Annotated in this window: 49 protein-coding genes and 1 pseudogene (2 of these 50 running past the window's edge); 34 read left to right on the forward strand and 16 right to left on the reverse strand. The window is 64.6% G+C overall.

The window, feature by feature from the left end:
- From OKW29_RS38385 to fahA, 3 genes are all read left to right on the forward strand, one after another.
- A protein-coding gene (locus OKW29_RS38385) for an MFS transporter (protein WP_429294548.1) crosses the window boundary here: on the forward strand, positions 1–445 show its final stretch. Its footprint begins 662 nt before the window's first position; only the last 445 of its 1,107 coding nucleotides appear in the window; the start codon falls outside the window, past its left edge; its stop codon occupies positions 443–445.
- A gap of 62 nt (positions 446–507) precedes the next feature.
- A complete protein-coding gene (gene hmgA, locus OKW29_RS38390) occupies positions 508–1,854 on the forward strand; it encodes a homogentisate 1,2-dioxygenase (protein WP_429294549.1) in 1,347 nt (448 codons plus the stop codon).
- On the forward strand, positions 1,851–3,149 hold the full coding sequence (fahA, locus tag OKW29_RS38395; RefSeq protein WP_429294550.1) for a fumarylacetoacetase: 1,299 nt from the start codon (positions 1,851–1,853) through the stop codon (positions 3,147–3,149). Before hmgA ends, fahA begins: the two co-directional genes overlap by 4 nt.
- A gap of 107 nt (positions 3,150–3,256) precedes the next feature.
- On the opposite strand, the gene OKW29_RS38400 is transcribed toward fahA, so the two are convergent.
- The 6 genes and pseudogenes from OKW29_RS38400 to OKW29_RS38425 form a co-directional block, all read right to left on the reverse strand.
- The gene (locus OKW29_RS38400) at positions 3,257–5,041 is read right to left on the reverse strand and encodes a PQQ-binding-like beta-propeller repeat protein (RefSeq protein ID WP_429294551.1); all 1,785 of its coding nucleotides are present in this window, start codon (positions 5,039–5,041) and stop codon (positions 3,257–3,259) included.
- A gap of 176 nt (positions 5,042–5,217) precedes the next feature.
- Positions 5,218–5,518, reverse strand: a pseudogene (locus tag OKW29_RS38405) (MFS transporter); the annotation flags it as partial.
- Positions 5,519–5,532: 14 nt separating this feature from the next.
- The gene (locus OKW29_RS38410; protein ID WP_429294552.1) at positions 5,533–5,997 is read right to left on the reverse strand and encodes a hypothetical protein; all 465 of its coding nucleotides are present in this window, start codon (positions 5,995–5,997) and stop codon (positions 5,533–5,535) included.
- 71 nt (positions 5,998–6,068) lie between these two features.
- A complete protein-coding gene (locus tag OKW29_RS38415) occupies positions 6,069–7,226 on the reverse strand; it encodes an MFS transporter (protein ID WP_090805596.1) in 1,158 nt (385 codons plus the stop codon).
- 198 nt (positions 7,227–7,424) lie between these two features.
- On the reverse strand, positions 7,425–7,817 hold the full coding sequence (locus OKW29_RS38420) for an SRPBCC family protein (RefSeq protein WP_090803201.1): 393 nt from the start codon (positions 7,815–7,817) through the stop codon (positions 7,425–7,427).
- A gap of 99 nt (positions 7,818–7,916) precedes the next feature.
- Entirely contained in the window at positions 7,917–8,735 is an 819-nt protein-coding gene (locus OKW29_RS38425) for a crotonase/enoyl-CoA hydratase family protein (protein WP_429294553.1), read from the reverse strand.
- Positions 8,736–8,875: 140 nt separating this feature from the next.
- Here OKW29_RS38425 and OKW29_RS38430 point away from each other — a divergent pair, with 140 nt between their 5' ends.
- Entirely contained in the window at positions 8,876–9,457 is a 582-nt protein-coding gene (locus tag OKW29_RS38430) for a plasmid fertility inhibition factor family protein (protein ID WP_429294554.1), read from the forward strand.
- Between the two features lie 44 nt (positions 9,458–9,501).
- Here OKW29_RS38430 and OKW29_RS38435 read toward each other — a convergent pair whose 3' ends face one another.
- Positions 9,502–10,497, reverse strand: a complete 996-nt coding sequence (locus tag OKW29_RS38435) for a 2-hydroxyacid dehydrogenase (protein ID WP_429294555.1) — start codon at positions 10,495–10,497, stop codon at positions 9,502–9,504.
- Between the two features lie 223 nt (positions 10,498–10,720).
- On the opposite strand from OKW29_RS38435, the gene OKW29_RS38440 reads away from it, so the two are divergent.
- The 5 genes from OKW29_RS38440 to OKW29_RS38460 all read left to right on the forward strand — a co-directional run bounded on the left by OKW29_RS38440 (position 10,721) and on the right by OKW29_RS38460 (position 17,225).
- Complete coding sequence (locus tag OKW29_RS38440; RefSeq protein ID WP_429294556.1) at positions 10,721–11,944, forward strand: pyridoxal-phosphate-dependent aminotransferase family protein; 1,224 nt, start codon at positions 10,721–10,723, stop codon at positions 11,942–11,944.
- A 719-nt stretch (positions 11,945–12,663) separates the two neighbouring features.
- A complete protein-coding gene (locus tag OKW29_RS38445; RefSeq protein WP_429294557.1) occupies positions 12,664–13,653 on the forward strand; it encodes a carboxylate--amine ligase in 990 nt (329 codons plus the stop codon).
- Between the two features lie 35 nt (positions 13,654–13,688).
- On the forward strand, positions 13,689–14,942 hold the full coding sequence (locus OKW29_RS38450; RefSeq protein WP_429294558.1) for an NAD(P)-binding domain-containing protein: 1,254 nt from the start codon (positions 13,689–13,691) through the stop codon (positions 14,940–14,942).
- 61 nt (positions 14,943–15,003) lie between these two features.
- Positions 15,004–15,888 (forward strand): polysaccharide deacetylase family protein, encoded by an 885-nt coding sequence (locus OKW29_RS38455; protein WP_429295007.1) that lies wholly within the window; start codon positions 15,004–15,006, stop codon positions 15,886–15,888.
- A gap of 92 nt (positions 15,889–15,980) precedes the next feature.
- On the forward strand, positions 15,981–17,225 hold the full coding sequence (locus OKW29_RS38460) for a glycosyltransferase (RefSeq protein ID WP_187627354.1): 1,245 nt from the start codon (positions 15,981–15,983) through the stop codon (positions 17,223–17,225).
- A 463-nt stretch (positions 17,226–17,688) separates the two neighbouring features.
- On the opposite strand, the gene OKW29_RS38465 is transcribed toward OKW29_RS38460, so the two are convergent.
- Positions 17,689–18,072, reverse strand: a complete 384-nt coding sequence (locus OKW29_RS38465) for a hypothetical protein (RefSeq protein WP_429294559.1) — start codon at positions 18,070–18,072, stop codon at positions 17,689–17,691.
- A gap of 220 nt (positions 18,073–18,292) precedes the next feature.
- Between OKW29_RS38465 and OKW29_RS38470 the strand changes: the two genes are divergently transcribed.
- From OKW29_RS38470 to OKW29_RS38495, 6 genes are all read left to right on the forward strand, one after another.
- The gene (locus tag OKW29_RS38470; protein ID WP_429294560.1) at positions 18,293–20,512 is read left to right on the forward strand and encodes a GNVR domain-containing protein; all 2,220 of its coding nucleotides are present in this window, start codon (positions 18,293–18,295) and stop codon (positions 20,510–20,512) included.
- Positions 20,513–20,654: 142 nt separating this feature from the next.
- The gene (locus OKW29_RS38475) at positions 20,655–21,755 is read left to right on the forward strand and encodes a glycosyltransferase (RefSeq protein ID WP_429294561.1); all 1,101 of its coding nucleotides are present in this window, start codon (positions 20,655–20,657) and stop codon (positions 21,753–21,755) included.
- A gap of 4 nt (positions 21,756–21,759) precedes the next feature.
- Positions 21,760–22,965, forward strand: a complete 1,206-nt coding sequence (locus tag OKW29_RS38480; protein WP_187627357.1) for a hypothetical protein — start codon at positions 21,760–21,762, stop codon at positions 22,963–22,965.
- A 157-nt stretch (positions 22,966–23,122) separates the two neighbouring features.
- Positions 23,123–24,037, forward strand: a complete 915-nt coding sequence (locus OKW29_RS38485; RefSeq protein WP_429294562.1) for a glycosyltransferase family 2 protein — start codon at positions 23,123–23,125, stop codon at positions 24,035–24,037.
- Between the two features lie 58 nt (positions 24,038–24,095).
- On the forward strand, positions 24,096–25,832 hold the full coding sequence (locus OKW29_RS38490; RefSeq protein WP_429294563.1) for a hypothetical protein: 1,737 nt from the start codon (positions 24,096–24,098) through the stop codon (positions 25,830–25,832).
- Positions 25,833–25,863: 31 nt separating this feature from the next.
- Positions 25,864–27,153 (forward strand): oligosaccharide flippase family protein, encoded by a 1,290-nt coding sequence (locus OKW29_RS38495; protein WP_429294564.1) that lies wholly within the window; start codon positions 25,864–25,866, stop codon positions 27,151–27,153.
- Between the two features lie 113 nt (positions 27,154–27,266).
- On the opposite strand, the gene OKW29_RS38500 is transcribed toward OKW29_RS38495, so the two are convergent.
- Positions 27,267–28,478, reverse strand: a complete 1,212-nt coding sequence (locus OKW29_RS38500; protein WP_429294565.1) for an MFS transporter — start codon at positions 28,476–28,478, stop codon at positions 27,267–27,269.
- 228 nt (positions 28,479–28,706) lie between these two features.
- Here OKW29_RS38500 and xdhA point away from each other — a divergent pair, with 228 nt between their 5' ends.
- The 3 genes from xdhA to xdhC are packed head-to-tail and all read left to right on the forward strand — an operon-like array spanning position 28,707 to position 33,250.
- Positions 28,707–30,224 carry a xanthine dehydrogenase small subunit gene (gene xdhA, locus OKW29_RS38505; protein WP_429294566.1) on the forward strand — a complete coding sequence of 506 codons (1,518 nt, stop codon included), beginning with the start codon at positions 28,707–28,709 and terminating at the stop codon, positions 30,222–30,224.
- A gap of 34 nt (positions 30,225–30,258) precedes the next feature.
- Positions 30,259–32,628, forward strand: a complete 2,370-nt coding sequence (gene xdhB / locus OKW29_RS38510; RefSeq protein WP_429294567.1) for a xanthine dehydrogenase molybdopterin binding subunit — start codon at positions 30,259–30,261, stop codon at positions 32,626–32,628.
- Between the two features lie 31 nt (positions 32,629–32,659).
- Positions 32,660–33,250, forward strand: coding sequence for a xanthine dehydrogenase accessory protein XdhC (xdhC, locus tag OKW29_RS38515; protein WP_429294568.1), 591 nt, complete (start codon positions 32,660–32,662; stop codon positions 33,248–33,250).
- Here the strand turns inward: xdhC and OKW29_RS38520 are convergent.
- The 3 genes from OKW29_RS38520 to OKW29_RS38530 all read right to left on the reverse strand — a co-directional run bounded on the left by OKW29_RS38520 (position 33,247) and on the right by OKW29_RS38530 (position 36,619).
- The gene (locus tag OKW29_RS38520) at positions 33,247–34,197 is read right to left on the reverse strand and encodes a LysR family transcriptional regulator (RefSeq protein WP_429294569.1); all 951 of its coding nucleotides are present in this window, start codon (positions 34,195–34,197) and stop codon (positions 33,247–33,249) included. The genes xdhC and OKW29_RS38520 overlap by 4 nt on opposite strands.
- Positions 34,198–34,397: 200 nt before the next feature.
- Entirely contained in the window at positions 34,398–35,054 is a 657-nt protein-coding gene (locus OKW29_RS38525) for a 2-hydroxychromene-2-carboxylate isomerase (protein WP_429294570.1), read from the reverse strand.
- 161 nt (positions 35,055–35,215) lie between these two features.
- Positions 35,216–36,619 carry a TAXI family TRAP transporter solute-binding subunit gene (locus OKW29_RS38530; protein WP_429294571.1) on the reverse strand — a complete coding sequence of 468 codons (1,404 nt, stop codon included), beginning with the start codon at positions 36,617–36,619 and terminating at the stop codon, positions 35,216–35,218.
- 571 nt (positions 36,620–37,190) lie between these two features.
- Between OKW29_RS38530 and OKW29_RS38535 the strand changes: the two genes are divergently transcribed.
- Entirely contained in the window at positions 37,191–37,535 is a 345-nt protein-coding gene (locus OKW29_RS38535; protein ID WP_184074227.1) for a BON domain-containing protein, read from the forward strand.
- A 348-nt stretch (positions 37,536–37,883) separates the two neighbouring features.
- Complete coding sequence (locus tag OKW29_RS38540; protein WP_429294572.1) at positions 37,884–38,132, forward strand: hypothetical protein; 249 nt, start codon at positions 37,884–37,886, stop codon at positions 38,130–38,132.
- A gap of 41 nt (positions 38,133–38,173) precedes the next feature.
- Here the strand turns inward: OKW29_RS38540 and OKW29_RS38545 are convergent, their stop codons facing one another.
- Positions 38,174–38,962 (reverse strand): sulfite exporter TauE/SafE family protein, encoded by a 789-nt coding sequence (locus OKW29_RS38545; RefSeq protein ID WP_429294573.1) that lies wholly within the window; start codon positions 38,960–38,962, stop codon positions 38,174–38,176.
- Between the two features lie 246 nt (positions 38,963–39,208).
- On the reverse strand, positions 39,209–39,856 hold the full coding sequence (locus tag OKW29_RS38550; RefSeq protein WP_429294574.1) for a LysE family translocator: 648 nt from the start codon (positions 39,854–39,856) through the stop codon (positions 39,209–39,211).
- Between the two features lie 121 nt (positions 39,857–39,977).
- On the opposite strand from OKW29_RS38550, the gene OKW29_RS38555 reads away from it, so the two are divergent.
- From OKW29_RS38555 to OKW29_RS38590, 8 genes are all read left to right on the forward strand, one after another.
- Positions 39,978–40,235, forward strand: coding sequence for a hypothetical protein (locus OKW29_RS38555; protein WP_429294575.1), 258 nt, complete (start codon positions 39,978–39,980; stop codon positions 40,233–40,235).
- Positions 40,236–40,714: 479 nt separating this feature from the next.
- Entirely contained in the window at positions 40,715–41,644 is a 930-nt protein-coding gene (locus OKW29_RS38560; RefSeq protein WP_429294576.1) for a 3D domain-containing protein, read from the forward strand.
- Positions 41,645–42,208: 564 nt separating this feature from the next.
- Positions 42,209–42,376, forward strand: a complete 168-nt coding sequence (locus OKW29_RS38565) for a glycoside hydrolase family protein (protein ID WP_429294577.1) — start codon at positions 42,209–42,211, stop codon at positions 42,374–42,376.
- Positions 42,377–42,449: 73 nt separating this feature from the next.
- Positions 42,450–42,953, forward strand: coding sequence for a lysozyme inhibitor LprI family protein (locus OKW29_RS38570; protein WP_429294578.1), 504 nt, complete (start codon positions 42,450–42,452; stop codon positions 42,951–42,953).
- A gap of 194 nt (positions 42,954–43,147) precedes the next feature.
- The gene (locus tag OKW29_RS38575) at positions 43,148–44,041 is read left to right on the forward strand and encodes a LysR family transcriptional regulator (protein WP_429294579.1); all 894 of its coding nucleotides are present in this window, start codon (positions 43,148–43,150) and stop codon (positions 44,039–44,041) included.
- 245 nt (positions 44,042–44,286) lie between these two features.
- Positions 44,287–45,303, forward strand: coding sequence for a hydroxymethylglutaryl-CoA lyase (locus OKW29_RS38580; protein WP_429294580.1), 1,017 nt, complete (start codon positions 44,287–44,289; stop codon positions 45,301–45,303).
- Entirely contained in the window at positions 45,300–46,547 is a 1,248-nt protein-coding gene (locus OKW29_RS38585) for a CaiB/BaiF CoA transferase family protein (RefSeq protein WP_429294581.1), read from the forward strand. Before OKW29_RS38580 ends, OKW29_RS38585 begins: the two co-directional genes overlap by 4 nt.
- A 61-nt stretch (positions 46,548–46,608) precedes the next feature.
- Entirely contained in the window at positions 46,609–48,111 is a 1,503-nt protein-coding gene (locus OKW29_RS38590) for an MFS transporter (protein ID WP_429294582.1), read from the forward strand.
- Here the strand turns inward: OKW29_RS38590 and OKW29_RS38595 are convergent, their stop codons facing one another.
- Positions 48,112–48,261 carry a hypothetical protein gene (locus OKW29_RS38595; RefSeq protein WP_176109418.1) on the reverse strand — a complete coding sequence of 50 codons (150 nt, stop codon included), beginning with the start codon at positions 48,259–48,261 and terminating at the stop codon, positions 48,112–48,114.
- 875 nt (positions 48,262–49,136) lie between these two features.
- Between OKW29_RS38595 and OKW29_RS38600 the strand changes: the two genes are divergently transcribed.
- The 6 genes from OKW29_RS38600 to OKW29_RS38625 all read left to right on the forward strand — a co-directional run bounded on the left by OKW29_RS38600 (position 49,137) and on the right by OKW29_RS38625 (position 56,740).
- Positions 49,137–50,132, forward strand: coding sequence for a helix-turn-helix domain-containing protein (locus OKW29_RS38600; RefSeq protein ID WP_429295008.1), 996 nt, complete (start codon positions 49,137–49,139; stop codon positions 50,130–50,132).
- 90 nt (positions 50,133–50,222) lie between these two features.
- Positions 50,223–50,645 carry a sugar phosphate nucleotidyltransferase gene (locus OKW29_RS38605; protein WP_429294583.1) on the forward strand — a complete coding sequence of 141 codons (423 nt, stop codon included), beginning with the start codon at positions 50,223–50,225 and terminating at the stop codon, positions 50,643–50,645.
- Positions 50,645–51,826, forward strand: coding sequence for a sugar phosphate nucleotidyltransferase (locus OKW29_RS38610; protein ID WP_429294584.1), 1,182 nt, complete (start codon positions 50,645–50,647; stop codon positions 51,824–51,826). The genes OKW29_RS38605 and OKW29_RS38610 overlap by 1 nt, the downstream gene beginning before the upstream one ends.
- Before the next feature lie 55 nt (positions 51,827–51,881).
- Entirely contained in the window at positions 51,882–53,267 is a 1,386-nt protein-coding gene (locus tag OKW29_RS38615) for an undecaprenyl-phosphate glucose phosphotransferase (RefSeq protein WP_429294585.1), read from the forward strand.
- A gap of 40 nt (positions 53,268–53,307) precedes the next feature.
- The gene (locus OKW29_RS38620; protein WP_429294586.1) at positions 53,308–54,447 is read left to right on the forward strand and encodes a polysaccharide biosynthesis/export family protein; all 1,140 of its coding nucleotides are present in this window, start codon (positions 53,308–53,310) and stop codon (positions 54,445–54,447) included.
- Between the two features lie 49 nt (positions 54,448–54,496).
- The gene (locus OKW29_RS38625) at positions 54,497–56,740 is read left to right on the forward strand and encodes a polysaccharide biosynthesis tyrosine autokinase (protein ID WP_429294587.1); all 2,244 of its coding nucleotides are present in this window, start codon (positions 54,497–54,499) and stop codon (positions 56,738–56,740) included.
- A gap of 96 nt (positions 56,741–56,836) precedes the next feature.
- On the opposite strand, the gene OKW29_RS38630 is transcribed toward OKW29_RS38625, so the two are convergent.
- Positions 56,837–57,671: the 3' portion of a hypothetical protein gene (locus tag OKW29_RS38630; protein ID WP_429294588.1), read on the reverse strand. It continues 599 nt past the right edge of the window; 835 of the gene's 1,434 nt are visible here — the last part of the coding sequence; its start codon lies off the right edge, out of view; its stop codon occupies positions 56,837–56,839.

Below are 57,671 nucleotides of genomic sequence, written 5' to 3' on the forward strand. Positions count from 1 at the left end.
GACGGGCGGTGTGACCGGCACGCTGCTGCTCGGCTGGTTCATCGAGCGCGTGGGTTTCGTGCGCGTGCTGTTCGCCTGCTTCTCGCTCGCCGCGTTCGCGGTCGGCACGATCGGCGCGGTCGCGCATGTGCTGCCGTGGCTGCTCGTCGTCGTGTTCGCGGGCGGCTTCTGTGTGGTCGGCGGACAGCCGGCCGTCAATGCGCTTGCCGGGCATTTTTATCCGACCGCGCTGCGCTCGACCGGCATCGGCTGGAGTCTCGGCATTGGCCGGATCGGTTCGGTGATCGGGCCGCTCGTCGGCGGACAGCTGATCGCGTTGAACTGGTCGAATGCCGCGCTGTTTCATGCGGCGGCGCTGCCGGTGCTGTGCTCGGCGCTGCTGGTGGTCGTGCTCGCCGGTGCGACGCGGCCACCCAGCCGCGCGTCCGAAGCGGAGCCGGCCTGAGCCTGACAGCAAAGATCACGTATCAACCGGGAAAGAATCGGGCAACTCGCGGAGAACCTTGTATGGATACCCCAACACGTACGCCGGCCGACGAACGCCTGCGGCCTGAAATCGAGCCCGGCTATCAGTCGGGTTTCGCGAATGAATTCGCGACCGAGGCATTGCCGGGCGCGCTGCCGACCGGCCGCAATTCGCCGCAACGCGCGGCCTATGGTTTGTATGCCGAACAGATTTCGGGCACGGCGTTTACAGCGCCACGCGGTCACAACCGTCGCTCGTGGCTGTACCGGATTCGTCCGGCGGCCATGCACAAGCCGTTCACTTCGATGTCGTCGGAGCGGCTCGTCGCGAACTTCGCCGAGGTGCCGCCGACGCCGCCGAACCAGCTGCGCTGGGACCCCCTGCCGATGCCGAGCGAACCGACCGATTTCATCGACGGCTGGGTCACGATGGCGGGCAACGGCTCGGCCGAAGCGATGAGCGGTTGCGCGATCCATCTGTACGCGGCGAACCGCTCGATGCACGATCGCTTCTTCTACAGCGCCGACGGCGAACTGCTGATCGTGCCGCAACAGGGGCGCCTGCATATCGCGACCGAAATGGGCCGAGTCGATGTCGAGCCGTTCGAGATCGCGGTGATTCCGCGCGGCGTGCGCTTCGCGGTCAGCCTGCCGGACGGCAGCGCGCGCGGGTATATCTGCGAGAACTTCGGCGCGCTGCTGCGTCTGCCGGAACTGGGGCCGATCGGCTCCAACGGTCTCGCGAATCCGCGCGATTTCCTGACGCCGCACGCCGCATACGAAGACCGCGAAGGCGCATTCGAACTCGTCGCGAAGATGAACGGCAATCTGTGGCGCGCGGACATCGGCCATTCGCCGCTCGACGTGATCGCATGGCACGGCAACTATGCGCCGTACAAATACGACCTGCGCCGCTTCAACACGATCGGTTCGATCAGCTTCGACCATCCGGATCCGTCGATCTTCCTCGTGCTGCAATCGCAAAGCGACACGCCGGGCGTCGATACGATCGACTTCGTGATCTTCCCGCCGCGCTGGCTCGCCGCCGAAGATACGTTCCGGCCGCCCTGGTTCCATCGCAACGTCGCGAGCGAGTTCATGGGCCTCGTGCATGGCGTCTACGACGCGAAGGCCGAGGGCTTCGTGCCCGGCGGCGCGAGCCTGCACAACTGCATGACGGGCCATGGCCCGGACGCGGACACGTTCGAGAAGGCGTCGCATCTCGATACCTCGGTGCCGAAGAAGGTCGACGACACGATGGCCTTCATGTTCGAGACCCGCACGCTGATCAAGCCGACGCGCTTCGCGCTCGAAACCGCGCAACTGCAGGCGCATTACTACGAGTGCTGGCAAGGCCTCAAGAAACACTTCAATCCGGAGCAACGATGAACGCGGTGAACGATCTCCAGGCGACGCTCGATGCGTCGCGCAAGAGCTGGATCGAGTCGGCCAACGACCCGGCTGGCGAGTTCCCGATCCAGAACCTGCCGTTCGGCATTTTCAGCGACCGTGGCAACGACGCGCGTCGCGTGGGCGTCGCGATCGGCGATCAGATCGTCGATCTCGCCGGATTGCAGGCCGCGGGTCTGCTGAACGTGCCGGCGCACAACGTGTTCGCGCGCGATGCGCTGAACGATTTCATCGCGCTTGGCCGCGACGTGTGGCGCAGCGTGCGTATCCAGCTGAGCCAACTGCTCGCGCGCGACACCGCGACGCTGCGCGACGATGCCGCGTTGCGCGCGAAGGTGCTCGTGCGCGCGGCCGATGCGCGTCTGCATCTGCCGGTGCAGATTCCGGGCTACACGGATTTCTATTCATCGAAGGAACACGCGACCAATGTCGGCGCGATGTTCCGCGATCCGAAGAATGCGCTGCTGCCGAACTGGTCGGAGATGCCGATCGGCTACAACGGACGGGCATCGTCGGTGGTCGTGAGCGGGACGCCGGTGCGTCGTCCGAATGGTCAGCTGAAGTTGCCCGACGAGGAGCGTCCGGTGTTCGGCGCGAGCCGCAAGCTCGATATCGAACTGGAGACGGGTTTCATCATCGGCGGCGGCAATGCGCTGGGCGAGCCGATCGCGTGCGAGGACGCGGAGGCGCACATTTTCGGAATGGTGCTGCTGAACGACTGGAGCGCGCGCGACATCCAGCAATGGGAATACGTGCCGCTCGGCCCATTCAATGCGAAAACCTTCGCGACGACGATCTCACCGTGGGTCGTCACGCTCGATGCGCTCGAACCCTTCCGCGTCGCGCAGCCGGTGCAGGAGCCAGAGCCGCTCGCCTATCTGCGGCATCGAGGAAAGCATGCGTTCGACATTCACCTCGAAGTGACATTGCGTGCGCAACCCGCGCGGCAAGCGAGCACGATCGCGCGGACCAACTTCAAATACATGTACTGGACGATGGCGCAGCAGCTCGCGCATCACACGGTGGCGGGCTGCAATACGCGGGTGGGCGACCTGATGGGCTCGGGGACGATCAGCGGGCCGACCGAGGATTCCTACGGCAGCCTGCTGGAGCTGACGTGGAACGGCAAGAAGCCGCTGGCGTTGAAGGAGGGCGGCACGCGCACGTTCATCGAGGACGGCGATGAGTTGACGCTCGTCGGCTGGTGTCAGGGCGACGGGTATCGCGTGGGGTTCGGCGCGTGTGCCGGAGAGATTCTGCCGGCGCGAGGGTGAGCGCGCTGCAGTCACGATGAGCGAGGGCCGGCGCGGTATGCCGGCCCTCGTCGTTTGTGCGAGACCTTGGGCGTACCGTGTCGAAATGAATCGGCGCGTCGTCCGCTTCACCCACCCAGCAACCCGAATACGGCCACCCCATTCGTCGTGCCGACATACACCTTGCCGTTTGCGATCAATGGTGTGATGAACTTGTTGCCCGTGCCGAACTGATCGCGCGTGCCCATCTGGTTGCTGTTGTACAGCTCGTTGAGCGTGCTCGGGTCGAACGCATGCAAGGCCGCGACGGTGCCGTTTTCGGCGGCCCACACGATGCCGTTCGTGGTGCCGTTCGCCGAGATGCTCGGCGTCGTCCCGGGATAGGCGAACGTCATCGCGCTTTGCGCGGTCGGTGTGATCGACAGCTTCGCGTTGGTCACGGTGAACGCCTTCAGATGATCGCCGACCGAGCCGAAATACACGCGCCCGTTGAAATAGGCGGGCATGCCGAACTCGCCGCCGGCCAGCTGCGCGGGAATCTCCTGATAGATGTTGTCGGCCGCCGGGTTGAACTTGCCCATCGAGTCGCGATTCAGTACGTAGATGGTGCTGTCCTTGCCCGCGCCGAGCGTCAGATGCTGTAGGGTGCCACTCGCGTCGGTCAGGTCCGGCAGCACCAGTGCGCCGCCGGAGCCGAGGTCGATGTCGTCGTGGGCCTCCTGCACGACGTTCGTCATCGCGAAGTAGTCGGCCACCGACAGGCCTCCCGCCGTGCCGAGCTTCAGGAACGTATTGCCGAAATCCTTGCTGGCGGGGAAGCCGCTCGACGTCATCGTCGTGTCGAACGTGCCGTTGGCATCGAGCAGATAGATCGACGAGCCGTCCGACGCCGGTCCCGCGCCGCTCATCCAGATCGCGCCGCCGATGCCGTTAGGCGTCAGGTTGAGCACGGTGGTCTGCTGCAACGTGTCGGCGCCGTAGCCCATGATCCAGCCCGTATAGCCGCCGTCGTCGCAGTGCGAGGTCCACGTCGTGTAGACCGTGTTGCCGAGCAACAGCAGCCCCGCGCGCTCCGCGTACAACGACGTGGTGAACGGCACGACGCCGTTCGTATTACCCGCGCCGCTGCCCGGGTAAGAGGCGGCGACTTCGGTGGGACCGTTCAGCAGCTCGGCGCCGGTCGCGAGGTCGAGCGCGTGAATGCGATGATGGTAGCCGCCGGCCGCGTCCTTCGACATCGCGACGACGTAGATCGTGCCGTGCGTGCCGCGCGAACGGTCGATCACCGGTGTCGAGGTGATGCCGATGGTGTTCACGATCTGGCTGCAGCCGAGGTCGTCGCTCGGGGTTTCGCCGGTGCCGAGTGTGCGCACCTGCCACAGGGTCGCGCCGGTGTCGGCATCGAATGCGTACACACTGTCGTTCTCGGTCGCGACGTACAGCACGTTGTGCGTGCCGCCCGCGATCGCCTGCGCAGCGACGAATAGCGGCTGCGCGTCGACCTTGCCGTCGACGCTAAAGAAGCCGACCTTGCCGAACGTCGAAGCCGCCACGTTGGCGGGCGTCAGCGTGGTTTCGCCGAGGTTCTGGCCGGTGCGCGCGATGTCGTCGTGATAGGTGAGCACGTCGCGCACGGCTGCCGCCGATGTGCCGCCCATCGGCGTGCCCGAGCCGCCGGTGCTACCGGTGGTGGTGCCGCCGCTCGTGGTGCCACCGCTGGTGGTGCTGCCGCCGCTCGCTGCGGCCGGGGCCGATGCGCCGGACGCGCCGCTACCGCCGGCGCCGACGCTCGCGCCCGTCGGGGCACTGCTGTTTCCGCCTCCGCCGCCTCCACAGTTCGCCGCGACGATCGCGGCTACCGCGATCGCCGTGCCCAACAGGCTGGCACGGAGCAACAGGCGCATCGAGACCATGGCGGACTCCCCGTTGCTTGCGGCGGCGCCACGAATATGGGCCGTTCGTCGAGTGTCCGCGCAACGTGGGTTGAGATTATCACCCTGCGTATAGTTCGTAAAAGCCAGCAATTAGCGTCTAATCGTCAACTCGGCGCCCGCAGCGCGATCCGCCGACGCTCCCACCACGCCGCCGCCAGAAACGCGAGCGCCGCGCACAACACCACGCCGACCACCGCTTCGTGGCCGACCGTTTTCATCAACGCGCCGGCGATCACCTGACGGCCACCGAAGCGCGCCGCGATCCAGCCGGCGAGCGGCACCACGGCGAGACCGCCGCCCGCCTGCGCGGCGGTCGACAGACCGACCACGTCGGTGCCGTAACCGGCTTGAGCGAGCGCGAGAGCGGTGAGGGGAAGGGTGGCGCCGCTGCCGAGTCGCGACGACAGCGACGCTCAGGATCAGCGCGAGGAAATCGCGGGTGAAGATGACTTTCATCGGCGGGGATGCTACTACGCGTGTGGGTCGCGCACATCCTTGCCGCGTCGCGGCGGTATCGTCAGGCCGCGCAGCCGGATCTGCGTGAGAGGCTCGTAAAAGACCTCTGGCGCTCCCATGTCGTGCGCATGTCCGTGCGCGTCGAATTCTGACTCGATGTGCGGAGTTTCGTCGGTTGGGTCTGCGAGTTCGGACGTGCGGACGGTCCACCGCTCGGGATTCGTGTAAAAGTCCAATCCGATCAACCGGCGATGCTGATCGACAAGCATCGACAAGGTGCCCGCCGTGAGGACATAAGAGGGCGCGCCAATGCGGAAGCGCGCATCCAGCAAGTCGCTGAGATTGTTTTGCGGTTCCGGCGGCGAAGCCAAAGGTGGATATTTGACCTCACAGGTCAGCGTGGAGCTTTGTTCATCCCACCGCACGATGGCAGAAACGCCGGAGGCAGGGGGAGTCGTGTAGACGGTGGGATGCTTCATCGAAGAGGTTTATAGGCAAAGTGCAGAACGGCGTAATCGCTCTCTCGAACCATGACTTCGAGCCGGCCAGCTCACCCCGCCACCGCCACCCGCCGCTCGATCGACACCGACCACAACGTCAACAACAGCGCGCCGAGCGCGGTCGCGACGCCGACCCACGGCAGCGTCGTCAGCGGCGCGCCGGCGCCGATCGCCATGCCGCCGAGCCATGCGCCGGTCGCGTTGCCGAGGTTGAACGCCCCCTGATTCAGCGTCGACGCCAGATTCGGCGCGTGGCTCGCCCGATCGACGATCAGCATCTGCAGCGGCGGCACGATCGCGAATGCGAGCACCCCCCACACGAACACGGTCAGCATCGCCGGAGTGCGCGCGTGCATCGTGCCCGCGAACACGCACAGGATCACGACGATCGCCATCAGGAACGCGACCAGCGAGGGCATCAGCCGCCAGTCCGCGAGCTTGCCGCCGAGCGTGCTGCCGACCGTCAGGCCGAGGCCGAACAAGAGCAGCACCAGGGTGACCGCGTGCGGCGTGAAGCCGGTCACGTCTTCGAGAATCGGCGTGATGTAGGTGAAGGTCGAAAACAGGCTCGCCGACGCGAACACGCTGATACCGAGCACCATCAGCACCTGCGGGTTCTTCAGCACGCTGAATTCGCGCACGAGGCTCGCCTTGTGCATCTCGATCTTCGCGGGCAGGCACACCGCGAGCGCGGCCGCCGCCAGCACGCCGATGCCGGTCACGGCCCAGAAAGTAGCGCGCCAGCCGACCGCCTGGCCGAGCGCGGTGCCGAGCGGCACGCCGAGCACGTTGGCGAGCGTGAGGCCGGTGAACATCAGCGCGATTGCCTGCGCGCGGCGATTCGGCGCGACGAGCCCGGCCGCGACCACCGAGCCGATGCCGAAAAACGCGCCGTGGCAGAACGCGGTGACGATGCGCGCGGCCATCAGCACCGCGTAGCCGGGCGCGATCGCGCACAGCAGATTGCCGACGATGAACACGCCGATCAGGCTCATCAGCGCCTTTTTGCGCGGCATGTTGGCAACCGCGATCGCGACGATCGGCGCGCCGATCGTGACGCCGAGCGCATACGCGGACACTAGCATGCCAGCCGCCGGAATCGACACGGACAGATCGCGCGCGACATCGGGCAACAGGCCCATGATGACGAACTCGGTGGTACCGATTCCAAACGCGGCAACGGCAAGGGCAAGCAGAGGCAATGGCATGGCGATGATGGGGTGTGACGCGTGAAGCGGCGCGAACAACGGGCGCCGGGCGGGCGATTCCGAAGGCGGAAACGCTGTCGCCAGCTAGGGAAAAACAGTAGGGGATTCTACCTAAGTCAAATCTGGCTTGCAGGCTGTCCGGAAAGCTGTTGTTTTTTGTGGAACGCGGCGGCGGGAGCCCGAGCCGCCGGGCGGCGTTCAGCGCCGCGCGAGGTTGCGCCCGAGTGCCGCGCAGCCCGCATCCGTCAGCGCTTCGACCACGTTGCTGCGATCGTCGGGCTTGAAGTCGGCGATCCAGATCACGCGGCAATGTGCGGACGTGTCGGCCACGACCTGCAGCGTCGCATGATGATGCTCGAAGCGCCCGCCGCCCACCGAGTAGGCGAGCCGCATGTGGGCATCGTCGACGGCAATCACGCGTTCCTCGACCACGGTGCCGTCGGCGAAGGTAACCCAGCGCAGGTCGCCTTCCATGCGCGCCGCGATCAGCACGCCCGCGAATACGCGGGCGACCCCGGCGGGGTCGCGCAGCGCGGCCCACGCATCGGCCGCGGTGGTTGCCACGGCGATTTCCCGGTAGATCGTCGCCATCGCACTTCCTCCTGTTCGTTTCGGGTAATCCAGGTCTCGTGCGCGCGCGGGTGTCGCGACCGGCGATTGCAAACCTGTCACCGATCGCGCGTCGCCGACTTATCCGCGATCCGCGTCGAACGCGTCGCCATGACGGCCCGCGCCGGACGCAAAACGCGCCGCGCCCGCCACGCCCTCGGCGAAGACCGCCGCGTAGCCGCCCGCGCCTTCGCGCCGCAATGCCTCGGCGAGATCGTCCAGCGTGCTGTTCTCGAGCGCGGAGCGACGATCGGCGAGCAGCGCCGCCTGCGGAAACGCGGCGAGTTCCGCAGCCAGTTGCTCGGCGGCTGCGCGTGCTTCGCCCTTCGGCACCACGCGGTTGGCGAGCCCGAACGAAAGCGCCTCGCGCGCATCGACCGCGCGGCCGGTCAGGATCAGATCGAGCGCACGCGACAGACCGATCAGTCGCGGCAGCCGGATCGTGCCGCCGTCGATCAGCGGAATGCCGACACGCCGGCAGAACACGCCGAGCACCGCATCTTCCTCGACGACGCGCAGGTCGCACATCGCGGCAAGCTCGAGCCCACCCGCCACCGCATAGCCGGCGATCGCGGCGATCACCGGCTTGCTGAAATGCATGCGCGTCGGTCCCATTGGACCGGGGCCGCTGCCGTCCGCATGCAACTCGTTGCGGCGCGCGTCGTCGGCGAGCGCGCCGAGGTCCGCGCCCGCGCAAAACGTGCCGCCCGCGCCGAACAGCACGGCCGCGTGCCACGCCGGCTCGGCCTCGAAGCGGCTGAACGCAGCGCTCAACGCATCGGCCACCTGGCGATCGACCGCGTTGCGCTGCGCGGGCCTCTCCAGCACGATCGTAGCGACGCCGTTGCCGTCATTCGACTCGATTCGCACATGGTTATTGAAATATTGGTTGGCTATCATCGTTATGTACCTTAAGGGTACCTGAAGGTCGCTGCTGGCCTGTTGATCCGGCAGTGTTACAGCACGCTCATGCAGCGCAATTAATCCGGTGAGTTGTCATGTTTCCATCACATCCGGCTCGTAGCGTTAGCGCTCTATTGATGCGCTGGCGTCCTGTCGCCAGCTTGCCGAGCCTACCTTTGTCCTTGCCTTTGCCCAATTCATCGCCGGCCGCCGCGCCAGCCTGCGCCGGAACGGTGTGGGTCGTGCCGTTGCAGGACCACTCGTGGTACGACCATGTGCGCCTGAAGCGCGTATTCGTCACCGACGGCACACGTCACCAGGTCGTGCTCGTCGATCTGCGCAAGCTGCTCGTGTGCGCGGATCGCGACAACACCGATTACGTGCTGAAGCCAGTCGCCGAATGGCACTCGGGCAAGGTCCGCGGCATTCGCGAGTTTCTCGATCCCGACAGCCCGCGCATTCCGCAGATGCCGTACGTGACGATCTCCACGCGTCGCGCGCCGGGATTGCTCGGCTGGGTCGGCATCGAGCGCGAGGGGGTAGTGGCGTTTCGCAACGGCCAGCATCGCGCGCGCTATCTGGCCGAGGCGGGCGCGCGCTGGTGTCCGGTCGAAGTGCACGAGCGCGAGGCGGGATTGCTGCGTGAGCTGTGCGGCGCGGCCGATGATGCCCGCACCGCGATTCGCGCGACCCAGTTGGGCAGCGACAGCGACGTCTAACTTTCGCGGTCCGCGGCAATTCGCGTACGCCTCGGTTATCACGGCTACCCGGCCTGCACGACGTTGTGCGGCGTGCCCGCCTGCCACGCCGCGATGTTCGCGAGCGTGGTCTGCGCGATCTCGGTCATCGCCTCGCGCGTGAAGAACGCCTGGTGCGCGGTGACGATCACGTTCGGAAACATCAACAGACGCGCGAGCACGTCGTCCTGTAGCGGCAGATTCGAATGATCCTCGAAGAAGATGCCGCCTTCTTCCTCGTACACGTCGAGCCCGAGATGGCCGAGCTGGCCGTCCTTCAACGCGCCGATCAGTGCGTTCGCCTCGACGAGCCCGCCGCGCCCGGTGTTGATCAGCATCGCGCCGCGCTTCATCTTCGCCAGCGCGGCGCGGTCGATCAGGTGATAGGTGTCGGGCAACAGCGGGCAATGCAGACTGACGACGTCCGATTCGGCGAGCAAGGTATCGAGCGGCACGTAGCGCGCGCCGAGCGCGAGCAGTTCGTCGGCCGGCGGCCCCGGATCGTAGGCGAGCACCTGCATGCCGAAGCCCGCCATGATGCGCGCGAACACCCGGCCGATGATGCCCGCGCCGATCACGCCGACCGTCTTGCCATGCAGGTCGAAGCCGAGCAGCCCATGCAACGAGAAGTCGCCTTCGCGCGTGCGCGCGACCGCGCGCGGCAGGCGCCGGTTCAGCGCGAGAATCAGCCCGGCCGCATGTTCGGCGACCGCGTACGGCGAGTAGGCCGGCACGCGTGCGACCGGCATGCCGAGCCGCTCGGCCGCCGCGAGGTCGACGTGATTGAAGCCCGCCGAGCGCAGCGCGATCATGCGCGTGCCGCCCGCATGAAGCCGTTCGAGCGTGGCGGCGTCGACGCTGTCGTTGACGAACGGGCAGACCACGTCGTAGCCATGCGCGAGGATCGCGGTCTCGCTGTCGAGAGGAGATTCCTGGAAATGCAGTTCATAGCCATGCGCGGCATTGGCCTCGGTGAATGTATCGACGTCGTATTGACGACTGCTGAACAGGATCGTGCGCATATCGGGCTCCGAAGAAGCTGTTTCTCGATGTTAGGCGACTTCGCGAATGAAAGAGTAGGGTGATGTGGTGAACGCGGGTACCGCTCGCGCATGACGGCTGGCTACCTTGGCCAAAAAACTTGCGCGATCGCGCGGTTCGGTGAATGATCGGACGAACGGCCTCGAGCGGCGTGCCTGCCGCGAGGCCGTTCGTTCCTTTGCGCTTCACATTCATATACCGATCATGCCGACTTCAGCCTCCACTACCATTGCTTCGTCCGTCCCCTGTCCAATTGTCGAATCACTCGACGCCATCCTTCCCGAAGAACCGCTGCTGATGATGGGCGCCGGCCCCGTGCCGATTCCCGCCGCGGTCGCGAAGGCCAATGCGATCGTGATCAACCATCTGGGCGGCACGATGGCGAAGGTGGTGAACCAGGTGAAAACGATGGCGCGCTACGTGTTCCAGACGCAGTCGAAGTGGGTGCTCGGCGTCGCGGGACCGGGATCGGGCGCGATGGAGATGGCGATCTCCAATCTCGCGTGGGAAGGCACGCGCATGCTGTGCATCAAGAACGGCTTCTTCAGCGACCGCATGGGCGAAATGTCCCGGCGCGTCGGCGCGCGCGTGAGCACGCTCGAAGTCGCGGACCGCACGGTCGCGAGTCTCGACCAGATCGCCGACGCGCTGCGCCGCGAGCGCCCCGAGGTCGTCACGGTCGTGCAGGGCGAGACCTCGAACACCGTGTGGAACCATCATCTGAAAGACATCGCCGCGCTCGCGAAGGAAGCGGGCGCGCTCGTGATCGTCGACGCTGTCTGCACGCTGAGCACGATGCCGCTCGAAATGGATACCTGGGGCATCGACGCGGTGATCACCGGCGGCCAGAAGGGCTTGTCATCGATTCCGGGCGTGTCGCTGATTGCGTTTTCAGACGCGGCCTGGGCGCGCGTCAAAGGCCGCACGGCGCCCAATACGCACTGGTGCCTCGATGCGTCGCTGGCGGAAAACTTCTGGCACAACGCCGGGTATCACTACACGGCGCCGGTGTCGGGCGTGCTCGCGCTGCACGAGGCGCTGCGGCTCGTCTGCGCGGAGACGCTGGAGAAGCGCTTCGCGCGCCATCTGAAATGCTCGCTCGCGTTGCAACAAGGCGTCACCGCGATGGGCCTGCAACTATATGCGCCGGAGAATTGCCGCCTGAATTCGGTGGTCGGCATCGAAGTGCCGGACGGCCTCAGTCCCACCGACGTCTGCGCGCATATCTCGCGGCAGCATCAGGTGGAAATCTCCGGCTCGTTCGGTCTGCCGATCGTGCGTATCGGCCAGATGGGCGAACAGTGCCGCGAGCACAACCTGTTTCGCACCGTACATGCGCTGGGCCGCACGATGGTCGATCTCGGCGTCAACGTCGATCTGCCGGCGGGTGTCGCGGCGCTCGAGCGCGGCTTGAGCGAAGGTAAATAAGCATTTTTCCGATGCGCTACGAATAGCATTCGCAGCGCATATCTTTTGTGCGATCCAGCACTTTATAGTCCCATTAGAAAGTTTTTTCCCGCCATTATTGCGTTGCAATAAATTAATGCTTCGCAACCTTTTTACATAACAATGGGGAAATCTCCGAAACCCTTACGGAATAAGGCTCTGCGCCTTTCTAAAGGGTTTTCTTCCTTTCTTACTTTCTATTGTTCTCTGTGCGCCGGCGCACGTATCGAGATCAGGCCGAAACGTAAAGTAGGTCAAGGCAAGAGCAGCGCAATGCTCACGCTGCGGTAAATCGCAAGACCATGATTCGACACACGGCGCGTGCCAGGACGTGCCTGCCGCGCTCATGCATGCATGCCGCCGGAACAAAGCTTTAACGCCAAAGCGCCCCCGCGAGGCGACAAAAAAGGATTTCTATCCGATTCGATAATTCGATCGCGTGGAGTCTCGAAGCCTGTCTTCGAGGGTCCGCGCACGTACGAAGCAAGGATATCAACACTATGTCGAGCGCATACGACTCAGGTCAATCGGCAGGGGTTATCGTTGGAGCAGAGTTGAACGGACTGGGGGTGGCGCGGTCGCTCGCGCAGGCCCGCGTTCCGGTTATCGCAGTCGATACGAGGACCCGCGCGGCGACGTGGTGCCGACACGTTCATGCGCATCAGGTAAAGAGTTTTGTCGGGAAAATATTCGTTGATGAAATGATCGAACTCGGCAAGCGGTTCGATCGTCTGCCAGTTCTGATTCTGACCGACGAAGACGCGGTGCATGCGGTGTCGGAAAATCGGGCGGCTTTGTCGCACTGGTATCGGTTCCGCCTGCCGGCCGACGACACCGTCAAGATGTTGTCGAGCAAGGCGCGCTTTCACGAATTCGCGCAGCGGCATGGCTTTCCGGTGCCGCGCTCGGTCGTGCTCGACAAGCTTGCCGACATCGAACGGCTGGCCGAATTGCGCTACCCGTGCGTGCTGAAACCGGACGACAAGCGCAACGTGCTGCGCGGCGAGAAAGAACGCGCGGTGCGCGTCGACATGCTGCAGCATGCACGCGATCGCGCTATCGCGATGCTCGCTACGCCGGGTGGCATCATCGCGCAGGAGTGGATCGAGGGGCCTGACAGCAACATCCACTTCACGCTGTTCTATCGCGGCGCCGACGGCAACATGGTCAGCATGTTCACCGGCCGCAAGGTGTTGAGCTCGCCGCCGGGTGTCGGCAATACCGCGATCTGCGTGGCCGCGCCCGAAGCGCGCGGGACGCTCGAACCGCTGACGCGGCGCTTTGCCGAGCTGGCCGGTTTCGACGGCATGGGCAGCATCGAGTACAAGTGGGACGACAACTACAACGAGTTCGTGATGGTCGAGCCCACGGTCGGCCGCACGGACTGGCAGGAGGAGATCGCGACGCTGTGCGGCGTCAACATTCCGCTTGCCGCGTACCGCCATGAACTCGGCCTGCCATTGCCCGTCGAGCGCCTGAGCCGGCAACCGGTCGTGTGGCGCGCGACGTTTTCCGACCGGCCGCCGCCCGAATTGCTGAGCGAGCGCACGAAAATTTTCGATGGCTATTTCCGCTGGAACGATCCGTTCCCGGCGTTGCAGCACTATGTCGTGATGAATCCGCTGCGACGCATGAAGCGCAGCTGGAAAAAAGCGATCAGGGCGCCCGAGTCGCGTCAGGCCAAAGCCTGACGCTGGCAACGAATGCCGTTCCCCTGGAGACCAGCATGTCTTTGACCGATACCATCATCATTGGCGCGGGGCCCTACGGGTCATCTCTTGCCGCGCATCTGAAGGCCGCCGGCGTGGATCACCAGATCCTCGGGGAACCGATGGGAGCGTGGCGCAACTACATGCCGCCCGGCATGCTGCTGCGCTCCGAGGCTTTCGCGTCGAGCCTGCACGCGCCGCGCAGCGGCTTTACCGTCGAAGACTACTGCCGCCTGACAGGGCTGCCTTACCAACCGCTCGGCATGGCGCTGCCGCTCGAAACCTTCGTCGAGTACGGGCTGTGGTTCCAGTCGAATCTGGTCGGCGAAATCCAGCCGGTCGACGTGCTCGCATTGCGCCGCGTCGGCGATCAGTTCCAGCTGTCGCTCAGCGACGGCCGCTCGCTCGCCGCGCGCAGAGTCGTGATCGCGCTCGGCCTGAAGGGCTTCGCGCAAACCCCGCCGGCGCTGCGGGACTTGCCGGCGCAATATGCGTCGCATTCGGAGCTGTATGGGAACCTCGAGTGGGCGCGCGGCAAGGACATTGCGATCGTCGGCGGCGGGCAGTCGGCGCTCGGGCTGTCCGCGCTGCTCAATGAGCTCGGCGCGCGCGCCCATGTGCTGATGCGCGAGAGCAGCGTGGTGTGGCACGAGCGGCCGCAGGGCGGTCGCAACATCCTGTCGCGCATCAAGGGGCCCGACGCGGGACTGGGGCGCGGCTGGCGCTCGCTGTTCCTGTCCGAGTTACCCGGCGTGTTCCACATGCTCGACCCGCGACGCCGCAAGCAGATCATGGAGCACACGTACGGCGCGTCCGGCGCGTGGTGGCTGCACGATCGCGTGGTCGGCAAGGTGCAGATCTCGCATCGCACCGTGGTGCGCTCCGCGGCGATCGAAAACGACCGCGTCGTACTGAACGTGCTGAGCGATGGCGAGCAAGCGCGGGTGAGCGCCGATCACGTGATCGCCGCGACCGGTTTCAAAACCGACATGCGGCAGCACGCGTTCCTGTCCAAAGATCTGGCCGACGCGATTTCGAATCAGGGCGGCATGCCCGACCTGACGTCGCACTATGAAACGCGCGTGCGCGGCCTCTATGTGATCGGACCCGCGTGCGCGCACAGCTTCGGGCCCGTGATGCGCTTCGTCTATGGAACCAAGCACGCGTCGCCGACCGTGGCGCGGCACATTATCGGTTCGTTGAAAGCGGGTGCGCGGCAACGCACGTGGCCCGTCGCCCATGCACCCATGCCGGAGCGCTCAGGTGAATAAGACCCAAGCAACGGGCGCGTCTGCGCGCTCGCACCTGTCCGGCAGCTACCGCGGGCGCCGCATGAAGCGCTACAAGATGCTCGTGAAGGAGATGCTCGCGGGCTTCGTCTTGATTTCGGGTCTCGCGTGGTTCACGCGCAAGGTGCTGTGGCGCGATCGCGTGGCCGTGCTGCTTTATCACGATCCCGATCCGGACACGCTCGACCGTCACCTGACTTATCTCGGCAAGCTGTGCGAGTTTGTGCCGTTGACCGACGTCAGCGCGCCCGGCCGCGGCCGGCCACGCGTGGCGATCACGCTCGACGACGGCCACGCGGGCAACGCGAAGCTGTTGCCGGTGTTCATCAAGCACAACGTGCGCCCGACGATCTTCCTGTGCAGCCGCATCGTCGGACGGCCGCGCAGTCACTGGTGGCTGCATCCGGGCTCGCTGCGCGTCGGCCATGAACGTCTGAAGCGGATGGCGAACGACGAGCGCCTCGCCGCGCTGGCGGCCCAAGGCTACCAGCAGGACGGCGACGACCGGCCGACCGGCCTGTCGATCGAAGCGATGCAGGCGATGCGCGAGCACATCGACTTCCAGGCGCATACGCGCTTCCATCCGATCCTCACGCATTGCAGCGACGCTGAAAGCGAGGCCGAAATCCGCGACAGCCGCCATGAGATCGCGGCGCTGCTGCAACAACCGTGCGAGCACTTCGCGTATCCGAACGGCAATTACGGCGAACGCGAAGTGGAGTTCGTGCGGGCCGCGGGCTTCAAAACCGCGCGCACCTGCGACATCGGCTGGAACGATCAGCACACCGATCCGTACCGGCTGCGCACGATCATCATCGACGATGCGGCATCGACGCTGCGCTTCGCGGCGCAATTGAGCGGCATTGCGCTGTTTCTGCGCTATCTGCGCGAGGGTGGAGGCTGGCGCGGCAAGTTTCCGCAGTTTTGAACAGAGGGAGCGCCTGGACGAAGCGATTCGTCCGGGCAACGCCGTCCGGGTTTTTCGCGAGACGGCACGAGGGGCATACGACAGGAGGGGACATGCAGCGCTGCAGGGTACTGGTGATCAACGATTACGCGCACATGGGCGGCGCGGAAGTGGTCTATCAACAATCGGCCGAGCTGTTGGGCACGCTGCCCGGCGTCGAGGTCGAGCGTTTCGACGATAGCCAGTTTTCCGCGCGCTCGACGATGCTGTCGCGCTCCTGGAACACGACCGCCGCGCGCGCGCTCGAAAAGGCGCTGCATCGTTTCCGGCCGCATCGGCTGATGGTGCACAACTACCACAACGTGCTGTCGCCTTCGATTCTCAGCGTGATCGCGCGGCACGAGCGTCAGTTCGGTTATCGCGCCTATCACACCTGCCACGACTATCACCTCGTCTACTACAACCCGTCGCTGCAGTACTTCGACAAGGATAAGCGTCCGATCATTCTGCCGCTCGACGTGCTGCGCACACGCGCGGTCTTCACGTTGCGGCCGACGCCGAAGGGCCTCGTGCACGATCTGATGACGAAGGCGTGGTGGCACGCGGTGCGCGCGGCCTATCAGCCCGCGCGCGTGTTCGACAGGATCTTGTGTCCGAGCCTGTTCATGCAGCAGGCGCTGCATCGCGTCGGCATCGAGAATACGGTCATCGTGCACAATCCGTCGGCGGTGCCGAGCGCGATGCCAATCGTCACGGTGCGTGACAAGGAGCGCTTCAACATCGCGTTCGTCGGACGGATCTCGCCGGAGAAAGGCCTGCTGCAATTTCTGACGCTCTGCGAGGCGACGGGCTTCGAGCGCATCAATTGCATCGGCGTGTACGGCGACGGCCCGGACCGCGCGGCGATCGAGCAGCGCTACGCGTCGCTGATCGCACAGCGCAAGCTGATCCTGTTCGGCACGATGCCGCAGCAGCAGTTGTTTCCCGCCGTGCGCGAGTTCGCCGATGCGGTGGTCGTGCCGTCGGTGGGCGCGGAGAACGCGCCCCTTGTCGTGATCGAGGCGGCGATGCTCGGTCTGCCGGTGCTGGTTCGCGATGGCGGCAGCATGGCGGTGACCGCGGAATCGGTCGGCAACAAGATCAAGTTCAAGTTCGATCCGGGCAGTCTGAAACAGGCGCTCGGCGAACTCGCCATTCATCTGGCCGATGAGCACAGAAAGTACGACGTCGAAGAATATCTGCCCGAGCATTACGCGCGGCGTCTGGCTGAAATCATGCACATCGGCGAAAGTTCGACGCACGTCGCGCCGTCGCGCCGTCGCGCGCGCTATGCGGATAATCCGCGTCCGGCGCCCTGAAAATAGTCGGCGCTGATTGTGGCAAACGGCGTGTATATCCGTGCCGTTATCGTCGCTTTAAACACGTGTTTTTTATCGCGTGATTTGTCTGAAGCAATCCTGTAGCAATCGGCTTTTGTGTGCGCTGCCGAACGTTGTAAGGACGGGCTCTCTGAATATTATGATCGCCAAGGAAAGGCATTTTATCGAGCGCTGAAGCGCGTGGCTCGACAGAGTAAACGAAGCCGCGGTGACGGCGCGGAGTTGGCGATGACCGGCTCAATGGGTCGGCGAAAAAGCCAGACTCATCAGAACAAAAGCATGTGCATGTCGTGAGCGTTTGCGTGGAAAAACGGCGGACGAGACGCGGCTAATCGGGGAATCTTCGCGACCGGGCCCGGCAGTCAGTTCAAACCAAACAGGAATGTGGCCGCAAGCGGCCACATCGGCGATACGGGGGGTCCAGACGGTGATGCGCTACAGCTCAGCGCACGCTGTACGGATCGGCGGTCTCGGGAGACGCGTAGGTCTGGTCTGAATTCCACAAATCGCTGCCGTAGGGGTCCGCTGAGTTCTTGCCGCGGACAGGCTGTGCAACGCTTGTACGTTTCTGCTTCGGAAGGCTGTTTTTGGTTTGGGTGTACACGTTGGGCGCGACATAGCGGTTCCTTTTAGCGTACGCGAAATCCGACGAGGAGCCGTAGAGCGTGGTGGAACTGGCCGCATGAGGCGTCATCGCGTCGAGTTGCGAGTGTTTGGCGACATAACTCGGCGCATAAGCCGAAGAGGCGGCGGACACGATGCTCTGGGCATAACCCACCTGGGCGCTCAGCAATACGGGCATGACGGCGGCAAGAAGTTTTTTCATTTCGGGATCCGTAAGAAAGCATGTGGTGCGATGTTAGGGAAAAGAGCCGACCTCGCATAGGCGCTGTTACACACAAAGGTAGCCGATGTGGCGTAAATCAGCTACCCCCGTCCGATCGAGGCGGTCAGCTCGCTGGACACAGGCGTGACTGGATGCGGCGACGTGCCGGTCCCGGCGCCAGGAACAAGTGGCAAACCGTCGAGACTTTGGGAGAACTCGCATGAACCAAGGCAGTGCACCATTCGATAGCCGGAACAACAACAGCGAACATGCGCCGGCAGGCTTCGCGAATTATCTGGATGCGCTGTACGACAATCGCAAGCTGATTGCCATCACGACGGCCATCGCGGTCGCGCTCGGCATCGCTTATTCGGTGTTCTCCCAACCCGTGTATCGCGCGGACATTCTGGTGCAGGTCGAGGAGAACGCGGGTACCTCGTCCAGGAGCGTGATCGGCGACGTGTCCGCGATGTTCGACGTGAAGACCGCGACGTCAGGCGAGGCACAGGTGATCGGCTCGCGCATGGTGGTGGGCCGCGCGGTCGACAAGCTCAATCTCGACATCGAAGCGGCGCCGCGCTACTTCCCGCTGTTCGGCCGCTGGCTCGCCCGTCATTCCGATCACCTTTCGACGCCGGGACCGCACGGCTACGTGTACGGCAACGAGCGCATCACGGTGTCGAAATTCGACGTCCCCGAAGAGCTATTCGACCGTCCGTTCGTGCTGAAGATGGGCGAGGGATCGAGCTACGAGCTGCAATACGGCAAGCTGAAGCTCGAAGGCACGGTCGGCCAACCGCTGAGCGCGACGACCAACTACGGCCCGCTCACGCTCGTCGTCGACCGGATCGAGGCGAATCCCGGCGCGACCTTCGAAGTGCGGCGCCAGTCCGCGCTGACGACGACCGAAAAGCTGCGCAAGGAACTGACGATCTCGGAAAAAGGCAAGGAATCGGACATCCTCGGCGTGTCGCTCGAAGGCAGCGATCCGAAGAAGATCAGCGCGATTCTCGCGACCATCGCTGGCGAATACGTGAGCCAGAACCTGAAGCGCAAATCCGAGGAAGCGGAGCGTTCGATCCGTTTCCTTGAAATACAGCTTCCGGAAATGCGCCAGCAGCTTTCCGCTTCGGAAACGCGCTTCAACGACTTCCGCGCGAAGCATGGCACCGTCGATCTCGGCGAGGAAGCGACCAACCTGCTGCAACTGTCGGTTCAGGCGCAGACGCGGCTCGCGGAACTTCAACAGAAGCGCAATGAACTGCTGACGCGCTTCACCGACCAGCATCCGGCCGTGCAGTCGGTCAACGCGCAGTTGCATGCGGCGCAACAGGAAGCGAAAGATCTCGCGAGCCGGACGCAATCGCTGCCGCCGCTCGAACAGAACGTGCTGCGCCTGCAGCGCGACGTGCAGGTCGGCACCGAGCTCGATACGTCGCTGCGCAATACGCTCGAACAGCTGAAGCTGATCAAGGCGGGTAAGTCCGGCAACGTGCGCATCGTCGACGGCGCCGTCGCGCCCGATACGCCGGTGCGGCCCAAGCCGCTGCTGATCATCATCGGCGCGCTGATGCTGGGCGTGTTCGTCGGCGCGGTGATCGCGCTCGTGCGTCAGCGTCTGTTCGACGCGATCGACGATCCGTACGAAGTCGAGCTGCGCACCGGTTTACCGGTCTACGCGAGCGTGCCGTTCAGCCGTCAGGAAGAGCGGTTCGCGCACAGCCGTCGCCGTCCGGAATCGAAGGCGCTCGTGCTTGCGGGCGAAGCGGTGATCGATCCGGCCATCGAAAGTCTGCGCGGCTTTCGCACCGCGCTCGAATTCACGATGACCAAGGCGCGCAACCATATCGTGCTGATCACGGGCCCGACGCCGGGCATCGGCAAGTCGTTCGTGTCGCTGAATCTCGCCGCGGTAATCGGCGCGACCGGCAAGCGCGTCCTGCTGATCGACGGCGACCTGCGTCGCGGCTTCCTGCATCGGCATCTCGGCGGCGATCGCGGTCCCGGCCTCACCGATCTGATCCAGGGCGCGCACCGTCCCGAAGAGCTGATTCGCGCGACCCGTTTCCAGGGTGTCGACTTCATCGCGAGTGGCCGCCAGGTTGCGAGTCCGAGCGACGTGCTGTCGAACACACGGCTCGAAGCGGTGCTGCGCCAGGTCGCGACCGGCTACGACGTCGTGCTGCTCGACGGACCGCCGGTGCTGCTCGCCGCGGATGCGGTCCGGCTCGCCTGCGTGGCAGGTACGACGTTCTTCGTCGCGCGTCAGGGTGTCACGGGCATCGGCGAGCTGCGTGAGTCGGTCCGCCAGATGCAGAAGGTCGGCCTGCCGGTGCGCGGCGTGATCATGAACGGACTGCGGATGCGGCCGGGACGCTACAGCTACGGCTACGGACGCTATCGCTACGCGGCCTACATCTATAAACCGTACGACAGATAAGCCCGGGCGCCTGGTTCGCGACGCGCCCGCGGTGCGGGGCGTCGCGCCCGACTGGACCGATCAGAACAGCAACATGGCAATGCGAAGGGATCTTACGGCCGCGCCTGCCGAGCGCATACCGTACAGGCAAGGGACTACCCGGATGAAACAGCTATTTGTCACGCCTTTTCTGCCTCAGAAAAACGCGCCGCAAGCTGGCCACCGTTTGGCCTACGACTACCTGATCAAACTGAGCGCGGAATCTGAGCTCGACGTGCTGATCGTGTCGCGCGTGCCGGTCGACGAAAAAGCCATCGAGTTTCGCGCGAACGTGCGCAACGTGTACATCCAGTACGTGAGCCGGTTCGACCTGATTCCGTCGTTCCTCGCGAATCCGCTGACTTTTTCACCGCGCCTGTTCTCGCGCTATAAGCCCGCGATCGGCAAGTTCCTCTGCGAGCTCGTCGACAGGAACCGATACGACACCGTGCGGCTCGAGTTCTCGCAATGCTTTGCGTATGCCCAGAATCTGCGCGAGCGTTTCCACGACCGCGTCAAGATCGTGATGTGCGCGCATGACTTGCAGATCCAGGTCATATTGCGCGTCAAGTCCATCGAAGGATGGCTGTTCACCCGGCAGACCTTCATGCTCGAGCAGCGTCTGCTGAAGCTGGCCGACAAGGTGCTCGTGCTGTCCAGCAAGGACGCGCAGCTGATCAACGGCCTGTACCCCGGGGTCGGCACGTTGCAGGTCGTGCCGATCTCACTGCCGGCGTTTCTGAAGGAAGTGCGGCGCTCGAAAGACACGGTCGAGAAAGGCAATATCCTGTTCTGGGGGGCGATGCAACGCCGTGAAAACGAAGAGGCGCTGCTCAATTTCGTCGACGCGATTTTTCTGCCGCTGCGCCGGCGCGGCCTGCAACTGAAGCTGATCGTGGTCGGCTCCGATCCGAGCGACCGCGTAAAGCGCCTGAACGGCGACGATATTTGCGTGACCGGCTTCGTCGAAAATCCGGGCAAGTACTTCGAGTCCGCCGATATCGGCGTGGTGCCGCTGCTGTCGGGCGCCGGCGTCAAGCTGAAGACGCTCGAAATGCTCGCGGCGAAACTGCCGGTCGTCTCGACGCCGCTCGGCGCGGAAGGCGTCGAGCACGACGGCACCTTGCTCAACGTCTGCGAAATCGATGAGTTCCAGGACGTGATCGAGCGCATCTACCGCGGTGATCCGGTCAACGTCAACGCCTCCGTGGCGTATCAGGCCTGACGCCATGATCGCAACCATCGCCTATCTGCTGGCCGTCGTGCTGTGTGCCTCGCGCGGCGTGCTCGAGTATCTGATCGGCAAGGACGCCGCCTATCTGATCCAGGTCGGCGGTATCGTCGGGCTGCTCGTGTGGTACATCTCGCCGACGGCGATCGCCGCTTACTTCCGCGACGAAGGGCGCCTGTCGTTCGGCTTCCTCGTGGGCATGCTGTTCTCGACCGGGCTGTCGATCGTCGCGACGCTCGCGCTCACCGGTGAGTTCGGGCCGTCCTATCTGTTCGTCTTCATCTTCACGCTGTTCATCTACTTCTACGCGATCTCGAACTATCAGAGGCGCTTCGTGCAGCCGCGCGTCGCCTATGCGGGGCTCGTGCTGATCGCGCTGATCGAGGCGGGTGTCGCGCTCGCGCAGCAGCAGAACGTCTTCCCGATCGATCTGCCCGGCGCGACGTACGGCTTCGACAATCTGCGCGCGCCGTCGCTGACCGGCAGCTATCTGCACTACCCGCTGTTCGTCGCGATTGCCGCGTCGCTGTGCGGCGTCGACTATCTGGTGCGCAAGAACGTGCTGTCGGGCCTCGCGTGCGCGGTGCTCAGCTTCGCGATTTTCTCGGCGCTGTCGCGCAGCGGCATGCTGATCATTCTCGGCACGTTCGGGCTCGCGTTCCTGCAGGCGCCGATCCAGTTCATCACGAGAAACGCGAAACTGATCGTTGCCACCGTGTTCGCGACGATGGCGATCATGATCTTCGGCGTCGCGGTGAGCAGTCAGAACGATAGTGTCGTCAACGTCGGCACCGAACGGATGATAGGCGCGACCGATCTGCAATCGGACGGCAACGACGGCCGCACCGAAGCATGGGAAAAGGCCAAGTCGCTCGTATTGCCGGTCAACGTGATCGCCGGCACGTACTTTGGGCTCGTCACGAACTCGGCACCCGAGCCGGTGAAACAGGAGTTCGGCGTCGTCGAATCGAGCGTGCTGCAGCAGATTCTGAATATCGGCCTGATGGGCGCGATCTTCTATTACGGCGTGCTGATATCGGTGACGAAACTCGCGAGCAGCGCGAGCCGGATTTCGTTGTGCATGTGGGCGGCTTTATTTCAGACGCTCTTCTATCAATCGATCGAAGTGATTCCGTTTGTCTTCATCCTGATGACATTGCCAGTGTTCGATTACGTGGGCGGACCGCGTCCAGACAGCACGTAGCGAACCAGAAGGCAGTGCGCTCCAGATCGTCTGCATCGCGCGGACGAGCAGTGGGTAGTCGGTAGTGCGCGCGAACAGCGCGAAGCAAGGTGCAAGAACCAGAAAGCCGTGTTTGGGGGTAATTCCACGAACACCAGATGTAAAGCAGGAGGTGGGGATGAACCTGAAGGGAATGTTTAGCGTGGTGATCGTCAATTACAACACGCCAAAACTGGTCGGAAATTGCGTGCGCTCCGTACTAGAACTTTCGATTGCGGATAAGGAGGACATCGTCGTGGTGGACAACGCTTCACCCGACAATTCGTTTTCCTATCTGAGGGAGACGCTTCCGACGGGAGTGAGGCTCGTCAAAACGTCGATCAATCGCGGCTTCGGAGCCGGCGTCAATTTTGGCATGGTCGGTTGTCTGCGCGAACTCGTGCTCGTGCTGAACCCGGACACCTATTTCGTCGATACATCGCTCGAAAACGCGGTGCAGTTGTTCAGAACGGAGAAGGATGTCGGCCTCGTCGGTCTCGATCTGGTCTATCCGGATGGCGAGCGGCAGTTTTCCGCGCGGCGCTTTTATTCGGTGCTCGACATACTCGGCCGTCGTTCGCCGCTCGGGCGGCTCGGCGCGTTCAAGCGCCGCATCGACAACCACATGATGCGCGAAGCGTGGGCCGCGGGCACGCCGTTCGAGGCCGACTGGGTGCTGGGCACGGGCTTTATCGTGCGGCGCGCGCTATTCGGCGAACTCGGCGGCATGGACGAGCACTTCTTTCTCTATATGGAGGACGTCGATTTTTGCGCGCGCATCTGGCAGGCGGGCTACCGCGTGCTGTGCGTGCCGGGCGCGCGACTCACGCACGAGCATCAGCGTGCGTCGGCAGCGGGCTTCCTGAGCAAGGCGGGGCGCCGGCATATGAACAGCTTGTGGCGTTTCAGCCGCAAGTATCGTGTGCCGCTGTTCAGACCGCCAGGCGTGCAGGGCCTGAGTCGCAGCGCGAAGGCGCGTGCGGTGCCGGTCCCCATGACCGTGAGCACGCGTCCGGCGGCCGCCGAGCAGGGGCAAAGTATCACGGTGGACTGATGCCTGTCGATGTCTCGACGTGAAAAAAGAACGGAGTAACGCAATGGGGGAAGGCTAGATGAAAACCCGGCGACAGGCGCTCAAGACGTTCCTGCTCGGCGGCCTGGCCGGGGCCAGTGCAAGCACAGCCGATTTGGGCATCGCGCGCGCGACGGGGCACGCGCTGCGCGAGCGCGGCGCGTTCGCGAGTATGGGTAACGGCGCGGGCGACGGCGCCGGCGGCATCCTGCGCGTCGCCGCGTCCGTGCCCGAGCGTGCCGCATCGGAACCGGTTGCGCCGAGCTATCTGAAGACGCTCAGCGATATCGTCGCGGGACTCGAGGTCAGCGTCGCGCGCTTCGTCGATCCGCACCGGCTGGCGGCGATCCAGCGCGGCGCGTCCGGTTACGACTGCGGCGCTGAACTCAGGGAAGCGTTCGCGAGCGGTGCGCGCGGGTTGTATCTGCCGCGCGGCATCTGGCGTTACACCGGCGACCTGACCACCGCGAACGGCTCGAGACTGCGCGGCGACGGCGGCGGCGAATACGTGGTGATCACCGACATCGCGATGGCGGCGACCGTGCTGGAGAGACAGGACTCGGGCGGCCCGAGGTCGGCGGCGCTGACGCTGGGCGACTCGGCGTTCGTCGAGCATGTGCAGGTGCGGCCCGCGCATTACGACAAGGTCATCTACTACCTCGCCAACTATCCGGCGCACACCGGCAACACGGCGATCGGCATCCACTTCGGTACGTCGGCCGGGGCTAGTCGTTGCACGGCGATCGGTTTTTCGCGCGCGGGCTACGAACTCGGCGTCACCTCGACGCTCGAGCGCTGCTATGCGTACATGTGCGAGCGCGGCTTCTACGCGACCGAGCACACCGACGGCTCGCTGATCAATTGCATCGGCATGTTCTGCCATACGGCCGGCGCCGATATCGTCGACAACTTCTGGCAGGTGATCGGCGGACGCTGGGAATGGAACGCGCGACACGGCGTGATTCTCGGCGCGGAGTCGCTGATCGTCGGCGCGGTGTTCGATCGCAATGGGTTTGCCGGTGTCTATATGAAGAGCGGCAACTGGGGCAAGGTGGTGAACGGCAATTACTTCTCGCGCAACGGTTGCGGCGGCGACGGCAAGATCGGCCGCTGGAAATTCTCGACGCGCGGCCATCCGTCGTACCTCGATGTGCCGCCCGGTCAGAGTTGCCACATCCAGATCGATTACCAGCAGGGGGCGACGATCGTCGGCAATCGCTACCGTCCCGGCCAGGACGACGAGAACGCCGGCTGCGACGGCCCGCAGTTCGTGTACGGCAGTTCGACCGCGCCGGGCAGCACACCGCTCGACGGCATCACGATTCAGGGCAATTTCGGCGATCGCGCGGGTGACACGATCGTCGGTTACGCCAAGGCGTATCCGGGCGGCGGCGCGATCGCGGGCGGCAAGGACGCGAGCCTCGTGCATGCGCTGAATCTCGGCGTCGGCTACGAACGCGGCGGCGTCGCGGCGGCGCTGCATTGCGGAAACCAGACCGTGTCGCAGGAGACGACGCGCATCGCGATCAACGTGCTGCGCTCGACCTCGGGCCGCGTGGTGTTGCGCGCGGCCACACGCGGCCATGCTCTACTCGCCGAAATCCTGTTCGCAACAGACGCAACCGACTCCAACTACAAGACCGTGGTAAGCAATCTGATCGGCAATGCGGTGAAGAGCGCGGTGTTGAACGCAAATGGCGAAGACGATCGCTACAACAAGATCGATATCGCACTAAGTGAACCTTCTTTCGTGTCGTATTCCGTTTTTTCGACCTGAGTTTTAACCGCCTACTGCAAACAGGACGATTGTGTCGACGAGAAACGTCATCATCGCGCTGTATTCGGTGTACGCACTGAACTACGTGCTGCCGCTCGTTACGTTGCCGTATCTGTCGCACATACTTGGGCCGGCCGGGTTGGGCGTGATCGGTTACGCGCAATCGATTTCGCAGATTCTTCTCGTCATCGTCGACTTCGGCTTCGGCCTGTCGAGCGCGCGCAAGGTGGCGGTGCACATCGATAACCCGGAGGTCGTGAACCGCATCTACTGGTCGACCACGATCGGCCGGGCGATTCTCGCGTTGCTGTGCTCGCTGGTGCTGGTCGGCTGGGCCTTCGCCGCGCACATGTCGCCGCAGGAGCGCGGTGCGACGCTGCTGGGCTCGCTCGTGATCTGGGGCGGCGTGCTGACGCCCGGCTGCTTCTACGAAGGCACACAGCGCCTGCCGGTGCTCGCGGGCACGCTGCTCGCGACGCGCGTGGGTCTGCTGATTCCGCTGTTCCTGTTCGTGAGGACTCGCGACGACGTGATGCTCGCGGCCGCTCTGCAATATGCGCCGACCTTCGTGTGCGGCGTGATCCTGATGGGCGCGCTGATCTGGAAGCGCGAGATCCTGCTGACCGTGCGGGTCAGTTGGGCCGACGTGATGGCCGAGGCGAAAGAGGCGTATCACATCTTCCTCGGTTCGGCGCTGACGTCCGTGTACATGTACGCGAACGTGATCATGCTGCGCATGATCAGCGGCCCGGGCGCGGTCGGCTATTACGTGGCGGCCGAGCGACTCACCAACGCGCTACGCGCGTGCACGGCGCCGGCTATCCAGGCGTTCTTTCCGAAGATCTGCGTCGCTTACGAGCGCAACGATATCGCCTATATCCACAAGGTCAACCGCGGCTTCATGGTCGCGTTCGCGGCGTCGGCGGTGCTGATTCTGGTCGGCTTTACGGTGCTCGGCGAATGGTTCGTCGGACGTTTTCTCGGCGAGGCATTCGGCGAGACGTTCCGCATTTTGCGCATTCTCGTGTTCGTGCCGGCGATCGTCGGCATGACGACGACCCAGGTGATGCTGACGATCATCGCGTCGGGCAATCAGTCGTTGCTGAAGCGGATCTATATCTACGGCGCGCTGTTCCATCTGGTGCAGGCACCGATCAGCATCTACTTCTGGGGCGGTGTCGGCACCGCGTGCTCGGTGGCCGCCACCGAGCTGTTCATGCTGATCGGCGTGTACAACGTGTCGAGCCGAATCAATCACGGCCAGATCGCGGTGCGCGCGCAGACGACGATCAAGCAGGAGATGGCGGCGGAGAGAGATTAGCCGCGAGGATGGACAGCGGGATCGAATGGCCGCGGCGCGCGTCGTGAAGACTTTGCGCGTCGCGGCCTTTGCGTCAGCGCCGCGCGTTCGTTGCGCGCGTTCACTGCGAGTGCTTACTGCGCGGTAGACAGACTGGTTACTTTCGCGTTGCGCAGATACAGCACCGTCGACAGCACGACCGCCGCGGCAGCCGCGATCGCGGCAAACAGGAACACCGAGCCGTAACCGAACTCGCCGGCGATATACCCCGCCAGCGGCCCGGTAATGCCGAGCGACAGATCGAGAAACACCGAGTACGCGGACAGCGCTGCGCCGCGGCTCGCCGGCGGCACGAGCCCGACCGCCTCGACGCCGAGCGCCGGAAACACCAGCGCGAAGCCAAAGCCGGTCAGCGCGGCGCCCGCGAGCGCGATATGCGGCTCGGGCGCGAGCCACAGCATCAACAGACCCGCGCATTCGAACGAGAACGACGCGATTGCGACACGAAAGCCGCCGTAGGTCTTGATCGTGTTCGCGAACAGCAGGCGCGCGCCGATGAACAGCGTGCCGAACAGCGTCAGCGACAGCGCCGCATTCGGCCAGTGCTTCGCCGCATAGAACAGCGTGATGAAGGTCGCGATCGAACCGAAGCCGGCCGAGCCGAGCGCGAGACCCATACCGTGCGGCAGCACGCGCGTCAACACGCTGCGATACGACATCCGCTCGCCGTGCACGACCGGCACCGGCGCGATCAGACGCGCGAGGTAATAGCCGAGCCCCGCGAGCGCGATCACCAGAATGCCGAGCGCGGTAAAGCCGATCGAGCGCGAGATCATCACGCCGAGCGGTGCGCCGATCGCGAGTGCGCCGTAGGTCGCGATGCCGTTCCACGAAATCACGCGGGCGTTGTTGGAGGTGCCGACCCGGCCGATTCCCCACAGGATCGCGCCGGTGCCGCACAGGCTCTCGCCGAAACCGAGCACGAGCCGGCTGCACACGAGCAGTGCGAGGCTCAGCCCCGGCCAGCGACCGGTCAGCGCCGCGAGCAACAGCAGCACGCCGCTCGCGCCGCAGCCGAGCAGACCGATCGACACCGTGCGCTTCGGCCCGAGCGTATCGGCCGAGCGGCCCGCGAGCGGCCGCGACGCGAGCGTCGCGAGGTACTGCACGCTGATCGCCGCGCCGGCCAGCACCGCGCTGTAGCCGAGGTCGCCGTGCACATAACTGGGCAGCACCGCGAGCGGAATACCGATCGCGAGGTAGCAAAGAAAGGTGAAAAAGACGACCGGAATGATCTGCAGGGTCGTCGCAAATTCGCTGCGGGCGGACGCGGAGTCGGTGGACATCGGGAAAACGAGACTTGAATTCGGCGGGAAGGCGTGATTCTCCCATGGAACCGATTCCCTTGCAGGGTTTGCCTAAAAAATGGGACGAATCAATGGCGGGTCATATCGCGCGAACAATATGTCCCCCATGCGATTCAGGCTATGGGTTAGGTTTATTGACGGTGATAGCTTTCAAACCATCGACGCGGCGTGTCCGCGCGAACACGGAACAGACGAGAGCACCGAGACATGACCGAGCCGATTCGTTTCTATCACCGCAACGCGATCCGCGAAATCGAGGACGCGCCCGTCACCCGCACGGTGCTGCAGTATCTGCGCGAGGACGCGCATTGCACCGGCACCAAGGAGGGCTGCGCCGAAGGCGACTGCGGCGCCTGCACCGTCGTGATCGGTGAGCGCAATCCGGCGGGCGGCGTCGAGTTCAAGGCGGTCAACGCCTGCATCCAGTTCGTGCCGACCCTCGACGGCCGCGCGCTCTTCACGGTCGAAGACCTGCGCCAGCCGGACGGCTCGCTGCATCCGGTGCAGCAGGCGATGGTCGACTGCCACGGCTCGCAGTGCGGCTTCTGCACGCCGGGCTTCATCATGTCGATGTGGGCGCTCTATGAGAAGCACGGCTACGAGCATGGCTGCGCGAACCGCACGGTGCCGTCGCGCGAGGCGATCGGCAATGCGCTGACCGGCAACCTGTGCCGCTGCACCGGCTACCGGCCGATCGTCGACGCGGCCGAGCGCATGTTCGACGCGCCCGCGCCGCGAGCGCCAGTCGACGTAAAGGCGCTCGCCGACACGCTCGCGACGCTCGAACGCCGCGACACGTTTCAGTACGAGCACGCGGGCCAGCGCTTCGCCGCGCCGCGCACGGTCGCGGCGCTCGCGCGGATCAAACAGCAGGAACCGGCCGCGCGCCTGCTCGCGGGCAGCACCGACATCGGCCTGTGGGTCACCAAGCAGATGCGCGAGCTCGGCGACCTCGTCTACGTCGGACAGATCGCCGAGCTGCAAAAGCTCGGAACCAATGACGACTGGATCGAGATCGGCGCCGGCGTCAGCGTCGAAAAAGCGTATGCCGAGATCGCGAAGCAGTACCCGGAGCTGACCGAAATGTGGCAGCGCTTCGCGTCGCTGCCGATCCGCAACGCCGGCACGCTCGGCGGCAACATCGCGAACGGCTCGCCGATCGGCGATTCGATGCCGGGGCTGATCGCGCTCGGCGCGCGCGTGATCGTGCGAGGCGGCGACGTCGAGCGCGAGATGCCGCTCGAAGACCTGTACCTCGCGTATCAGAAGAAGGACATGGCCGGGCACGAGTTCGTCGTCGGCCTGAAGGTGCCCGCGCGCGGCGGTGCGCGCGCGAACCTGCGCTTTCGTACCTACAAGCTGTCGAAGCGCTTCGATTCGGATATCTCGGCCGTCTGCGCGGCGTTCTCGTTCATCGCCGACGGCGACGCGATCCGCGACCCGCGCATCGCGTTCGGCGGCATGGCCGCGACGCCGAAGCGCGCGCTCCAGGCCGAAGCCGTGCTGCGCGACGCCGAATGGCACGAGGCGACCGCGCAGGCCGCGATGCTCGCGCTCGGCACTGACTACGCGCCGCTCACCGACATGCGCGCGAGCAGCGACTACCGCCTCGAAGCGGCGAAGAACACGCTGTACCGCTTCTGGCTCGAAACGCGCGCGCGGCAGCCGCTGCCGAAGAGCGCGCTCGACGTGCGCGCGGTCGCGCCGGCCGGCGCGAGCGCCTGAGCGCCGCGCGTTCAAGGATACGGAGAACACAACCATGAACCAGCAAGCCGAACCGTTCCTGAAAGAGGTTCAGGAACTCGACGACTTCACCCAGGTGCACGTGTCGCGTCCGCACGAGTCCGCGCATCTGCACGTAAGCGGCCGCGCGACCTACACCGACGACATTCCCGAGCTGGCCGGCACGCTGCACGCGGCGCTGGGGCTGTCGTCGAAGGCGCACGCGAAGATCGTCTCGATCGCGCTCGACAAGGTGCGCGCGACGCCCGGCGTCGTCGCGGTCTTCACCGCCGACGACATCCCCGGCGTCAACGACGTCGGCCCGATCGTTCATGGCGACGATCCGATCCTCGCCGACGGCGTCGTGCAATACGTCGGCCAGCCGATGCTGATCGTGGTCGCGACGTCGCACGAGGTGGCGCGTCTCGGCGCACGGCGCGCCGAGGTGGTCTACGAGGAACTGCCGGCGGTGCTGAGCGCGCAGCAGGCGCGCGCCGCGAACCAGTTCGTGCTGCCGCCGATGAAGCTCGCGCGCGGCGACGCCGGCACGAAGATCGCGCGTGCCGCGCATCGCGAGGCCGGTGAGATGTGGCTCGGCGGCCAGGAGCAGTTCTATCTGGAAGGGCAGATCTCGTACGCGGTGCCGAAGGACGACGACGGCATGCACGTCTACTGCTCGACCCAGCATCCGACCGAAATGCAGCACCTCGTCGCGCACACCTTGGGCGTTGCATCGCATAACGTATTGATCGAATGCCGGCGCATGGGTGGCGGTTTCGGCGGCAAGGAATCGCAGTCGGCGCTGTTCGCGTGCTGCGCCGCGCTCGCCGCGTGGAAGCTGCTGTGCCCGGTCAAGCTGCGCCCGGATCGCGACGACGACATGATGGTGACCGGCAAGCGCCACGATTTCCACTACACGTACGAAGTCGGCTACGACGCAGAGGGCGTGATCGAAGGCGTCGCGGTCGACATGACCTCGCGCTGCGGCTTTTCCGCCGACCTGTCGGGCCCGGTGATGACGCGCGCGCTGTGCCACTTCGACAACGCGTACTGGCTGTCGGACGTCTCGATCGACGGCTTCTGCGGCAAGACCAACACGCAGTCGAACACGGCGTTTCGCGGCTTCGGCGGCCCGCAGGGCGCGTTCGCGATCGAGTACATCCTCGACAACGTCGCGCGCTCGTGCGGCATCGATGCGCTCGACGTGCGCCGCCGCAATCTCTACGGCAAGACCGAGCGCAACCAGACGCCGTACGGCCAGGTGGTCGAAGACAACGTGATTCACGAGCTGATCGACGAGCTCGAAGCGACCAGCGACTATCGCGCGCGCCGCAAGGAGATCGACGCATTCAACGCCAACAGCGAGATCCTGAAGAAGGGCCTGGCACTCACGCCGGTCAAGTTCGGCATCGCGTTCAACGTCACGCACTTCAACCAGGCCGGCGCGCTCGTGCATATCTACACCGACGGCTCGGTGCTCGTGAACCACGGCGGCACCGAAATGGGCCAGGGGCTGAACACGAAGGTCGCGCAGGTCGTCGCGCATGAACTCGGCGTCGGTTTCAACCGGATTCGGGTGACCGCGACCGATACCAGCAAGGTCGCCAATACGTCTGCCACGGCCGCGTCGACCGGGTCCGACCTGAACGGCAAAGCCGCGCAGGACGCCGCGCGCCAGTTGCGCGAGCGGCTCGCCGCGTTCGCGGCCGAGCGCTTCGGCGCGGGCAGCGTGAACCCGCGGGACGTGCGCTTCGCGCATGATCGCGTGATAGTCGGCGAGGTCGCCGTGCGGTTCGAGGAAGTGGTCGCGAAGGCTTATCTCGCGCGCATCCAGTTGTGGTCCGACGGCTTCTACGCGACACCGAAGCTCTACTGGGATCAGTCGAAGCTGCAAGGACGGCCGTTCTACTACTACTCGTATGGCGCGGCGGTATCGGAAGTCGTGATCGACACGCTGACCGGCGAAATGCGCGTGCTGCGCGCCGATGCGCTGCACGACGTCGGCGCCTCGCTGAATCCGGCGCTCGACGTCGGCCAGGTGGAAGGCGCGTTCATTCAGGGCATGGGCTGGCTCACCACCGAGGAGCTGTGGTGGGACGCGGACGGCAAGCTGATGACGCACGCGCCTTCGACGTACAAGATCCCGACCGTCAACGACGTGCCGCCGGTTTTTAATGTCAGGCTGTTCAGGAACCGTAACGCGGAGGACAGCATCCATCGTTCGAAAGCGACCGGCGAGCCGCCGCTGCTGCTGCCGTTCTCGGTGTTTTTCGCGGTGCGCGACGCGGTGTCGGCGGTCGGCGGCCATCAGGTCAATCCGCCGCTCAATGCGCCCGCGACCAGCGAGGAAATCCTGAAAGCGGTCGGCGCGGTGCGGGCCGCGACGGCGGCCGCGCGGCAGGCGTGATGGCGACTGGCAAACGAGTTGGGAGCGCAATATGGAAGCACGCCTGAATTATTGTCCGGGCGGGACCGGGTCCGAGCTTGCGCCGCGGCCGGCGCCGATGCATATCGTGCTGTTCGGCGCGGGACACGTCGGCCATGCGCTCGCGCATCTGCTTGGCAGCCTGCCGTGCGTGGTCCAGTGGGTCGACGAACGCGACGAGCTGTTCCCCGACGAAACGCCGCCCAACGTGCAGGTCGAAGCGACCGACACGCCCGAGGCGATCGTCGACGCGGCGCCGCCCGGCGCGTGGTTTCTGGTGATGACGCACAACCATGCGCTCGATTTTTCGCTGGCCTCGCGCATCATGCGACGGCGTGATTTCAGCTACTTCGGCATGATCGGCTCGAACACGAAGCGCGTGAAGTTCGAGCGGCGACTGCTCGAACGAGGCGTGGAGTTGGAGCGGCTCGCGCAGATGACCTGCCCGATCGGCGTCGAGGGGATCGTCGACAAGGCGCCCGCCGCGATCGCGATTGCGGTGTGCGCGCAACTGCTGCGATTGAGGACACGGCAGGCCGCGACGGTTCATGCTTTGGGGCAGGCCGCGAACCACGTCCGCGCAACGGAGCAGATCACGGTTTAGGCCATACGGCGCAACGGGGGCTTGCGCGCGACCAGCTCACCCGACACCTCGGACATCAACGTCCTCAGCCAGCCGATATCGCTCGGCCGATCCGGCTGCGGATGCCACAACTGATAGCAGCGGATGCGCGGAAACGCGATCGGCACGTCGACGACCGCGAGCGGCAACATGCTCGCGTAGTGCATCGCGAAACGCCGCGTCGTCGTGAAGATCAGATCCGATTGCAGAAGCGTCTGCGCGACGAGCCCGAAGTAGGGCAGCGTCGCGACGATGCGCCGGCTCGCCTTCGCCCGCGCGAAGCCGGTATCGATCGCGCCGCCGCGCGCGCCGCTGTAGGGTGTCGGCGCGAGATGCGGCGCGGCCAGATAGGCTTCGCGGGTGAGCGGCTCGTGTGTCAGCGGATGGTCCGCGCGCATCATGCACACGACGGTATCGGCGAACAGGTCGCCGCGCTCGAAGCGCGGATCGGGCTTCGGCCAGTTGCCGATCACCAGATCGAGTTCGCCGGCGTCGAGCGCGGCCGAATGATCGAGCAGCGGCCCCAGCGATTCGATTTCGAGCCGCGCATGCGGCGCCGCTTCGCGAAACCGCGCGATCACGGTCGGCATGAAGAAGTCGTTCAGATAGTCGGGCGCGGCGACGCGAAAAGTGCGGCGCGAGCGGCCCGGGTCGAAATCGCCATGCGGCGTCGCGACGAAATCGACATCGCGCAACACGCGCTGCGCGGCCGCGAGCAGCGACTCGCCGTATTCGGTCGGCACCATGCCCGACTTGCCGCGCACCAGAATCGGATCGCCGAGCGTTTCGCGCAGCTTGCGCAGCGCGGTGCTGATCGCGGGCTGGGTCTGGTTCAGCCGCAACGCGGTCTGCGTGACGCTGCGCTCGACGAGCAGCGTGCGCAGCACGCGCACGAGCCAGATATCGAGTGAGGCGGCGGTGTCGTCCATGATCGAAGCGTGGCGGCGCGGGCGCTGCCGATGAACTCGCCGCGCGGCGCGCGCGTGGGGTGCGAAAGCTTAACCTTAGGCCCGTTTGCGCTTCGGCGGCATAGCGGGCACGGTATGGCCGGTATCAGCGCGACGCCTGCCGGCATCGATTCGTTCGGGCCGAAGCCGCAACCAGGGCGCGGCCCGCAGCGGCCGCCGTGTTATGCCGGTGTTGGTTCGTCCGGCAGCCCCCACGGCAGCGAACTGATCCGCTTCACCTCGCGCGATTCGAGCCAGTTCGGCGTGCGCGCGCAGTACAGCACCATCGGCAGCGCGTCCTCGCCCCAGAACAGCTGATCGTTCAGACGAAACGTCGGCACGCCATAGACGCCGAGTTCGACCGCATCGGCGGTATTGCGCTGCAATTGCGCCTTCACGGCTTCGTCCTGGATCAGTTCCGGGCCGTCCGGCTTGCCGACGCGCTCGCACAGCTCGGCGAACGCTTCGTCGCTCGACGGATCGCGCCCCTCGCGCCAGATGAAGCGGAAAATCTCGCGCACGAATTGCACGTCGCCGTTCGCGGCGGTCGCGAGCAGCAGCGGCTTCATCGAATCGAACGGATGGGCGGGCGGCATTTTGTACGGAATGCCGAGCTGCTCCGCGCGAAACAGCGCGTGCCGGTACATGAAGGTGCGCTTGGCGGGCACGCTGTACGCGGAGCGCTGGCCCCAGTGGCAATACAGATCGTTCAGCACGACCGGCGTGAACGCGAAGTCGAAGCCGGGCCATTTGTCGTATTGCTCGAGCAGCAAGTAGGTGAACGGCGAGACGAAATCGTAAAACCACTGCCGCTGTTGGGCGTCGATGCCAACGGTCATAAATTTCTCCCGGATTGCCTGGTGTCGGACGACGCGGAGGGTGCGTCCGTTATCTGATCAAAATTGTAGCGATCTTACGCGGTGCGGTCCCGGCTTGCACCGGTCGATATCCCCTGGTGGCGGGAGATGGGCGTAGGTTCCGGCGGTGTCGCCAGGGGCGCTCAGCCTTTGACTTTTTCGGCCGCCTGCTCGTCGGCCTCGTCCAGCCCGCCCTGCGTGTCGCGGCTTTCCGTGAGCCGCCGCCGCACGAAGCCGATGTGCTCGCGCAGCACGTAGAACTGGTCCGCGTACGCGAGCGGCATCTTCATGCCGTTGACCGAGTCTTCGATCGCGTCGAGCCGCTCGATCAGCGACGCGCGTTCGGCCGACGAATGTTCGCCGAGCGCGCTGCGCTCGATCGCGATCAGCGCGCCGTACCAGCGATAGATGCGCGATTTGACGCGCCACGCGTACAACCCGGGCACGACGCGCAGCGCCGGCACCAGCAGCACGATCAGCGGCACGATGATCACCAGCAGGCGGTCCGCGAGACTCGCGATCCAGAACGGCAGCGTTCGGTACAGGAAGCTCTTGCCCGACTTGTAGTAGCGCGCGGCGTCGTCGGAAAGCGGGAAGTCGTGCGCGAGCGGGGCGGGGAATTCGCCGGCGCGCTGCATCGTCGTCGCGCCGCCATGCACCTCGCGCGCGGCTTCGATCAGCAGATCGGACAGCGCCGGATGCAGCGAATCGCGCGCGATCAGCTCGGCGGTCGGCGCGACGATGCTGATCGAGTTCGCCGGCAGGTTCTTGCCGAGGTCGAAGGCGCCCATCGGCACCTTCAGCTGCGTCAGGTACGGAAAGCGGCGCGTGTACGCGTCGGCCTGCGAAAAATCGTAGAAGCGCACGTTCTGCGTGCGGTAGAGCTTGCCCATCACGGCCGGCTGCGCCGAGTCGCCCGCGAGGAAGGTCGCGTCGATCGTGCCGTCGATCAGCGCGTCGGCGGCGGCGTCGCCCGTTAGCGGCAGCAATTGGGTCGGACCGCCCGGCACGATGCCGTTGGCCTTCAGCAGCGCGAGCGCGAGCTCGCGCGTGCCGCTGCCCTCGGGGCCGATCGCGAGGCGTTCGCCCTTGAACCCGGACAGCCAGTCGACGGGGGCGCCGCGGTAGAAGATCGCGAGCGGCACGTAAGCGACGCTGCCGAGCGACATCAGGCTTTTGTCCTTGTCGAGCCCGGCGGGCGCGATGCCGCTCTGCACGAAGCCGACGTCGACGTCCGCGTTCGGGTCCAACAGCCGCTTCAGATTTTCCTGCGAGCCCTGCGAGGCCAGCACGTTCAGCGTGATGCGATTGCGCGCAAGGATCGTCTTGTACTTCTGCGCGGCGATCCAGAAGGTGCTGCCGACGGGACCGGCGCTAATCGTCAGCGTATTCGGCGGGGCGGGTTGGATCAGCCGCACGGCGGCCCAGATTGCGACGATCACGAGCAGCACGAGCGGGCCGAACGAGACCGCCAGGTCGCGCCACGAGATGGCGACAAAACGGGCGACGAGATGGGTAGGGCGGGTGCGGCCGGTGTCAGGCTTCATCGGATCATCTGAAAGCGGCGGTCGATCGGGCTCGAATGCGCGAAGGCGGCTTGGGCGGCGCGCGCCAGCACGCGTCGCGCCGATGGTACCTGAGATTGGCGCGGCCGCGAAACGCGTAGCCGCCCGTCACGCCGACAAACGCGTAACAAATGGTGAGCACCGCGGTGGATGCCGGCATGAGCGCTGGCATGATGCCCGTGCAAATTCTTGCGCGACCACGGAGCGTGTCTGCTTCTATCCGGCACGCATGACGCACCCGCTGTCGGCGCGCCACGCCGCGCGCTAAATCCTTTGCGCTTCTGTGCCGGCTAGATTAAATTGTGCATCGCTACCGCGATCCAGCGTTTGCGGCGCGACCCCGGCAAGACGGACAAGAACCGGGTGCGTCGGCGGACTTCGCGGTTTGCCGATTGCCGGTTACCGGTAATCAGCCTCTCTCGCCTCTTGCACATCGTGTCACAGCCGTTGATGGCCGTCGCTCACGCGCGCGTTCGCGCGATGACGGCCGCCCGTAGTCGTAACGATGCCGCTTGTTCATGCGGTCCAATGTGAAACCAAGGAGAAGAGAGCTATGAAGACGGTCGGTTTTCTGAAAGCACTGGGTCCGGTTGTGGCGATGGTGGTGGCGTGCAACGTCTACGCCCAAAACGCTCCGGCAACCGATACGGCGTCGGCGGCAGCCGCCGTCAAGGCCGGCAAGGCAGCGAATCACGAACTTGGCCGTAAGGTGCGCCACGCGCTGACGAAGACCCAGGGTCTCGACGTGTCGCACATCGCCGTGCGCGCACGCGGCGGCGCAGTGACGCTGACCGGCTCGGTGCCGACCGAGGGACAGATCGATGCGGCCGGCGAAGCCGCCAAGGGTGTCGACGGCGTAACGTCAGTGTCGAACAAGCTCAAAGTGGTGCAGCAGTAAGCGGTACGCGTGCGCGCGGCGCCGCAAGGCCCGCGTCGCGCGGTGGTGCGCAGCGGCTTGGTGCATGGGCGCCGTCACCGGCGTCGCGTAGACGGTTTGACGCCGCGCTTGCATCGCGTCGCGAGGTCTATCTATCAACCTGGAGGCTCCGGCATGATCGCCGGAGCTTTTTTTTCGCCGCCGGTTTTATGGCGTGGCACTCGCGAGGTTTGCGGGACCGCAGCAATGCGGCTTGCCGCACGCACAGGTCCTGATGGAGGCGCGGCCGTCGCGGATTCGTGCGCTGCGACACATTACCGACGCATCGCGAGGCGTACTGTGACCAGGAGGGAAGGGGGAGCCAAGGTCATGGAAACCATGCTGTTTCGCTATATCGATCTGCCGATCGGCGATCGCGCGGCATTCGAACTGGTGTGCGCGCGACACGGTTTCGCGCCCGCGCATTTCGACATCAGCGCGAGCGCGGCACCCGGTGAGCCGGCGCACGAGCGGGTCGTCACCGTGCGGCGCGGCAGCTGGTCACAGTCGTATTACGACCGCCACGGTCAGTGGGTCAGGCAGTTCGAGGCGGATCTGACCTGCCGGTTTTTCAAATAGACACGGGTTGCGGTGTGCGCGCTTGACGCGTCTTCAGCGCCTCACGACAACACCAGCCGCACGCCGACCAGCGTCAGCGTCGCGGCGAGCAGATTGCGCAGCAGCGCGTCCGGCGCGCGCGAGGCCAGATAGCTGCCGATCGCGATGCCGGGCAGCGATCCCACCAGCAGCGACAGCAGCATCGACCAGTCGATCGAGCCGAGCAGCCAATGTCCGGCGCCCGCGAGCAAGGTCAGCGGCACCGCGTGCGCGATGTCGGAGCCGACGATGCGCGTCGTCGGCAGCATCGGATACAGCAGCATCAACACCGTCACGCCAATCGCACCCGCGCCCACCGACGTCAACGACACCAGCACGCCGAGGGTCGCGCCGGTCAGCATGGTCAGCGCGAGCGTGCGTGCCTGGCTCGGCGCGCGTTGCCTGCGCGCGCCGAGCGCCGCGAGCTGCGGACGGAACACCAGCGCGATCGCGGTAATCAGCAGCGCCGCGCCGAGCACGACCTGGATCAGCCGGCCCGCGCCAGGCGTATCCATTCCATAGCGATGCAGCAGGATCAGCGTGACGGTCGCCGCGGGCACGCTGCCGGCCGCGAGGCGCAGCGTGACCTGCCAGTCGACCGAGCCCTTCAGCCCGTGCACCAGCGTGCCGGTCGCCTTGGTGGCGGCCGCGTACAGCAGGTCGGTGCCGACCGCGGTGGCAGGGTGCACCTTGAACAGCAGGACGAGGATCGGCGTCATCAGCGAGCCGCCGCCGACGCCCGTCAGCCCGACCAGAAAGCCGACGAACAGGCCGGAGACGGAGTACAGCAGATCGATGTGGGGTAGAGCCATTGAACGGACAGCTGACGCAGCGCGGGTGAAGGGTTGGGGCGGCAAGGCCGGCGTACGCGCCGGGGCGGGTGGGTGCGGTGCGCTGCACGGCCGCGTCGGCCGGCGCCTCAGCGGCGAAAGGCACTATTGTCGCAAAACTGCCGCGCCGGCGTGCGGCACTTGTTCAGGGGGAGCGCGTCGCGGCTGGCAGCGGGCTGCGTTCGGCGTGTACGGCGCTGATGTGCCGCATGGCGTGTGAGGTGCCGCTCAGAGCGCGCGGCGGATTTCGACGACGCCGAACGCCGCGAGCGTGAAGCCGACCACGCGATCGATCGCGACGCGTAGCCTGCTGCCGATCGCATGACGCGCGAGCGACACCATGGTCACCAGACAGCACCACCACGCGATCGAGCCGGCGAACACACCGCCGACCGTCGTCAGCGCGATGGCCGGCGAGAACGCGCCGCGTGGCGCGAGCGTCGTGAATAGCGCCGCGAACATGATGACGGTTTGCGGATTGGTCAGCGTCAACAGCAGCGCGCTCGCGTACGCACGCAGCGCGCCGGCGCGGCCGATCTGCGCGAGCTTGCCGTTGCCGTTGCCATTGCCGTCGGCGGTTTGAGCGGGCGGCTTCTGCAGCAGCGCGCGCACGCCGAGATACAGCAGGAACAGGCCCGCGAGCAGATGCAGCGGGCGGTCGTACGCGAGCATGAACTGCGAAATGCCGACGAGGCCGAGCGCCGCGATCAGCCCGTAGGCCGCGTCGCCGCTGGCGATGCCGAAGCCGATCGCGAGTCCCGCGCGCGGACCGCCGCTCAGCGTTCGGCGGATGCACAGCATGCCCATCGGGCCGACCGGCGCGGCGATCGCGAGGCCGACGCCGGCGGCCGTGAAAAACAGACTGGTGGTGGACATGGGCAGGTTCTCGAGCGTTGTTCTGGTTGGGGCGGTCGCCTGCGGGCAGCCGGCGCACCCGCCAGCATAGCCAGACCGGAAATCGCAGGCAAGGGCGGGGATGGGTGAGACTCGACGCGCGATGGCTCGCTTCAGCGCATCGGCCAGCATGGCGATGAAAGCTAACATCGCCGCGCTCGCTTACAACGGCTTTTTTGTCAGAAAAACAAAAATGCCGCTCAGTTGCTCAACTGAACGGCATTGCGGCTCAATGCCGCTTTTTTGTTTGGCCGTGATATCGGGAAAAATTCGCCTAAAAATGAGATGGCCAGAGCAATCGTTAATATCTGTCAATGAAGTTTTGTCTCAAATTAAAATCATTGACCGTGGCCCCGTTTAGATGCTTAATTCGCCGGGTGTTTTCTGGAAAATCAAAAGAGGTCAAATGGGACAACAGAAACAGGCAGGTGCCGTGGGCGAGGAAGAGTGCCAGGTTTGTCGTGTCACCTATTCAATATACTCAAACTTCCCGCCAATGCCGTCTGCAATGGCGATGAACGTCGAAACTGGCGAATGGTTTCCGCAGGATAGGCTTCGGTCGTATTCGACCGGTTACGAAATGGCCGACGCCCTGGGTTATGCATGGGCGTGCGATTGCCGCGGTCGCACGGCAGCCTCAGCGCTCACGTCGAAAATTCGCACTCACGACGAGTATTACGTGCTCAAAAAAAGCGATGGCCAACCCCTCGCCAACGTGCGTTACAGAATTGTCGTTGACGGTAAACGGGTGATAACGGGAACCACAAGCCGGAGCGGACACACTGTGCGCGTAGTTACTCGCGGAACAGCAAGCCTCAAACTTCAATTGGAGAAATAGGAATGCCGGAAAGTCCGGATTGGCTAACGGTTCACGACACCGCGTGTACAAACACGAACCCGAACTCATGCGTTGAAGTTCGGATTGCAGCGAACCTGTTGTCGTGGAATATTCCAGCCAATAGTTACGGCGACAAGTTGCCTGTCATTCCCTCGTCATCACGTGTGTTGCGTGGCAAGATTCTGTACCATCTGGCTATCCAGGCCGCAGTGAAAAGTCGTCGAGGAGATTCGGTTTTCGGGCGTACCCTATCGATCAGGAGCAACCGTCCGAGCGACACAATACAGATTTCAGGTCCGACCGATTTAGACGGTTGCGCGACGGTTATTCTCGAATCGCGCGAACCCGGGGATTTGACACTCACCGTAGCTGACGAAGATATAACCTCGGTCCCGCTGCGTTTGAGGTTCAAGGACGCATGGTACGAGAGCACGTTTCTTATTACGGGGTATCACGTTTGCTTCGAACAGGATTTTACAGGTGAAGTTGTGATTGCTCGCGGAACCAACGATCAACACAAGCGCGATTTTCTCTATGGCGCGCGAGGCGTTGTCATGCAGGGAACCGGTAAAGCATCTAACGGGCGCTATATTCGACCAATACAGGTGAATTCAGGTTGGCATAGAAATAGTCACGGCAATCGCGACTATCTCAACAACCCGGATGGCGTAGCCTTCGCTTACACGGATTCAGTGCAAGGCGCATTCGGACCGGTTACGGAGAATCGTTCGATAGCGGTCGATCCTAACGTCATACCGAAGCACGCTCAAGTCGAAATAGAGATCGTCGGCAGACGCTTCGCCGATGATACTGGCAGCGCGATTACCGGCCATCACATCGACAATTTCGTCGGTGCGGGCGCCGTTGTCCAGTCCGCTTGGGAGCATGGGGCGGTAAACAATACGCAGCGCAAAGTTAAGTATATTGGATGACCGTCGAGGAATAGAGTTATGAGTAAACAACGCTTAGCACATAGACTCAGCGCCGGGTTGTTTTGTACGTTGCTTGTTCCGACTGTCTACGCTGACGGGTCGATTAGCTTCAACGATTACATCGTGCCGATGCTGAAGGATCGCCCCCAATTTAAGGAATTTATACTGCAATCGTTTTCGGTTACGGATACGGGATGGGGGATCCGAATAAATAGTCCGACAATGCCCCATATGGGCGGCGCGCGAATGGGACCATACAGATTCCAGGCTATCTGGCACAGTCCGCGTGGCGACACTCCTGTTACTCTTGTAATTGATACTAAAACGGAGTTTTTTGATCGCCACCGTCGGCAAATAACCGGTAGCGATCTACGCGGAACCACTTCGATTACGGAAACGCTGGACTCTATTGAAGTCGAGCCAGCCCAAACACAATAGCTTGCGCATCTTATGACCGCAATCGTTGGCCCGCTTTGTGGGACCTTCCATCTTGTCTTGCCGGAAGACAATCTGCAACTTTGGCAGACAGTATCAGTCAACACGCCAGAGAGTTTTTGAAAGGAGTTGAGGCGAACAGAACGCGCCATCAATGCAAAAGTGCACGTACCGTTGTTTCAGTACGTGTACGATGCATTGGTGAGTGTTTTTTTTAATGCTGTAGCAGACCATGCTGCGGACGAATTGACGCATCGCGAAAATCAGGTGACTACCAAAATATTCCGAATTACATAAAAAAGATTTCGCTGTTCCTCGAGCTTGCGTCAACGCCGGGAAACGGAGGCTGGAGTGTTCTCTGAAGGTGTATATGATGCGTCCCACTAGAATGCTTGCTGTGCGGCTTATCATGGTTTCGATGTTTATTTTTCTTGATTCAACTGCGCTGAGCAAAACAATTTACTCGGTGCAGTTCGACTACAAAAAAGCAGCGCCATCATCGGTTTATTTTTCTGGAAAATTGCGCGAAGAAATTGACCGTCTTTGCAAGACCGGTGAGCACGCGGCAACCGCCGATATTGCTGCGTGCAGCCACAGGAATTTCGAACAAATTTACGCAGAATTGAATTCCACGATTAAATCGTTGGAAACTGAGTTGAGGAAAGGCGATGTTGATTTGAAGGTCGATAACAATCCTGTCGCATTGCCTTACTTTGAGAAAGGACAAAGGGCATGGGTCGAGTATCGCGACAACCAGTGTTACGCTGAGACCTATTCATTAGGCGAAGCGTCGGTGCGTTATATGACGTTTTGGGATTGCATGGCGCGCATAACGAAAGGGCGGATAAGCGATCTGAAGAGCACGGAAGACTAACGGAAGGCAACCGCGCCTCAAACAAGTCGCCCCGCTTTGCGGGCTTTCCATTCGAGCGTCAACGTGCTTGTTTCTGCGCTGCTTTGCACGGCAAGCCGTGGTTCGAGCCGCACCGCAAGCGACAGAAATCCTCCACGGCCTTCCACGATCAACCATAATTCCCCCCACCCCCAACCCACAAATCCGCTGCGCCGATGTGGCAAATCGATCAGGTGACGCTGCGCTTGTTCATCGCCGTGTGCGAGGAAGGCACGATCGCGCGCGCGGCCGAGCGTGAGTTCATCGCGCCGTCGGCGGTCAGCAAGCGGCTCGCCGATCTCGAAGCGCTCGTCGACGTCGCGTTGCTGTCGCGCAGCCAGCGCGGCGTGCGCGCCACCGCCGCCGGCGAAGCGCTGTTGCGCCACGCGCGGTTCATCATGCGCGGCCACGAACGCCTGCAGGCCGAGCTCAGCGAGTACGCGGCCGGCGCGCGTGGGCATGTGCGCGTGCTCGCCAACGTGTCGTCGATGGTGGAGTTTTTGCCCGAGGCGTTGTCGGCGTTTCTGCAGGCGAATCCGGCGATTCGCGTCGACGTCGAGGAGCGCGTCAGCGCGGACATCGTGCGCGGGCTCGAAGAGGGCGTCGCCGATCTGGGCATCTGCCGCGACACGGTGCCGCTCGGCAGTCTCGACACGCTGCCGTATCGCGCCGACCATCTCGCGCTGATCGTGCCGCGCGCGCATCCGCTCGCGGGCGAGACGCAGATCGGCTTCGAGCAGACGCTCGGGTTCGATCATCTGGGGCTCGCATCGAATGCGTCGGTCAATGCGCTGATGCAGCGCATCGCGCTGGAGAAGGGCAGCGAGTTGAATTACCGCACCTATGTATCGACGTTCGACGCCGCCTATCGCTTCATCCAGGCGGGTCTCGCGGTCGCGATCCTGCCGCGCGAGGCGCTGCCGCGCCATGCGGCCGACGAGTACGGCATCGTCGCCGTGCCGTTGCGCGAGGCTTGGGCCGCGCGGCGCTTCGTGATCTGTATGCGGGATCGCGCGGCGTTGACGCTGGCGGCCGCGCGATTGCTCGAGCATCTGCTGAGCGCCAGATAAGACGGGCGACACGCCTCGTCACCCACGCCTTCGCCACCTCCCCAGACAAACCCCTAGGCATTTCACCCAGGCGAGCGCCAAAGCCCGCGCCATCGGCCTGAGCGGCCATCGCGAGCGGCGATGGTGTGCTTCGTCAAAGCAGACTTTGCCGCGCGTCGTCACGCGGGCACGCTGTGACCCAGTCAGCGCATCACTTCCATCCAACGGGCCTCTGAAGCCCGCGTCCACGACCAGGATTCCAACCAATGAATGAAACCCGCGAGCGCGTCGTCGTGACCGAGGTCGGTCTGCGCGACGGTCTGCAAAGCATTGCCCGCATCATGTCCACCGACGACAAGCGGCGCTGGATCGACGCCGCCTACGCGGCCGGCGTGCGCCACATGGAAGTCGCGTCGTTCGTGCCGGCGAAGCTGCTGCCGCAAATGGCGGACGCCGCCGACGTAGTCGCCCACGCCCGTAGCTACGACGATCTCAGCGTGAGCGCGCTCGTGCCGAACCTGAAGGGCGCGCAGCACGCGCTCGAGGCTGGCGTAGAGCGCATCGTCGCGCCGATTTCGGTGAGCGCCGCGCATAGCGTCGCGAACGTGCGCAAGACGCCCGCCGAGATGATCGACGCGTTCGCCGCGATGCGCGAGCTGATCGATGGCGCGTCCCCGGCAGGTGGGCGCCGCGTCGAGTTGATCGCCGGTTTGTCGACGGTGTTCGGCTGCACGCTGCAGGGCGTCGTGCCGTACGCGGATATCGCCGCGATCGCGCGCGCCGCGGTGCAGGCCGGCGCCGACGTGATCGCGCTCGGCGATACGACCGGCGAAGCGACGCCGCGTCAGGTCGGCGAGGTCATCGAGCTGGTGCGCGACGTCGCGGGCGACAGGCTGCGCTCGCTGCATTTCCACGACACGCGCGGCCTCGGGCTCGCCAACACGCTGGTCGCGCTGCAGCACGGGATCCGCGAGTTCGATGCGTCGCTGGCTGGTCTCGGCGGCTGTCCGCATGCGCCGGGCGCAACCGGCAACGTCAATACCGAAGACCTCGTGTTCATGCTCCACAGCATGGGCTACGACACCGGTATCGACATCGCGCGGCTACTCGCATCGCGCGCGGTGCTGGCGCAAGCGCTGCCGGGCGAGCCGCTGTACGGCTATCTCGCGCGAGCGGGACTACCGAAACAGTTCGCGCATGCGCAAGCGGTCGCGCGCGACTCCGCCAGCTACGCCGAATCTTTGCGTTGTCCCCATTCTTCCGTTCCGCAGGTGCCGCAATGACTCCGCTTTCCTCCGCTACTTCAGCTTCATCGTCGACGTCCTCGCCGCAGCCGGGTACCTTGCCGCTCGCGGGCATCCGCGTGATCGAGTTGTCGCATATGGTGATGGGTCCGACCTGCGGCATGATTCTCGGCGACCTCGGCGCCGAAGTGATCAAGGTCGAGCCGCCGCGCGGCGACAGCACGCGCCGGCTGCTCGGCACCGGCGCGGGCTTTTTCCGCACCTTCAATCGCAACAAGAAGAGCGTCGCGCTCGATCTCGACAGTGAAGCCGGTCTCGCCGCGCTGAAGCAACTCGTCGATAGCGCCGACGTCTTCGTCGAAAACTTCAAGCCCGGCCGCATGGCGGGTCTCGGCCTCGATTACGCGACGCTGCGCGAGCGCAATCCCAGGCTGATTTACGTGTCCCACAAGGGCTTTCTCAATGGTCCGTACGAACATCGTCTGGCGCTCGACGAAGTCGTGCAGATGATGGCGGGCCTCGCGTACATGACCGGTCCGGTGGGCCGTCCGCTACGCGCGGGCAGCTCGGTCAACGACATCATGGGCGGCATGTTCGGCGCGATCGGCGTGCTGGCGGCGCTGCACGAGCGGCACGCGAGCGGCCGCGGCAAGGAGGTGCAGAGCGCGCTGTTCGAGAACTGCGTGCTGCTCTCGGCGCAGCACATGCAGCAGTTCGCGGCGACCGGCGTGGCGGCAGCGCCGATGCCCGAGCGCATCAGCGCCTGGGCCGTCTACGACGTGTTTACGCTCGCGCACGGCGAGCAGATGTTCATCGCCGCGACCGGCGACGCGCAGTGGCGCGCGCTGTGCGCGATTCTCGAACGCGACGATCTGCTCGGCGATGCGCGCCTCGCGACCAACAACGACCGCGTGCTCGCGCGCGGCTGGCTGCTGCAGACGCTCGGCGAAAGCCTGAGCCGTTTCGACGGCGCGACGCTCGTGCCGCTGTTCGAGCGCAATCACATTCCGTTCGCGTCGATCACGAAGCCCGAGGAGTTGTTCGACGATCCGCACCTGAACGCGAGCGGCGGCCTGGTGCCGCTGACGCTCGACGACGGCAGCGAAACCGCGATGCCGTTGCTGCCGATTTCGCTCGACGGTGCGCGTCTCGGGCCGCGTCGGCCGATCGCGAAGATCGGCGAGCACACCGTCGAGGTGCTGCGCGAACTCGGGTTCGACGACGCGCGGATCGCGGAGCTCGGCGGTGGCGTGCAATCGCGGGCGCCGCGCGCGGCTGCGTGAGCGTCGTGCCGCGCTTGACCCGCTGCAGCAGGCAATAGACCAATAATTCTGGAGACAGACGATGAAATCGTCGAATCAGGCGATGTACTCAACGGCGCTCGGCGATGCCGGCGCGCTCGACGGCTCACCCACGGACGCGGGCGCAGATGCAGCAGGCTCGGACCGCGCCGGCGCGATCGCGCTCGACGGCGCGCGCATTTCCGCGCGGCTCGACCGGCTACCCGCGACCCGCGCGATCTGGCAGCTCGTGATGCTGCTGAGCTTCGGCATGTTCTTCGAACTCTACGACCTGATGTACTCCGGCTATATCGCGCCGGGACTCGTGCACAGCGGCCTGCTGACGGCCACGACGCGCGGCCTGTTCGGCACGAGCGGCGTCGCGAGTTTCATCGCCGCGCTGTTCGCGGGCCTGTTCATCGGCACGGCGGCGTGCGGCTTTCTCGCCGACCGCTTCGGCCGGCGCGCGATCTTCACCTGGTCGCTGCTGTGGTATACGGCGGCCAACGTCGTGATGGCGTTCCAGCACACGGCGCTCGGATTGAACTGCTGGCGCTTTATCGCGGGGATCGGCATCGGCGTCGAGATCGTCACGATCGGCACGTATATTTCCGAACTCGTGCCGAAGCACATTCGCGGGCGCGCTTCGGCGTGCTCGCAGGCGGTCGGCTTCTGCGCGGTGCCGATCGTCGCGTTCCTGTCGTATCTGCTGGTGCCGCAACGCCTGTTCGGTCTCGACGGCTGGCGTGTGGTCGTGCTGATCGGCGCGATTGGCGCGATCGTGGTGTGGTGGATTCGCCGCGGCTTGCCGGAGAGCCCGCGCTGGCTCGCGCAAAAAGGCCGCCTCGACGAAGCCGACGCGGTGATGACGCGTCTCGAAGCACGCGTCGCGCGCGAGTATCGGCGCCAATGCGGCCTGCCGTTGCCCGAGCCGGCGCTGCCCGAACCGGTGCGCGCGCGGGCGGCGTTTCGTGATCTGCTGGTGCCGCCGTATCGCAGGCGCACGCTGATGCTGATCATCTTTCACGTGTTCCAGACGATGGGCTACTACGGCTTCGCGAACTGGATTCCGACGCTGCTGATGAAGCAGGGCATCACGGTGACGACGAGTCTGATGTACGCGAGCATCATCGCGATCGCGGCGCCGCTCGGGCCCTTGCTGGGGCTGCTGATCGCCGATCGCTTGGAGCGCAAGACCGTCATCGTCTGCATGGCGGCGGTCAACGTCGTGTGCGGACTCGCGTTCAGCCAGGCGCGCGAGACGGTGCTGCTCGTGAGTCTCGGCGTGTGCCTCGTGCTCGCGGGCAACATCATTTCATACAGCTATCACGCGTACCAGGCCGAACTGTTTCCGACCGGCATCCGCGCGCGCGCGGTCGGCTTCGTCTACTCGTGGAGCCGGATTTCGGCGATGTTCTCGGCGTTCGTGATCGCCGCCTGCCTCGGTCGCTTCGGCGTGAACGGTGTGTTCGTGTTCATCTCGGGGGCAATGGCGATCGTCATGGTCGCGATCGGTACGCTGGGACCGAAGACGCGCGATGTCGCGCTCGAGGATCTTTCGAAGTAGCTAGGAGTCCTGGCGAGTCTCGTCGTTGCTCGACAGCCGGTCCGATACGTTGCCGAGCAGCAGCGCGAGCAGCACCACGCCGATCATTGCGAACAGGAACCCGCCGATCATCGTGGCAAGTATCAGCGTGATCCATGAAATGCCGTTCATGTGTGCGGTCCAGCGCGTTTGTCGGGGCATCGTAACCCGTTCAGAACCACTTCTATGTGCGCTTGCCCGCCGTAAACCTGTCAGGCGACGCCGAACTATCGTCGCGTCGTGCCATTACGCGGCGCGTTTTGCCCGGGTGTCACAGTCGTTGCATAGGGATGGCGGACTTCGTTCGCTGTCCTCGACCCCCCTTGCGGAAACCTCGTAGTCCATTTCCGCAATCGGTTGGCGGAAATGCACCCGCTCGCACCCGACTTATTCCGCCATTGGCCCACCTATTGCGGGGGCGCTAAAGTTGTCCGATATCCGTGTTTCAGGTTTGAAACGTTAATCGCCACGTTAATATTCGCGCCATCAATAAAAATAGATTAAATAATCTGTTCTGGCGCGTTGAGTGCTTGCATTGGACGGCGCAAGGGTCGGTTGCGCGGCGCTTGCGCGGATCGTCAGAGGAAGTTGTCGATGGAGCCGGGCCCGCTTGGTAGGGGCGGGGTTGTTCCACTCATCAATAGCCCATCTCGGCAAAAAATCTCTTTTAAAATACGCCTCGGCGGGTACATAAGGCGGAGACACGCCGTTTTTCGAGTAGCCGCGCAGTGTGCGCTGGCGTACGCATTCATTTTTTAAATTGCATTAAGATTTGCGAGTGCATATTCAACCATATGCGGTTAGACGATTAATCCAGTGAAAGGACGGTCGTTTCGGTATTGTGCCGAATTGCACTGGCCGATCACGTATTCATAGTGCCAATATGTCTGCACTTTCGGACATGACGGCAGAGCGCCGGAGGCCGTCGCTATGATGCACTGCGCGGAGTTCGCATTGTGCGTGATCGTAAAAGGTGTAGTAGATCGTTTTCTGTCGAGAGGATGACTATGACCTGCGCGAGTCTGGAGTCTGCAATGCTGCGCTGGGTGCATGCTCCGAACAAGGGCGTGCGTCGTGTCGCGATTCTGTTGTTCAACGACTGCTCGCTGCAAGGGGCGGGCGTGATCGCCGAGGTGTTCCAGGCTGCCAACGAACTCGCCACCTCCGGTTCGGGCGCGTGGCTGTACGACGTATCGTTCTTGTCCGCCGGCGGCGGCATGGTGACTTCGTCGTCGGGTTTGCGCGTCTGGACCGACGGACTCGACGCGCGCCATTACGGCGGCTTCGACGCGCTCTATGTGGCGGGCGGCAAGGGCGCGGCGGCGGCGGCGCGCGATGAGCGTCTGCTCGGATGGCTGCGGCGCGTGCGTCGCAACACCGCGATGATCCGGCCGATCGCCGAAGGGCGCGCGGTGCTCGACGCGGCGGCCCTGCCCGAGGACAAGGAAGAGAGCGACCCGCGCCAGTCGGCCTTGGCCAGAAATGGCGCGGGCTCGGCGGAGCAGGGCGTCGTCGACCTTAGCGACCGGCTGGAATCTATGCGCAGCGCGCTCGCGATGATCAAGCGCGATCTGGGCAACGCGACCGCGCGCTCGGCTGCCGAGCGGCTGCTGTCCGACTCGTGCACGAACCTCGCGCCGCTGCTCGGCGAGGACGGCGGCATGAGTCCCGGCGCCAAGGTTCGCGCGGCGGCGCGCTGGCTGCAGGAAAACTGCCAGCAGGCGATTTCGATTGCGGATGCCGCGCAGTTCGCGGCGATGAGCGAGCGCAACTTTCTGCGCCGCTTCAAGATGGAAATGGGTATCACGCCGTCGAGTTTCCTGTTGCACGAGCGCCTCGCGGTGACGTGCAGCCTGTTGACCGAATCGGAATTGCCGGTCGACAAGATCGCCCGGCGCACCGGGATGGGCAACGGCGACCGGCTCGCGAAAGTGTTTCGCAAGCGGATGAGGATTTCGCCGACCGAGTTCAGGATGCAAAGCCGCCGTATGGCAGGCGAGTAGCACCGACGGAGCCAGCCCGGTAACCGCGCGTGACAGGCGGGGACCGGTCCGTTGTTCGCCGTACCTTGCAGATCGAAAAGGATTCCCGATATGTTGACGCAGGCAGGTGTGAGCGCCCGATCCGTCGAGCCGAACGGCGCAAGCGCCGGGGTTGCTGGCGCGCGCTGCGCGCACATCGTCCCGGTCATTCTCGCGGGCGGCTCGGGCACGCGGCTTTGGCCGGTGTCGCGCGAAAACTTTCCGAAGCAGCTGATCGACGTGGTCGGCTCCGACTCGCTGCTGCAGGCGACCGCGCGGCGCCTCGAGAGCTTCCCGGCGGGCTGGAGCGTCGACGCTTCGCCGATCGTCGTGTGCGGCGAGGAGCATCGCTTCGTGATCGCCGAACAGTTGCATGAAAACGGCGTCGACGCGCGTCTGATCGTCGAGCCCGCGCGCCGCGACACGGCGCCCGCGCTGACGCTCGCAGCATCGCTCGCGTGCGCGGCCGGCGACGACGCGATCCTGAGATCGTGATGCCGGCCGACCACGCGATCGCGGATCTGCCTGCCCTGCAGCGCGCGCTAGCGTGCGCGGCGCACCACGCGAGCGAGGGCGCGATTGCGACGCTCGGTGTGCCGCCGACGCGTCCCGACACCGGCTTCGGCTATATCCGGATCGGCGCGGCATTGGCCGCTGGCGGCCACGCGATCGACGGTTTCGTCGAGAAGCCCGCCGAGGAAATCGCGAGGCAATACCTGGCGGCCGGCACCTACTGGTGGAATAGCGGCATCTTCATCGTGCGCGCGCGCGTGTGGCTCGACACGCTCGCGGCGCTGCGGCCCGACATGCATGCGCCGTGCGCAACCGCGTTCGCGAGCGGCAAGCAGGACGGCGACGTATTCCGGCCATCGCACGACGCGTTCCTCGACGTGCCCGCCGATTCGATCGACTACGCGGTGATGGAGCGTTTGACCGAACCGGTGCCGGCGCAAGACGACAGCGCGAGCAACGTCGAAGCGCAAGGCGCGGCACAGAACGATATGCAAGCTCAAAGTCGAGCCGCGGTCATTCCGCCCGGCGTCGTGATCCCGCTCGAAGCCGGCTGGTCCGACCTCGGCTCATGGGACGCGGTATGGGCCGCGATGGAGAAGGACCCGAACGGCAACGCCGGGCGCGGCCGCGTGGCGTTCGAAGGCGCGGTGTCCTGCTATGCGCATTCGGAAGGGCGGCTCGTCGCGTGCGTCGGCACCGCGAACGTCGTCGTGGTCGAGACCGCGGACGCGGTGCTCGTGGTGGATCGCTCGCATGTGCAGGACGTCAAGGGGCTCGTGTCGCGCATCAAGGCGCAGCACGCGCCGGAGGCCGACGCGCATCGCAAGGTGCGGCGCCCGTGGGGCTTCTACGACTCGATCGATCGCGGCGAGCGCTTCCAGGTCAAGCGCATCGTCGTGACGCCCGGCGCAAAGCTGTCGCTGCAACTCCATCATCATCGCGCTGAGCATTGGGTGGTCGTGCGCGGCACCGCGCTCGTCACGCGCGGCGAAGAGCAGTTCCTGCTCAGCGAAAACGAATCGACCTACATTCCGCTCGGCACGCGTCACCGGCTCGAAAACCCCGGCAGGGTGCCGCTCGAAATCATCGAAATCCAGTCGGGTACCTATCTCGGCGAAGACGACATCGTGAGGTTTGACGACAACTACGGCCGCTGCCCGTAGGCAGCCCATGCACGCCCCTTTTTGCGTACAGGAACGGCAGAACGAGGTAAGTAAAATGCGCAAGTTTCAGGATCTGCTCGCGCGGATTTTCGATGTCGCGCTGGTATTGGCGGGTGCGACCGTGGCGTCGCGGATCCGCTTTGATTATCTCGGCCAGTCGGGTTTCTACTGGGCGCTGGTGATGTTTTCGGCTGCGTTCGCGCTCGCGATCTTCCCCGCGTTCGGCGTCTACGAATCATGGCGCGGCCGCTCGAAGCTCGGGCTCGCCGGTCAGGTGTCGCTCGCGTGGCTGATCGTGCAGGCCTGCGCGCTCGTGCTGATGTACTCGCTGCATCGCATCGATATCGTGTCGCGGCTGTGGTTCTCGTACTGGACCGCGACGACGGGTGGCCTGCTGATCGCGAATCGGGTGATCGCGCACGCGGTGCTCGCGCGGGCGCGCGGCGCGGGTATGAACCTGCATCAGGTGGCGATGGTCGGCAGCGGTTCGCAGTGCGATGCGCTCCTGCGCCGCATCGAGTCGGCGCCGACCGCGGGCTTTCGCGCGACCGCCGTCTACAACACGCGCCCGGACGACTCCGGCGTGACGAATCCGTGCGTGCCGGTGTTCGATCGCGTGGATCTGCTGGCCGACTACATCCGCACCAACGACGTGCACGAGCTATGGCTGATGCTGTCGCTGTCCGAGGAGCCGCTGATCTGCGCGCTGATCGACGAGTTCCGCGACGACCTCGTGAATATCCGCTTCATGCCGGACGTGCGCAGCCATGCGCTGTTCGAAGGCAGTGGCGTGGTCGATCTGCTCGGCGTGCCGGCGATCAATCTGGTCGCCTCGCCGCTGTCGGCCAACGCGATGCTGAAAAAGGAAGTCTTCGACCGGCTGTTCGCCGCGGCCGCGATCGTTGCCCTCGCGCCGCTGCTGCTTGGCATCGCGATCGCGGTCAAGCTGTCCTCGCGCGGACCGGTGCTGTTCAAACAGAAGCGCAAGGGCGCGGACGGCCGAGTGTTCACGATCTACAAGTTCCGCTCGATGCGCGTGCATACCGAAGCGAAGGGCACTTTGAGCCAGGCGACGCGCAACGACAAGCGCGTGACGAAAGTGGGCGCGTTTCTGCGCCGCACGAGCCTCGACGAGCTGCCGCAATTTTTCAACGTGTTGCGTGGCGACATGTCGGTCGTAGGACCGCGTCCCCATGCGCTCGAGCACGACGACCTCTATCAGAAGGTGGTCGCGGGCTATATCAATCGCTACCGGATCAAACCGGGAATCACGGGCTGGGCGCAAATCAACGGCTTCCGTGGCGAAACCGACCGCATCGAGAAGATGGAGCGTCGCGTCGAACATGACCTGTACTACCTGGGTCACTGGTCGTTCGCACTCGACATGCGGATCATCGGCGCGACGATTGTCGCCGGACTGGTGCATCGAAACGCTTACTAGAAAGTCGATAACAACGCCTCGGGGCGAAGGAGTAAAGATCATGAGCTCACTTGGTTTTCGCACAGGAAGTCTTGTGGTTTTCGCAAGCGCAGCATTGCTTTCCGGATGTCAGATCGTACCGGGACAACGGATGGTCACGCCGGCCGCGATTCAGGACACGGGTGGCGAATTCAGTACCGAAGCCTCGCAGCAGAAGCAGATTCCGATCACCGATATCAATCTGGAACTGCTGAAGAAGCTGAATGCCGACCAGACTGCCGCGGTGTTGCCGCCGACGACGACGGGTCTGTTCGGCAAGCCGGCCATGTACAGGGTCGGCCCCGGCGACGTGCTGCAGATCGTCGTGTGGGATCACCCGGAACTCGCGGCCGCGCTGGGACAGCCGCCGACGACCTCGCGCCCTTCCGATGCAAGTCCGGGCTTCCTGATCGACGAGAACGGCGACATCCAGTTTCCGTACGCGGGCAACCTGCACGTCGCCGGCAAGGACGTCGCGACGATCCAGCGCGAGCTGCATTCGCGGCTGAGCAAGGTTTATCAGAAGCCCGAGGTGACGGTGCGCGTCGCGTCGTTCCGTAACGCGACGGTGTATATCGACGGCGAAGTGCGCACACCGGGCACGCAATCGATCAACGACATTCCGATGTCGCTGACGAACGCGATCGGCCTGAGCGGCGGCTTCAACGCGAGCGCGGATCGCAGCAGGGTCGATCTGATCCGCGACGGCAAGACCTATAGGCTGAACATCGACGACCTCATCAAGCACGGCCGCAATCCGTCGGATATCTATCTGCAGCCGGGCGATACCGTGCGCGTGAACGCGCGCGAAGACAGCGGCGTCTACGTGATGGGCGAAGTCAACAAGCCGGCCACGGTGCTGCCGTTGCGCAACGGCTCGCTGACGCTGTCGCAGGCGATCTCCGACGGCGGCAGCTTCGACTCGAATACGGCCTCGGGGCAGCAGCTGTTCGTGATCCGCAATTCGACCAGCGACTCGCCGCAGATCTATCACCTCGATGCGACCTCGCCGGTGGCGATGCTGCTTGCGAACCAGTTCGAGCTGCAGCCGAAGGACATCGTGTACGTCGGTCAGGGCGGTCTGGTTCGCTTCAACCGTGTGTTGAACCTGCTGTTGCCTGCGATCAACGCGGCGGTGACGGGAGTCGTCGTGTCGAAGTGACGCATGCGTGACGCGATATCTGAACCGGCAGGCCTTGTTGGGTGAAAACATGGCAATCAATTACGAAAACCGTTACGCCGGCGTGTATGAACCGGGGCAGTTGCATCTGTCGGACTACGTGCGCACGATCGTGCGCGGTTGGCGCACGATCCTCACCGTGACGCTGATCGCGCTCGCGCTCGGTTGCGCATACGCGTTCCTCACGCCGCCGGTCTATCGTTCGGACGTGCTGTTTCACGTCCAGGACAGGACGGCGAACGCGGTGAACGTCAATGCGAACGGCCGGGACGCGGCGGCGCCGCTTCCCGGCGCGTACGATTCGAAGCCGTCGACCGCGGCGCAGATCGAGCTTTTGAAGTCGCGTCTCGTCACCGAGGAGGCGGTCCGCGCGCTGCACCTCGACATCACGGCGAAGCCGCGTTATCTGCCGGTGATCGGCAGCAAGATCGCCGGACTCGTGAACGGGCACTGGTGGTTCCGGCTGCCGTCGTTCGTCAACCTGCGCGGGTTCGCGTGGGGCAACGAGAGCATCGCGGTGTCGCGCTTCGACACGTCGAAGGACCTGTATGGCGAGACCTTCACGCTGGTCGCGGGCGCCGGCAACACCTTCATGCTGCGCGATCCTCACGGCAGCGCGATCCTGTCGGGGCGCGTCGGCGAGACCGTGCAAACCGATACCGCGGTCGGCCCGGTCACGCTGCACGTCGACACACTGGTCGGCGCGCCCGGCTCGCGTTTCGAGCTGACGCGCGCGTCGACGCTCGGCACGGTAGAGCGTCTGGCGAAGACGATGGTCGTGCAGGAAACGGCGGAGGACTCTGGCGTGATCCGCGTGAGTCTCGAAGGCGCCGATCCGGCGCTGATCGCGGCGATCGTCAACAACGTGGCGCGCCAGTTCGTGCGGCAGGATCTCGCGAGCCGTTCGACCGAATCCGACCACACGCTCGCGTATCTCGAACAGCAACTGCCCGACGCGCGCAAGGCGCTCGACGACGCGGAAGAGCGCTACGGCAAGTTCCGCAATACACATGGCGCCGTCGATCTCGGTGAAGAAAGCAAGCTGCTGCTGCAGCAGATCGTCGACAACAAGACGAAGCTGCTCGATCTGCAGCAGCAGCGCGCGGAGCTGTTGCAGCGTTTTACGCCGAATCATCCGATGGTCGCCGCGCTCGATGCGCAGATCGCCGCGTTGCAGGGCGCGCAGAGCACGATGAACCACAGCGTCTCGACGATGCCCGACACCGAGCAGACCGCGCTGCGTCTGCAGCGCGACGTGCACGTGAACACCGATCTGTACACGAACCTGCTCAACAGCGTGCAGCGACTGCGGGTCGCGCAGGCGGGGCAGGTGGGCGGCGTGCGCGTGGTGGACTTCGCCGAAACGCCCGACGATCCGGTGTGGCCGAAGCGCATGCTGGTGATCCTGATCTCGCTTGGCGGCGGCCTCGCGCTCGGCTTGCTGCTGGTCTTCCTGCGGCGCGCGATGCGCGGCGGCGTGGAGCGCCCGGACGAACTCGAGGGGATGCTCGGCGTGCCGGTATTCGCAGTGGTGCCGCGCAGCCAGACGCAGTTGCGCCTGCAGGAAAAGGTGTCGCTGCGCCAGCGCGGGCAGCATGTGCTGGCGCAACAGGCGCCCGAAGATATCGCGGTGGAAGGGGTGCGCAATCTGCGCACCTCGCTGCAGCTGTCGCTCGATCATGCGGCCAACAACGTCGTGATGATCACCGGCTCGCGGCCCGATGCGGGCAAGTCGTTCCTGTCGGTGAATCTGGCGACGCTGGTCGCGTCGGCGAACAAGCGCGTGCTGATCATCGACGGCGATATGCGACGCGGCGACGTGCATTCGCATTTCGGCGTCAGCCATCGGCCGGGACTGTCCGACGTGCTGTGCGGCGGCGATCTCAACGCGATGATCCAGCGCGACGTGCTGCCCAACCTCGACGTGCTCGCGAAAGGCACGCTGCCCTCGCACCCGGCTGAGCTGCTGATGAGCAAACGCTTCGAAGCGATGCTCGAGGTGCTGAAGCCGCAATACGACGTCGTGATCATCGACACGCCGCCGGTGCTCGCCGTGACCGACTCGACGCTGATCGGCAAATACGCGGCGACGACGCTGCTCGTCGTGCGGCATGGGCGTCAACCGCTGCATGAGATCATCGAAACCACCAAACGCCTGCGTAACGGTGGCGTCGGTCTGCGCGGCGTGCTGCTCACCGACGTGCCGCAGGAAGCGGCGTTCCTCGGCTCAGGGTATCAGGGCGGCTATTACGGCTACGACAGCATCGCCGGCTGACACTGCTGCCCGCGCGCGCGTCTTTCGGGGCGCCGCGCGGGCGGGCGTGATCGACTGCACGCCCGTGCCGCCGTCCCGCGAGATACCTCGCAATCCTTAGTGGTGACGCAGCAGATCGCGCAATGCGCGCGACTCTTCCGCCGTCGGCTGCATGGTCTGCCACGCCGACTCGTGCGACGCGAGCGCGACGAGCCGTTGCGCGGCCTTGCTGCTCGAATCGATCCGCAACGCTTCGTTGGCGTTGTGCGACGCGCACTCCCAATGTCCCACGTTGCTGCAGCCGCGCGCGAGGCTCAGCAACGCGTCGCGTTGCTGCTCTAGCGTGCTCACCTGGGCGCGCATGCTGCGCGCGTCGCGATTGTCGGGCTGCGCGGTGATTACGGCGGCGAGGCGTGCTCTGGTCGCCGCCAGATTGCCTCGTTGCAGATAGCCGTGCGCGGCTTTCAGATTGCGCTCGGCGTCGGCGCGCTGTTTGTCGGCTTGCATGAGCGGGGCGGCCATCGTGTCGGTGTCGGTGTTGGTGTTGGTGCTGGTCGACGCGAGCGCCATGCCACGCGGCGTGGGCGCGGAGATGGCCGCGCTCGATGTCTTCGTTGACGCTACGGCGCGCGCGGTCGTGACGACGGGCGGTGTCGGTCGCGCTGCGGTCGGCGTGGTCGCAACGACGGGCGTTGACGGGCGCGCTGGGACGGGCGCGGTCGCCACGACGGGTGGAGCCGATCGCGCCACGGCAGGCGCGGTCGCAACGACCGGCGGTGACGATGGCGCGATGGTCGGTGCGGTCGCCACGATGGGCGGGCTCGATCGCGCTACGGCAGGCGCGGTCACAACGACCGGCGGTGACGATGGCGCAACGGTCGGTGCGGTCGCCACGATGGGCGGTGACGATCGCGCTACGGTGGACGCGGTCGCCACGACGGGCGGTGCCGGT

Origin of the sequence: Paraburkholderia sp. CI3 (assembly GCF_050436505.1) — a bacterium.
In the GTDB taxonomy this organism is placed as follows: Bacteria; Pseudomonadota; Gammaproteobacteria; order Burkholderiales; family Burkholderiaceae; genus Paraburkholderia; species Paraburkholderia tuberum.

Coding starts and splice junctions, on each gene's coding strand:
- hmgA (WP_429294549.1), top strand. CDS start 508: ATGGATACCCCAACACGTACGCCGGCCGACGAACGCCTGCGGCCTGAA.
- fahA (WP_429294550.1), top strand. CDS start 1,851: ATGAACGCGGTGAACGATCTCCAGGCGACGCTCGATGCGTCGCGCAAG.
- OKW29_RS38400 (WP_429294551.1), bottom strand. CDS start 5,041: ATGGTCTCGATGCGCCTGTTGCTCCGTGCCAGCCTGTTGGGCACGGCG.
- OKW29_RS38410 (WP_429294552.1), bottom strand. CDS start 5,997: ATGAAGCATCCCACCGTCTACACGACTCCCCCTGCCTCCGGCGTTTCT.
- OKW29_RS38415 (WP_090805596.1), bottom strand. CDS start 7,226: ATGCCATTGCCTCTGCTTGCCCTTGCCGTTGCCGCGTTTGGAATCGGT.
- OKW29_RS38420 (WP_090803201.1), bottom strand. CDS start 7,817: ATGGCGACGATCTACCGGGAAATCGCCGTGGCAACCACCGCGGCCGAT.
- OKW29_RS38425 (WP_429294553.1), bottom strand. CDS start 8,735: ATGATAGCCAACCAATATTTCAATAACCATGTGCGAATCGAGTCGAAT.
- OKW29_RS38430 (WP_429294554.1), top strand. CDS start 8,876: ATGCGCTGGCGTCCTGTCGCCAGCTTGCCGAGCCTACCTTTGTCCTTG.
- OKW29_RS38435 (WP_429294555.1), bottom strand. CDS start 10,497: ATGCGCACGATCCTGTTCAGCAGTCGTCAATACGACGTCGATACATTC.
- OKW29_RS38440 (WP_429294556.1), top strand. CDS start 10,721: ATGCCGACTTCAGCCTCCACTACCATTGCTTCGTCCGTCCCCTGTCCA.
- OKW29_RS38445 (WP_429294557.1), top strand. CDS start 12,664: ATGATCGAACTCGGCAAGCGGTTCGATCGTCTGCCAGTTCTGATTCTG.
- OKW29_RS38450 (WP_429294558.1), top strand. CDS start 13,689: ATGTCTTTGACCGATACCATCATCATTGGCGCGGGGCCCTACGGGTCA.
- OKW29_RS38455 (WP_429295007.1), top strand. CDS start 15,004: ATGAAGCGCTACAAGATGCTCGTGAAGGAGATGCTCGCGGGCTTCGTC.
- OKW29_RS38460 (WP_187627354.1), top strand. CDS start 15,981: ATGCAGCGCTGCAGGGTACTGGTGATCAACGATTACGCGCACATGGGC.
- OKW29_RS38465 (WP_429294559.1), bottom strand. CDS start 18,072: ATGAAAAAACTTCTTGCCGCCGTCATGCCCGTATTGCTGAGCGCCCAG.
- OKW29_RS38470 (WP_429294560.1), top strand. CDS start 18,293: ATGAACCAAGGCAGTGCACCATTCGATAGCCGGAACAACAACAGCGAA.
- OKW29_RS38475 (WP_429294561.1), top strand. CDS start 20,655: ATGAAACAGCTATTTGTCACGCCTTTTCTGCCTCAGAAAAACGCGCCG.
- OKW29_RS38480 (WP_187627357.1), top strand. CDS start 21,760: ATGATCGCAACCATCGCCTATCTGCTGGCCGTCGTGCTGTGTGCCTCG.
- OKW29_RS38485 (WP_429294562.1), top strand. CDS start 23,123: ATGAACCTGAAGGGAATGTTTAGCGTGGTGATCGTCAATTACAACACG.
- OKW29_RS38490 (WP_429294563.1), top strand. CDS start 24,096: ATGAAAACCCGGCGACAGGCGCTCAAGACGTTCCTGCTCGGCGGCCTG.
- OKW29_RS38500 (WP_429294565.1), bottom strand. CDS start 28,478: ATGTCCACCGACTCCGCGTCCGCCCGCAGCGAATTTGCGACGACCCTG.
- xdhA (WP_429294566.1), top strand. CDS start 28,707: ATGACCGAGCCGATTCGTTTCTATCACCGCAACGCGATCCGCGAAATC.
- xdhB (WP_429294567.1), top strand. CDS start 30,259: ATGAACCAGCAAGCCGAACCGTTCCTGAAAGAGGTTCAGGAACTCGAC.
- xdhC (WP_429294568.1), top strand. CDS start 32,660: ATGGAAGCACGCCTGAATTATTGTCCGGGCGGGACCGGGTCCGAGCTT.
- OKW29_RS38520 (WP_429294569.1), bottom strand. CDS start 34,197: ATGGACGACACCGCCGCCTCACTCGATATCTGGCTCGTGCGCGTGCTG.
- OKW29_RS38525 (WP_429294570.1), bottom strand. CDS start 35,054: ATGACCGTTGGCATCGACGCCCAACAGCGGCAGTGGTTTTACGATTTC.
- OKW29_RS38530 (WP_429294571.1), bottom strand. CDS start 36,619: ATGAAGCCTGACACCGGCCGCACCCGCCCTACCCATCTCGTCGCCCGT.
- OKW29_RS38535 (WP_184074227.1), top strand. CDS start 37,191: ATGAAGACGGTCGGTTTTCTGAAAGCACTGGGTCCGGTTGTGGCGATG.
- OKW29_RS38540 (WP_429294572.1), top strand. CDS start 37,884: ATGGAAACCATGCTGTTTCGCTATATCGATCTGCCGATCGGCGATCGC.
- OKW29_RS38545 (WP_429294573.1), bottom strand. CDS start 38,962: ATGGCTCTACCCCACATCGATCTGCTGTACTCCGTCTCCGGCCTGTTC.
- OKW29_RS38550 (WP_429294574.1), bottom strand. CDS start 39,856: ATGTCCACCACCAGTCTGTTTTTCACGGCCGCCGGCGTCGGCCTCGCG.
- OKW29_RS38555 (WP_429294575.1), top strand. CDS start 39,978: ATGGCTCGCTTCAGCGCATCGGCCAGCATGGCGATGAAAGCTAACATC.
- OKW29_RS38560 (WP_429294576.1), top strand. CDS start 40,715: ATGCCGGAAAGTCCGGATTGGCTAACGGTTCACGACACCGCGTGTACA.
- OKW29_RS38570 (WP_429294578.1), top strand. CDS start 42,450: ATGATGCGTCCCACTAGAATGCTTGCTGTGCGGCTTATCATGGTTTCG.
- OKW29_RS38575 (WP_429294579.1), top strand. CDS start 43,148: ATGTGGCAAATCGATCAGGTGACGCTGCGCTTGTTCATCGCCGTGTGC.
- OKW29_RS38580 (WP_429294580.1), top strand. CDS start 44,287: ATGAATGAAACCCGCGAGCGCGTCGTCGTGACCGAGGTCGGTCTGCGC.
- OKW29_RS38585 (WP_429294581.1), top strand. CDS start 45,300: ATGACTCCGCTTTCCTCCGCTACTTCAGCTTCATCGTCGACGTCCTCG.
- OKW29_RS38590 (WP_429294582.1), top strand. CDS start 46,609: ATGAAATCGTCGAATCAGGCGATGTACTCAACGGCGCTCGGCGATGCC.
- OKW29_RS38595 (WP_176109418.1), bottom strand. CDS start 48,261: ATGAACGGCATTTCATGGATCACGCTGATACTTGCCACGATGATCGGC.
- OKW29_RS38600 (WP_429295008.1), top strand. CDS start 49,137: ATGACCTGCGCGAGTCTGGAGTCTGCAATGCTGCGCTGGGTGCATGCT.
- OKW29_RS38605 (WP_429294583.1), top strand. CDS start 50,223: ATGTTGACGCAGGCAGGTGTGAGCGCCCGATCCGTCGAGCCGAACGGC.
- OKW29_RS38610 (WP_429294584.1), top strand. CDS start 50,645: ATGCCGGCCGACCACGCGATCGCGGATCTGCCTGCCCTGCAGCGCGCG.
- OKW29_RS38615 (WP_429294585.1), top strand. CDS start 51,882: ATGCGCAAGTTTCAGGATCTGCTCGCGCGGATTTTCGATGTCGCGCTG.
- OKW29_RS38620 (WP_429294586.1), top strand. CDS start 53,308: ATGAGCTCACTTGGTTTTCGCACAGGAAGTCTTGTGGTTTTCGCAAGC.
- OKW29_RS38625 (WP_429294587.1), top strand. CDS start 54,497: ATGGCAATCAATTACGAAAACCGTTACGCCGGCGTGTATGAACCGGGG.